The sequence below is a fragment of the Thermoproteota archaeon genome (genome assembly GCA_003352285.1).
GTDB lineage: Archaea > Thermoproteota > Nitrososphaeria > Nitrososphaerales > Nitrosopumilaceae > PXYB01.
Genome location: QQVN01000002.1, coordinates 113,823 through 171,493 on the forward strand (window position 1 = coordinate 113,823; position 57,671 = coordinate 171,493).

The following is a 57,671-nucleotide window of genomic DNA, read 5'->3' on the forward strand; positions in this document are numbered from 1 at the left end:
CTTTTTGTTTCATACCAAGTTAATGGAACTCTTGGTAGACGTGTATTAGACGGTGCAAGACAGGTTTCATTACTAGGAAAAGAAGGAAAAGTTGAAGTTGTTAACATCAATTGTGGAATGGAAAAATTAGACGGATTTAGTGGACACAGTGATTATAACCAACTAATGTCATTTGTACAAAAAATGAGGCCAAAACTTAGACGGGTTTTGGTTAATCATGGTGAGAGAAGAAAATCTGAAAACCTTGCAATGTCGATTCGTAGAATGTTTAGAGTACCTGCTCATTACCCGCAAATTCAAGAAGCAATAAAATTATTTTAGATCGTATTCAGGCTTCCAGATCTTTACATTAGTTGGAGCAACAATTATTCTCTCTTCGCCTAATCTTGCAATATCTGAACCAGAGTTCTTGGCAATAGAATACAACTCTTCGACCACTTTACGCAGCTGCTCAACATCTTTCTGTGCTAATGGCGTAACACGTAGAATCAAAATCATATTTTTTTTGATGTCCTCTTTTATGGAATGAACATCACTAGGATCTCTGATTGTAATGGCCTTTAGATATGTTGGACTCTCTTGTTTTTGCATCTAGCTGAAAAGAGCGATCTACTCCTTCAAAAACTCTTCTTTGTAGGGATAAATTACAGACACTTTTTCATGCCTAGATTCTATACTTGATGTATGTCTCTTCTTTTGCACATTCTGCAGTAATTTCAGACTCTAGTGTGTTCTGACGAATTTTTACAGTATGAGCTTCACAATCTGATGCATCTGCATATCGAAGAGTTACAGAAGCTGCTAGTTGCTTAAACTCTGAACATGTATCTCCACGTAACAGTGATGTTGGACCAACATGATCTTTTGCCTCAAGTATGATATCTTTTGGAAGCGCCAATGCGCTTATCATGTTGTTTTCATCATGATTTCTACCAACAATTAATTTTGTTTTTTCATCTAATCTAAAATGTCTTCCAATCTTTAACAGATCAATATCATTAGTTGTTGGTGTTTCGACATGATTAAAAAGATCTTTTGCACGTAAACCAAATGAAGGATCTGTTAGCAAACAACCTCCACCAGCATTTGGAGGATTTTCAATTCCAAATTCTTTTGCCATATCTAATTGTGCTCTTCTTGTTCTACCTCTAATCATTCCCAAGTTCTCTCTTTTGATTAAACCACTTTTCTCTGCATCGGTAGGAGGTAGTAATCTTGCTGATAACGGACGTAAAATTTTTCCTTCAAGTCCAGATTCTTTTTCAATTGTTTTTAATGCAGGTCGATGTTGACTCATTGGTCTTTGACCGACCACTTCTCCAGAAATAATAAACTCTGCACCAATCTCCTCCATGTGTTTCTTTGCAGCATCAAACATCATTGCTCTACAATCAATACAAGGATTCATCCCTGCCCCAAAACCATGTTTTGGATGTTTTAGCATCTCGATGTATTCATCACCCAAGTAAACTGTTTTTAAATTCACATTAAGATCATCAGCTCTTTCCCTGATCTCAAAACCACAACCTCTACCACAATCAAAATCACAAAATGGCGTTTTAATGGCCACTGCAGAAACCTCAAATCCTTCTTTTTGCATCATTTTAACAGCTAATTGACTGTCTAATCCACCTGATAACAAAGCAACAACTTTCTTTTTTGGTTCATCTGCCATTTGTTCATAAAATTATTAGCCTGTATACAAACTTTGCATCATACATAAATTATGAAAAAGAAAATTCTCAATATGAAGGATAGACGATCTAATCTTGTCAAATTTACAAAAAAAATTGATTGTGATACTCTCATAACATTTGAGCCTGAAAACTTGTTTTATCTAACAGGTTTTTGGGGTGAGGCAATTGGAATTTTAGAAAAAAATGGAAATACTACAATTATTGCTCCAGAGCTAGAAGTTGGTCGAGCAAAGGATGAGTCTATTGATACAAAAGTGGTGACTTCTGAGCGTGGAACTGCATTAATTTCTGAACTTGTCAAGAAAGTAAGAGGAAAAAACCCCTGTACAGACTGCCAGAATTATTCAGTCATGCAATCCCTCAAAAAATCAATTCCAAAAATTAAGCACTCTTCTGAGCCATTTGAAAATTCCAGACTCATCAAAGATTCTACAGAAATTAAAATTCTAAAAAAAGCATCTAGAATTATTGATGAAATGTTTGAACTATGTACAAAAAAAATTAAGGAAGGACAAAAAGAATCAGAGCTGCAAGCATTACTGATGGGCTATGCAATTGAGCAAGGAATGTTTGATACTGGCTACAAATCAACTCTTAACCCATTAATTATTGCTGGCGGACCAAATGGTGCACTGCCTCATGCGCAGGTTACTAATAGAAAATTCGCCAATGGTGATCTAATTGTAGTTGATCTTACCTTGCGATACAAGGGCTATGTTTCTGATTCAACTAGGACTTTTGGATTGGGAAAAATTTCAAAACAGGCACAAGAAGTGTATGAAATTGTTAAGGAATCACAAGAACTTGGATTAAAAGCTGTAAAACCAAATGTCACATGCAAATCAGTTGATGATGCATGCCGAGACTACATCAATGAAAAGAATTATGGGAAATACTTTATCCATTCCACTGGCCATGGAATTGGTCTTGATGTTCATGAACTCCCAACAATTTCATATAGAAGCAAAACAAAACTTGCAAAAAATATGGCTATAACTGTTGAACCAGGAATTTACATTCCAAACAAGTTTGGTGTCAGAATTGAAGACTCGTTAATTGTAGATAAAAAACCAATTGTAATGCACAAGTTCACAAAAGAACTTTTAGTATTATAAAAAAAATTATTTTTTTGCAGTTAATACTATAACTTCCCAAGGAAAAACTATCTTTTCATTCTTTTTTGTGTAACGTGAAACATTTTGTTTCACAAGCTCTCTTAGTTCAGCTCTTTTTTTTGTAGGTAGCTTGTCAAGCTTTTCTTTGAGTGGTTTTGCTACATACTTTAGATAATTATTCCAGTAATCACTAAATTTTCCTGGACTGTACTTGAAGACAAATGTCTTGGCCTTGATATTTGAAAAACCAGAATTTTTTATCTCAGCTTTTAGTGCTTTTTGAGAACCAAATCTATCCAAATTAGGTGCACCGGGTGGTACATAATCAGGAATGAATTTCATTACCGCATCTAAAATGCAGCTAAAAAATGGAGTATTGTGACCGTGAACAGATACTGCTAGAATTCCGTCTTTTTTTAAGACGCGCTTTGCATTACACAAAGCCTTTTTGGAATTTGGAAAAAAGAATAATGCATATTGACATGTTATGACATCAAATTGATTTTTTAGAAATATAGTTTCAGCATCTGCTTGAATAAACTCTATGTTCTTTTTTGCTGAATTGAATTTTTTTGCAATACTTAGTGCTTTATTTGAAATATCAAAGCTTACTATTTTTCCACTGTTTCCAACTCTAGAAGAAATCTTTTTTGTTACAACTCCTGTACCGCATGCAATATCTAAAACCTGATCGCCTTTTTTGATACCTGCTAGGGTTACAAGCTTTTGTGTACTCTGGAATGGTCCAGCATTGGTACTTGCCCAACGCTTATGATATCTTGGTGCAACCTCATTCCAAATTGTTATTGTTCTTTTTTTGTACTCTTTTGGTTCAAACTCTCCCAAAGCAAATAGAATTTTCTTCACCAAGTATTATTTCTTGATTAAGTTGTCACGAATCTAGAGGTCTGCATGCTGTTAGCGGAAATCAGTAAATTGATTCTCATTATAGTATAGATTGTATTGTTTTAAAAGATATTGAAATGTACTGATCCAGTAGGATTCCAACTCAAATTAGAAAAAATGTCTGTTACTTGATTACAAACAATCAGATATCTAAATAATATTTGAAGGAAACATGTGGTACGTGTTTTAGTGGTAGATGATGATCCCGACACCGTGGAGATTTTCTCAGAATATCTTTCCATAAGGGGTGTGCAGGTAGTTGGTACTGGATATAATGGCAAAGAAGCAGTTGAACTATATCAAAAATACAGACCAGATGTTGTCTTTTTGGATTGTATGATGCCAGAGTTTGATGGATTTTATGCGTTAGGAAATATCCAGCAGATTGATCCCTCCGCCAAGACGATTATGGTCACAGGAGATCTCACACAAAAAACAAAGATGCTCTTTGAGAAGATGGGAGTATCTGGTGTTATATTCAAACCTTATGAGATAGATGATGTAATTAAAATTCTAAATGATGTAGTTTCTGGGAAAATAATTCTACCTACTGTTTGATGAGGACTGAGTTGAAACACAATCTTACCAGATTGGAATATTATTTTACAGATTTTTCCACGATACTATTAGGTAATAGTGACAAAATATTATTGAAGTCAATGAGCGAGTATGAAACGCAGTTGTACAGGGATGTAATCTCCTCATTGCTAGAGAAATCTCTATTGGAACTGGACTCCAAGATGTTATCCAAGACTGAAAATCACCTTAAAAAACACAACCTATCATTCAATGATGCATTGGAATACCCAGAGGTGATATTTACAGCACTACAAAAGACCGTAGGTAAAAGATATCCCGAACTCATTCGTTTAATCAACGATGAGATGAGATCTGTTTCAAAGAATCCTGCATTTGAGAAATTTGTCACAGTCTTGAACAAATAGGAACGTATGTGTTCATTTGTTGTGCGATATGAACATCACTAGTCTTTTGTTGAAATTTATTAAAACAGCAATAAATGCAGAGAAATCCCCCTAGTGAAAACAAGATTGGAACAGATGAGATCGAATGTGAAGAGGCCATTATGAAAGACAAACAAAGATTTGGAAGGGTAAGAACCAGCCTCATGCGGCATCTCCGATCTGAATATGGCTCGATTACTGCAGATAGGGCTCTTTCAAGAATTAACAAAAGGGCATCAAATGGTTCCCTGCGAGCAAAATATCATCTAAAGGAATTTTCATTGGAATAGATCACAGTTCATTTATTTTCCCAAATCTTCTTGCAACTTCTTTAATACTCGTTTTTGCGTTTAATGGTTCGTTCAGAAAAACATCGTCATGATTATGAGTAAAAATCCTCATTTCTTTTTTCAATGACAACAAAACTCGCAATAACTGCAGTCTTTATGTTTGCAGTAGTGCTTGGCGTAGGCGCAATTGCTCCAGCTATGGCAGCAAAGGCAGATGCACCAGGACAAAACAAAGTGACAATATGTCATTTTGATGAAGAGGAAAACAAGTTTGTACAAATTACCGTTCCTCCTCATGCTGCTGAAAAACATAAGGCAAAACACGGTGATGTTGATCCAGTAGATGGGAGCTGCCCAATAATTGATACAACTGCTCCTGTAATTACTCTTAATGGGGACAATCCCGTAACCATTGAGCTTAACACAGAAGTATACATCGAAGATGGTGCAACCGTTACTGATGATGTTGATGGAGACATAACTACCTCATTGATCATAGGTGGGGACGTAGTTGATGAATCCACTCTTGGAACATATGTAATTACATATGATGCAGTAGATTCTTCAGGAAATACTGCAACACAGATTACCAGAGATGTAAACGTAGTTGATACAACAGCACCGGTAATTACTCTGTCAGGATCAGATATTTTGAATCTCATGATAGATGAAGAATACATTGAGCAAGGAGCAACAGTTACTGATAATGATCCCAGTACACCAAGTGATGCCGTAGTTGGTGGAGATCTAGTAGACACATCATCTCCTGGAACATACATTGTAACATATGATGTAACTGATCCATCAGGAAACAACGCAGTACAAATTACAAGAACAGTTAATGTTAGCTGAAAAAGTTAACTAAACTTTTTTATTTTTTTAAGGTATGAATTACTTAGTTTCTAAGTTTGAATCTATTTAGATTTGAACTCTTTTTCTATTTGCTTTCTAATGAATTTTGCAATCTTTTCTTTTTTTTGCCGTCTTGACCAAACTTTACCATTAGAGCTAACTACAAGAACTTGATTATTTTCAGAATTTTTGGCATACGCTGCGCCAATATCATTTGCAACAACCATGTCTGCCCCAGTTTCTTGAATCTTCTTAATAGCTTCTTTCTCTAATGCATTCTTTGAGAGGTTGGTTTCTGCCTTGAATCCCACCAGAAATGTATCTTTCTGAATTTTTTTAATTTGGTTGATAATCTTTGGTGATTTTACTAATTTTATTGAGATATTCTCTTTGGTACTCTTAATTTTGGATTTGCTTGGATTCTTTACTGTATAATCAGAGGCAGCTGCTGCCATAATTACAATATCAAACTTTTTCTTTAGCTCTCTTTGAATGGCATTTTTCATCTCAGCAGTTGTCTTTACAGGAATGTGTTTTATGCCATCAGGCACCGTTTCTCTTCCCGGACCATACACCATAGTTACCCTTGCGCCTGCTGATTGCATCTCTTTTGCAAGTAAAACCCCGGTTTTTCCCGTACTTTGATTTGTAATTACTCTTACGGGATCGATATATTCAATGGTTGGCCCTGCTGAAATCAAAACTTTTTTCTTATCAAGTATAGATGAATGACCAAATCGTTTTAGAACATAATCTAATACGTCTTCAGGTTCTGGGGCCTTTGCTTTTCCCTCTATCATTTGTGGTGATAAAAACTCAATCTTCTTTTCTAGGAAACTGATATTTTTTTTGACTGCAGCATTCTCATACATTGATGCATGCATTGCAAGGCACATTAGAATTGGAATCTTGGAGCCAAATCCAACAGTAAGTATAGTAGAAATTGGTGTGTCATCAATGCCGTTTGCAAGCTTTCCCAAAGTATTTGCAGTTGCAGGAAACACTATGATTAGATCAGATTTATTATAATCAGCTAAACGAATATGCTCCAATTCACCTGTTAGCTTTGTAATTACCTCATTTCCCGTTGCCCACTTGAAATAATCAGGCTGTACAAGTTTTGTAACTGCATTACTTGCAACACAGATCACATCTGCACCATGTCTCATTAACAGTCTTCCTAATTCAATTGCCTTGTATGCTGCAACACTTCCTGCGACACATAGAACAATTCTTTTCCCTGAAAGCTCTCTTCCATAGGATTCTACTATATCTAAGGAAGGATGATTATTTTTTTTAACTCCCAATCTTCTTCCTCAATTTTTCTATTTCTTCATTATCCATTTGAAAACAGTTTTCATTTGCGGGAAACACACCTTCTTGTATTTCTGTTTTGTATTTTTTTATGGCATCAACTATGTCCTCTGATAAATTCAAATATTTTTTAACAAACTTTGGTTTAATTTTATCATACATGCCTAATAGATCCTGTATGACCAATACTTGTCCATCACAATTTTTTCCTGAACCAATTCCAATTGTTGGAATACTTACAGTATCAGAAATTATTTCTGCAACCTCTTGAGTTACCATCTCTAATGCAATACTAAACACTCCTGCTTCTTCTAGTGCCTTTGCATCTTCAATTAATTGCATTGCAGAATCAGCTGTTTTTCCTTGAACTTTGTATCCTCCTGATAACATTGTTGTCTGTGGTTGAAGACCAATATGACCCATTACTGGAATTCCCACTTGGACAATCTCGTTTATTGTCTCAGCCATTGGCATTCCTCCTTCTAATTTTACTGCGTCAGCGCCTGATTTGATTAGTCTTCCAGAATTTTCTATTGCATCAGTGATGCTTGCCTGATATGACATGAATGGCAAATCAGCTACAATGAGTGTATTTTCTCTTGCTCTACTTACTGCCTCTGTAAACAAACACATTTGTTCCATTGTAACCGGTATTGTGTTCTCGTAACCAAGCATTACCATTCCAGCACTATCACCAACAAGCAGAATGTCTATGCCAGCTCTATCGCAGAGTGATGCTAACGTAAAATCATAACTCGTAAGTACAGAAATTTTTTGCCGAGATTTCTTCATTGAAATGATATCTGCAACAGATTTATGCATTTTTTGCCCTCCTAGAAAGATTAGACTTTATCTCAATAACATTATGCGTTAAATTTTTCTTATTATCAAAATTATTAATAATTTTTTCAAGCTCAGAACTCTTTTTCGTTGATAGTCTATTACATTCTGTAATTAGTTCTACAATTCCCCTTACAACATTATCAATAATTGAAATATTTGCTGTTTGTGCAGTTCTTGAAAGAGGATTGAGATCAAAAGTAATGACTTGCTTTTTCGCTTTCCTTAAGGCTAAAGTTCTATCTCCATCTTCCAACGGTACTATGACTAGATCTGAAGCAAAAATACCGTTCTTATCAACAATTCTCCTTGAAGAATCTATCCCGATTAACCGTGTAGCATTCTTTTTTAAAACACCAAAAATTTCTTTTGCTCCATTTTTTTTGAGAATTTTTACAATTTTTTCCTTCCTTTTCTCATTGGCATAGAACAAATTAACTTCAATTTTTGCTTTTGATACTTTTGATAATCTTACTATCTCGTTTGGGCATAATGCTGCAACATTACCATTCACAGAAATTACAGGGTTCTTAGCTAATAGTATTGATGCCGCTGCAGCCTTTATCGCTTTTTTAGCTGTCTTCAAAGTTTTTTCTCCTAGAATATAATCAAACGCCTCCCCACGACCATGAGCTAATAGTCCTTCTTTTGCTACTAGTCCGTCATCAAAACCCTTGACCAGTTTTTCTCTAATTAATAATGATTGAAAACGAGGATGACTTTTAGGAATTAATGCCATTTTATTCTAAATCTTTATTGTAGTCTAGCACCAGAATTATCAATTTTTGATTTTATGATAATCCCTTCTGAATATTTTTCTAGTATTTTCATAACTTTTTCTTCCATATTTTTTGGAATTAATGTAAAAATTGTTTCTCCAAATAATGCAACTCCACACTTAATTCCATTGTTTTGTAAATCATTAATTACTAAATCCATTCTTGGAGTCATCACTTTGACATATTTTGCAAATTCTAAAGACATATCTTGAAAATCGTCATAACTTTTTGATTTGATTAATTTAGAAACCATCTTCCCACCAAGACCGTTAATGGTTTCTAATTTTTCATCAATGAATTTTTTTGTTGAGATTGGGGCAAAACAAATCAAAATCACATTTGAATCAGTTGTTATTTTTTCAATTGAGCCAATTCCAGGCGCACCAGACTTTGTTCTTATTTCAAAACCTCCATGATATGATGCTAATACATCACCTAATCCAGTTTTACAATTAATTTCAGCAACATGTGCAATCTTACCTACCACTTCTTTTGGTAAGTTTGTGTTAAGTGCTTGATTAAGTGCCATTGCTAAAGATAATGCAACTGCACCACTGCATCCTAAACCATATCCAACCGGAACTGAAATCTCATGTTGTACATCTACAAAGAATTTATTATCTTCACAATTTTTCAAAAATTCTTTTATGACAAATTCTGATACTAGAATATTCTCTGATTTGTAGCCTAACACAGAAACCCTAAAATCAAAATCTTTTGCTTTTTTTACAGTTACCCGTGTAGTAACACCTTTTTCAATTGAAAAACCAGCACCTAAGGATCCTAGACTTTCTGGGTTTGTGTTGCCCTCAAATTCAGCTTTAAAAAAACCAGTTACATGAGCAGGACAGAATGCCTCACCTTTCATGATCGATGTTTAAACTTTAAGAAAAATATAAGAATATGGCTTAAATAATTTAAATTAATATAAATTGACTAAATTCATTCGACGCCTACAAAGAATTGGAAGTAGCATACTTGTATCCCTGCCAAAAGAATGGGTTGACCAGCATAATCTTGATAAAAATATGGAAGTCGAATTGGAAACAGGACAAAATACCATATCTATAACTGCAGACAAAGAATCACGTCCTTCAAAAGAAGTGACAATTTCGTATCCATTACCTAAAGAAGAAAACATTGTAGCAGATATCACTGGAGCATATCTATTGGGATATGATGTAATAATTGTTCAAGGAAAATCCACAATTCCTGTAGAAGACAGAGAAAAAATAAGAAATTCAATGCGTCGATTAGTTGGCATGGAAATAGTTGAAGAAGATGCATCAACAATCAATGTTCAATTTTTACTTGATGCAACTACAATTAATCCACAAAAAATCCTCAAACGTATGCATACCATTGTATTGGCAATGTTTAGTGATGTAATGACAGCATTATCTACATATGATAAATCAAATCTTCAAACATTAGCTAACAGAGACGACGAAGTTAACAGGCAATATTTCCTTTTAGTACGATTGATCCGAAGTACAATGATTGATAATAGATTAGTTGATATGTTTAATCTTGAAAAAATTGATGTACTCGATTATCGAATAGCTGCAAACCTTCTAGAAAGTGCTGGAGATACAATTGTTGAGCTTGCAAACTCAATTTACCTATCAACCCTTTCTAAAATAGATCTAAAGAAAATTCACGATATTGTAAAAAATTTTGGAAAAATGCAAGAGAAATCGATTGATGCTTTTATAAAAAACGATAGAAGTATTGCTATTGAAGCAATTTCTTTGCATAAGGAAAATCAGAAAAAAATGTCTTTACTTAGATCATCCCTTGATTCAAAAAACCAACTTCCTATTGATTTCTTAGATCTTATACATATGTTTGAACGTGTAGAACGTTCTTGGGCAGATATTGCTGATTTAGTAAAACCGATATATTCAAAACAATAATTTTTTCTTTGCTGCATAAGTTAATACTGCACAAATAGTTTTTGAATCAATAATTTTACCTTTCTTAATCATTGTAATTAATTTCTTCAAATCAATCTTTACAACTGAAATGAATTCATCATTATCTGGATCTAAATCTCCAACTTTCTTAAGGTCTTTTGCTACAAAACAATGAATTACTTCTGAATTATATCCAACTGACGGATAATATGATAGTAAATGAACCATCTTTTTTGCCTTGTATCCTGTCTCTTCAATTAACTCTCTGTAGGCACATTTTTCAGGTTTTTCACCTTTTTCTAACGTCCCGGCTGGAATTTCTAAAATGTATCCATGTGGATATCTATGCTGTTTTACAAGAATTACTTTATTTTCTTCATCAAAGGCTAACATCGCAGCAGCTCCTCTATGTTCAATAATCTCTCGTCGTACTTTACGACCCTCGATTTTTAGATCATATAATGATAAACCTAATACTTTACCTTGAAAGATCTTTTTCTTCATTATTTTTTAAAATTTAATGCAACTATTTTAGTGTGTTTGATACATCAAATGCAGTGTTGGAGATCTTTGAGCATCTTTAATAGCATTAAATATCCATTTTTGAGGAAATGTGATTCGTTTTGGAATAAAAAGATCAGCTGAACCCACTCCTTCTACTTCCCTAACTCTTTGAGTTAGCTCATCAAGCTTGAAAATATTATCACTATGCATGAATAACACAATTTGATTTTTTGCAATAAATGGACGCTGAAGAAAATTTTCAGCAAATTCTTTTTCTAATCGCTTTAAGGTTGTTTGTAATTCATCTGTAATCCAAGTCAATATTGCATGTGGAATATATCCTTCAAGTTTTGTTGGCTCATAAACAAGAGTAAATTGTATTGCCTCATCACTTTGCAGTTTTTCAATTGAACGTGTTACTGTTTTTGTTGATAATCCGGTAGCTTTTGCAATTTCTTCAATTTTTTCTCTAGGATCCTTCATTAACTCGTTAATGATTTCTAAATCAGTTTTAGTTAAATTAGAATTCATTCCAGGATTTTCTGCTTCAAATATTGTAAGTACTCTTACATCTTTCATCAAATTTTTTGCAAGCTCAATCTTTTGTTGAACGTTTTCTTTTACAACAATTCCACATACGGTGACTCCTCCCACGCATGGAACTATGAGAAACGGCTCCCCTACCAGCTTGACTTGTTGTAAAATTTCATCTGAATCTCTGCCAGAAACTACAATGTAAAAAATGCCATATCCTAACACAGGTGGTTCTATTTTTAATGCAAAATACTCTATTGTACCTTTTTTCATCATTTTTTTTATTCTAGATTTTACAGCACCACCGGAAATACCGACCGCTTTCCCAATTTGTCTGTCTGACTCTCTACAATTGTTTAGTAGTCTGCTTAAGATTTGTATATCTAAATTGTCTAATTTATCACTTTTATTAGCCACTGATTTTCTATAATATCCTAATTATTTATAAAAATGTCGTAAGTATTGTTCATTACTTTAATAATGGTTCATAGTGCCAATTTTTACTAATAAAATGTCTTAATTATTTAGAATTCTGATCTAATATCTTATATAAGAGACTTTTAATTCAGATCTGTGGATTATAGAATTAATCTTGCCAAGAGGATGTTATTCAATAAAAAAGGCAGTCTAATTGGAGCTGTCTTAGCTGTAACAATTGGAATTTTAGTAATCCATGTTAATTTTGTAATTTTTCAAGGACTTTTTGATGCTATTGTTAGAGATATTAGTGATTATAGAAATGGTGATGTCTTAATCACAGATGAAGAAGATTTCATAGACAAATCCGATCTTTCTCTTGTTAATTGGTTTGAACGAATTCCATATGTAGAAGCGGCAACGCCGCGGCTGTCATCGACAGCTTCAATCAATATGACAAAATTTGGTAAACTTCATGAAGAAACACGTGTTCCAGTTGTTGGCGTTGATCCCATTCGTGATATACGAGCTTCTACAGTTCATGAAACAGTTACTGAAGGGCAATTTGTTTTTTCTAGAAACTCGATTGTTTTGGGATCTAACATAGCACGGGATCTAGGGGGTGCTCAAGTAGGTGATAATGTTAAGGTGCTAATTGTTGACCGATATGGGCAAGATCAGATTAAACGCTTTATTGTCACAGGCATTGCAAAGTCTCCCGGTGGACAAGGTTTTGATTACAGCGTTGTAATGCATATTGATACCTTGCGTGATTTAATGAACCGACCTGGTGATACTGGTTCTATAATGGTAAAATTAAATGATAGAAGTAAAGCTTTAGAAGTAAAAAACTTCTTCCTCAGTGCATTTCCTAATGATGATTTTTTAGCAGAAACAATTGAGGAATCTGCAGAACAACAACTTGCAGGTTTTAGATCTGGTATAGCTATGATTAACATGATTGGATACTTCGGAATGATGTCTTCAGCATTTGCAATTGTAACTATTCAAATGATGTTAGTAAATGGTAAGACTCGAGAAATAGGCGTAATGCGTTCTATTGGTGCCAAAAGGAAAGATATTTTGATTATTTTTATTTTTCAAGGAATGATCATTGGAGCTATAGGTGCTGGAGTTGGGACAGCAGCTGGTTTGGGTTATACATTTTATGCTAAAGAAACAAAAATGTCTTTTAATAACAGTTTACCTTTAGAAGTTAGCTATGATTGGGGGAAAATTACCCAGACTGCATTAACATCATTTAGCTTGGCAATAATTGCATCACTTTATCCATCATATAGGGCCACTAAACTTTTACCCGTGGAGGCGATGAGAACTGTCTGATAAAGTACTTGAAATTACTAATCTGAACAAAATCTATGGAGAAGGCGATACGAAAGTAAATGCTCTTCAAGATGTTTCAATTTCAATTAAAAAAGGAGAATTTGTATTAATTGTTGGGAGTTCTGGATCAGGAAAATCAACATTACTCAATATGATAGGCCTACTCGATAATCCATCAAGCGGAAAGATCTTGATTGATGGTACAGATACAACTACTCTAAATGATAATCAGCTTTCTTCATTTCGAAATCAAAAGTTAGGATTTATTTTTCAATTCTCAAACCTCATTTCAGATCTCACCGTATTTGAAAATGTGTTACTGCCAAGACAAATTGGTTCTACAGATGGTTCTGCTGAAAAGGATGCAAAAGATCTGCTTATAGCTGTAGGAATGGAAGATCAAATGCACAAACGTGCAAATAAAATTTCTGGTGGGCAGGCACAGCGTGCAGCAATTGCTAGAGGCATGGTAAATAACCCATCAATTGTTTTAGCTGATGAGCCTACAGGAAATCTTGATTCTGTTACTGCAAATACAATTGTTCAGTTAATGAAGTCTATTGCAAAGAAATTAGGCCATACTTTCATCATTGTTACCCATGATCGACATCAATTTGGAGAAGTTGATAGAGTAATTACAATCAAAGACGGACGAGCATTTGAAGGAGAGGAACCAACAATGGAGGCTATAGCATAATGAATCTTTTTTCATTACTTTTAATTCCAATAATTCTTAGCACATTTGTTTTCTCTGAAGCTTTTAGTCAAACTGGATCAGGAGATTCCCCATTTGAAAGAAAATTTGGTGATGTGAAATATCTTGATTCATACTTTGGTACAATCGATGAAAAAATTGAAGTCAATCCCGGTGATGATAATGTACCTTTTACAGTAGTCTTTGCAAATGTTGGAACACAAGACATTACTGGAATTAGAGGTCAACTGGCATTACCATTAGGATTTTCAGCTGCATCAGGAACTAGCTCTGTAATTACTGCTGATGCAGAAACAAATTCATTGGCCGGACAAAACTTCCATTTGACATTTTTTGTCAATGTGGGAGAACATGTTAAAATTGGACAATTTCATGCAACTGTTAAAGTAGATTATTCTAGACTCCGTGAATCTGGTGAAAGAAACGCATTCTTTGAATTTCAATCCAAAGTCACCGGGGATAGTATTATCAATATGCGTGCATTAGAGCCATTTCTTACATCATTAACTAAAAATCATGTAGTGATCGAAATTTCTAATGATGGCACTGCACCAGTTTCTGCAGTAGATATTGAATTAACAAATACTCAGAGTGAAATAGCATCAACTGCACAATCAATTACAAATATTGAAAACGTTGTAATTCTAAATACAAACTGGGATGTTGGACAGATTAACGCAGGTGATAAAAAATACTTAGAAGCAGACATCTATGTTCCAAAAAATCTCAAAGGTGATACACTTCGGGCACCAATGACAATTACATATTACAATGCACAAGGCGATAAGACTCAAATCTTTAGAATAGTTGATTTTTTCATTAAAGGATTGATTGATGTTACAATTTATGATGTGGATGTAATAGATTTATCAGGACAAAAAACAATCATTGGAGAAATAATTAATGAAGGAAATGAAGATGCTGTGTTTGGTTTTGTTACAATTGAACCTCTAGGTGAATCAAACATAAAAAAGAAAACACAATTTATTGATGAGATAGAAATTGATTCTCCAGTTCCATTTAACGTGCCTATAGAGTTTGAGGGAGAACCAAAATTTGGAGAGCATGAAATACGTGTAACACTTCGCTACAAAGATGATACAAGAGAAGAGCATTTTCTAAGTCATGATACAACCATTTTTCTACCTCCACCCGAAAAAAACAACGATAATCCAGATGCCTTACAATTAATTATTATTCCAATAATTGCAGCAATTGCAATTTTCTTTTATTTCAAACGGAAAAGAAAGCATCAATCAGAAATTAAGGCAAGCTAAGATTATATTCGATGCGTGAAGATACATGTTTCATGTACGGGGATGAAATTGAAGTCCCAAAAGAGATTAGACAATTCATGTTAGAAAAAGCTGAAGAAACTAATCTTGGACAAAAAAATGGTGCTAATAAACAATATCGCTATGGTAATTTGCATATACGAGAATACGATGATAAATTTCTAGTTCACACTGATAAAATTGATCCAAGAAAAGATCCACTAGGACATCTCTTCTATGATGCTCCCGAAGTCATTATAGGTTTAACATGCGCAGCAATTGGAGGTTATCAAGTCGGCACAAATATTTTCAAAAAAACAAATTCCAAAAACCTTTCAAAAATTTCTGGCCTAGGTTCATCATTGCTTCTTGGCTACCTAGGATATTCTCTAACAAAAAAAATTAAGCAACTTAAGGGTGACTAAATTATCAACTCTACGAACTATCCACGTACTCTTCAAATTACTGCCTTCAATAATTGCACTACGCAGTGATCGTAGAAAATGGGTAAAACAAGAAGGTAAAGATGTTGATCTTGAAAAATATAGAAGAAACGCACGAAAAGTTCTTGACACATTTCTTACTCTAGGACCAGTGTACATCAAGCTAGGCCAATGGTTATCTTCTCGTGCAGATATACTTCCACAACCATACATGCAAGAACTTTCAAAATTACAAGATGATGTTCCTGCAGAATCATTTGAGAAAGTAAAACCCATAATCGAAAAGGATTTGGGTCCCCTTGAAAAAAAATTTACAAATATTGACCAAACCGCAATCTCAGGTGCATCATTAGGACAAGTGTACCTAGCAAATATTGATCACCAAAAAGTTGTTGTCAAAGTAAAACGTCCAGGAATTGAAAAAGTTGTCGAAGAGGATCTTAAGGTATTAAAAAAAATATTACCTTTAGCTCTAAAATTTGTTGATCCTAATCTAAGATTTTCTGCAAAAGCAATGCTATCACAGTTTGTAGAAACCATTCATGAAGAGATGGATTACACAATTGAATCTGAAAATCTCAAACAAATTAAAAAAAATATGGAGAAAAACGGAAACGTCATAGTGCCATCCGTTTACGATGATTATTCTTCAAAAAATGTACTTACCATGGAGTATATTCCTGGCATTAAAATTACGAATATTGAGGGCCTTGATGAAAAAGGAATTGACAGACAGAAACTAGTCATCGATGTTCACAAAATATTCTTTACGATGCTTTTACGCCATTCAATTTTTCATGCAGATCCACATCCTGGAAATATTTCTGTAACAAATGAAGGAAAATTGATTCTCTATGATTATGGTATGGTTGGACGGCTCGATAATGATACAAGAAAACGCCTTGTTCGCCTTTATCTTGCATTAGTCGAAAAAGATCCTCCAAGAACGGTAAATGCAATGAGTGAATTAGGAATGCTTATGCCGGATTATAATCGATCAGTGATTGAACGTGCCATAGAATTATCTGTTCAGGCAATGCATGGCAAAAAACCTGATGAAATGGAGGTCAAAGGGTTAATGGAAATTGCAAATAAAACAATGAGTAGATTTCCATTCATGCTGCCAAAACACTTGGCACTGTATATGAGAATGGCTTCTATTATAGAAGGAATATACAAAACTCATCAAGTCGATTTTAAATTCGTTAAAGTTTTAAAAAATATTTTAGAAGATGAACACTTGATTCGTGATGCATACATTGAAGAGTTAAAATATTCATTTACTAGATTTGCTAAATCAATTGATGCTACAATATCAATTGCACCGGAATTAAAAAAATTCATTGATGAAAACAGATCAATCCAACTTAATACAAAACCAAAATCTACTATATTATTACCCGGTAGTATAATTTCATCTGCAATTTTTGTAGGCTCTGCAATGATATATTCTACAAACGAAGCACTAGCTTCTGTTGGCATGATTGGTTCATTAGTAATTATGACAATCTCAATTTTGCTTAGGAAAAAATAACCTAGTCTATTTGAATATCCTTACCAGATTTGGTTATTGGTATTGTAATATTTAGTACTCCATTATCATATTTAGCTGATGTGATTTTTTCTTCACCCTCTTTGATGTTTATTGGAAGGCGAATTTTTTTATCAATTATCTTTGGTCTTTGACTGCATATGACCTCGATAGTTTTTTCTTGAGGTTTTTTTTCTGCATTAATTGATAAAATATTCCCATTTAGTCTCAACTTGATATCACTTTTCTCAAATCCAGGTAAATCAACTTGCAAAATTAACTTATCCTGTTCTATCATCATGTCTACTGGAGGTAGAACAAATTCATAAAACTCTCTTGATTTATTTCCTATTTCTTTCATCATATCTTTTGTCATAGACTTTACAAAATCCATTCTGATTATGATGATTAAATTATGTTATAAATTTTAGAGTTATTCTACGAGTAAATCACTAGTTTTGTTTGTGATTTTGGAAACATTCTCTACAATAAACTGGTCTGTCGTCTTTTGGCTTGAATGGAATTTGACATTCATTACCACAGTCTCCACAGGTAGCAGTAAACATTTCTCTAGGTCTGTCTCCTCTCGAACCTCTAAATCTAGATCCTCTGTCATTTCTTCCATAGCTTGAACCCCTACCAAATCTAGATCCTCCACTTCGTTGTGGTTTGTGATTTTGGAAACATTCTCTACAATAAACTGGTCTGTCGTCTTTTGGCTTGAATGGAATTTGACATTCATTACCACAGTCTCCACAGGTAGCAGTAAACATTTCTCTTTCTTGATCAAAAGGCAAATTTTTCTACTGACTGATGAAATTGACTTCTAATTAAACTATGGTATGAAAACTGTGCTTCCTTGAGGCAATTCATTCTAAATGCTAAAAAATGAAGATTATTTCAAAATGAATTCTTTCCTTGATAGATTTTTAATCAATAAATTTCTAGAATTATCAAATTATGATAATTGTTATAGAGGGTGGTGATCAAGCAGGCAAAAAAACTCAATCCTTACTATTGCAAAAAAAACTTCAAAAAAGCCGAATTAAAACTAAACTTTTTAGCTTTCCTGATTATTCTACCCCAATAGGAAAAGAAATTAAAAAATATCTTTCCGGTCATAGGAAATTTCCCCCACAAGTAATTCATTGTCTACTGGCAGCAAACAGGTGGGAAAAAGTAAACGAAATAAAAAAAGCTCAAGAAAAAAACTCAGTTTTAATCATGAATAGATATTATCAATCAAATCTTGTATACGGCGTAGTAAATGGCATGAATCCTTCGTGGTTAGAAAAATTAGATGAAGGATTGCCCAAGGCCGATCTTGTTGTTGTATTGGATGTATCACAATCTATCTCCTTTAGCAGAAAAAAATCAAACCGAGATCAATTTGAAAAAAATAAGCTATTCTCACAAAAAATTTCTAAAGCATACAGAAGTATAGCAAAAAAGAAAAATTGGAAAATTGTTAATGCGTCTCAATCACGGCAAGAAGTTCATTTGGAAATTTTGAAATTATTTAGTAAAAAACTACGATTATGAAAAGTAATTTCCTTGATATCATAGATCCCATTCATGATTTTATTAGAATAAACAATACTGAATTACAAATTATTGATAATCCAATCTTTCAACGACTTCGTAGGATTAGACAATTATCGGGGGCACATCTAACTTATCCTGGAGCACAACACACCAGATTTGAGCATTCACTTGGTGTAATGCATATAGCAGGAAAAGCAGGAACTGCACTATCTGAAAAAAATATTCTAAAACAATCTGATATTCAAAATCTAAGACTTGCTGCCCTACTACATGATATTGGCCATGGTCCGTTCTCACATCTTTTTGAAGAGGTAATGAAAGAAAAATCTAAAATCACTCATGAGGAAATAGGTAGAGAAATTATTTTAAAAACGTCAATAGGTGACACATTATCAAAATCAGGTTTTGATAAAAATTTTCTTGCACAATTAGCTTTTGGAGATTCGAAATTACAATTCATGAATGAAATAATTTCTGGAGCATTAAGCGCGGATATGATGGATTATTTACTTCGTGATGGATATTTCACTGGTGCAGAGCATGCAAAAATAGATCATAATAGAATAACTCAATCTTTGGATGTATATCAAAAAAAATTGGCACTTGAACGCTCAGCCCTATATTCATTTGAATCCATGTTACATTCTAGACACCAAATGTTCAAAGCTGTCTATTTTCATAAAACCGTTCGATCTGCTGAAGTTATGATTGTTGAAGCTCTTCGTCAGGCAGATAATGAACTTGGACTAACTTCATTAAAAATTGATGATTATCTCAAACTTACTGATGAATACATTATATCTAAATTATTGTCTCTGCCAGAAAAAAACTCTAATCTAAAACGTGCTAAGAAACTTGCTCAAAATTATCAAGATAGAAGATTGTTAAAATGTGTCTTTGAACGTATTCTGACAAGCAAAACTAATCTACAAAAAATCAAAATTTCAGAGATAAAACAAAGTTTAGCTCGAAAATCCAAAGTAAATGAGGATGAAATTTTCGTTGATAGCTCAATTACCCCCTCAATTCCTTTAGCACCATCAAAGAAAGAATCAAAATCAATTATTCTAATAACTAACGAATCTCAAAACAAAACTGCTACTGAGATACCAATATCAAAAATTCCACTTGTATCGACAATGTCTGGCTTTATGAATATACTGAGAGTGTATACAGCACACAATTATAGAAAAAAAGTTGAAATGGCCGCAAATTCAATCCTTGGTAACTTAGAATGAAAAAACGAATCGTAATCAAATTGTCCGGTCGCGTATTTGGAATGGACAATGTGAAAATACTGAAAGATTATGCTTCATTCCTAGTCAAAATTAGTAAATTTTGCCAACCCATCATTGTAGCTGGTGGAGGACATATAGCAAGACATTACATTACTCATGCTCGTTCATCAGGAGCAGATGAATCTACACTTGATGAATTAGGAATAGAAATTTCTCGATTAAATGCAAAACTGCTAATTTATGCATTAAAACACAAGGCATATCCTCATCCACCTACTACACTTCAAGAAATTCGTCATGCAGTAGATAGTGAGGCAATTGTTGTCACAGGAGGTCTCCACCCTGGTCAAAGTACTAATGGTACTGCAGCACTAATTGCCGAAAAAATCAATGCCACTGAATTTCTTAATGCTACAGATGTGGATGGAGTTTATGATTCTGATCCAAATAAAAATAAAAAAGCTAAGAAATTCAAAAGAATTGAACTAAAAAATCTCCGTAATATGTTGGTCCATGAGGACTCTGTAGCAGGAGGATACGATCTAATGGATATAGTCGCTCTAAAAATTATTGAGCGCTCAAAAATTAAAACTAGAATAGTCAAGGCAGATATCAAAACCCTCGAAAAAGCTATTAAGGGAAATTCAGTGGGTACCGAAATAATTTTGCCTTCTAAAAAATAATCATTTTTCTAAATTATTATGAATAGTAGGATATCTTTCTGTCCAAATCTCTACCTCATTTCCAACAAATTCATCAATCCCTGTCTCTTTCATTTTTTTAAAAATATCTAGAGCTTCTTTTTCTTCTAATGGTTTTGATTGGGCTTTTGTGTATCCGTCTTTATCTACTAAAATTGCTACAAAACCATCATGTGTTTTTATTACTGCAGCAAAATCTTCTTCTCCAACAGGGAAGAATTTTCCATCAATTTTTTTAGTTGTTAGCGTAAGCATTGCAAAACCAGCGATTTCAAATAATTTCATCTGTGATTTACTAGCAATGGTTTTTCCTTTTTGCACTGCTTGAAAATACTGCATTACTATGAAATGTTAGCATTAGTATAATAATTATCTCAACATTTAAGATATGTAAATTCTATTTTTAAAAAATGAACCCCAAGATTTTTGTCGGTGCAGCGGTAGGAGTATTTGCAGTTGTAATCGCAGTTGTTGCATTTTCTGGTCAAAATTTTATAAATGATGTATCTGACGATGGCTTATTTTTTTCCGGAGAAACTAATCGACAAGTCATTCCTATTACGATTGAACTTGATGATATCTCTATTATTGAAGTAAATGAGCGAGCAGCAACTATAGAAGTCTCATTTAAGATTACCAATCCAAACTACAAATCAGTTATTCTTCAGTTGCTAAAATACCAACTTTTTGAAAATGGTACACGAATACATATTGGTGAAATAGGTGAACGACCGGAGGGAATGGTTACATCCTCAAACTATTTCACGCTATTGAGTGATACTTCGTTGATACTCTCAGACAAGGCAACAATAAAAAATTCTGGTAATTCTCCTGAACTATGGGAAGCATTATCCAATGACTCTGCTAAATGGAAAATTCTAGGGGAAGCAAACTTTAATCTTAGCTCCATGACTAGTGGAGGAGAAAACGAAATAACTTTTGAATTTGAAAAATAACCTTTCATAGGTTCGTTCACTTTGGACAGACATTAGATTTTCTATCTTTTTTAAGCCAAGAAATAGTGGTAAAAAATCATTATTTCAAGGAGCGATATTATGTTAGCAGGTACTTATTCACTTAGAAATTTAATCCAAAACGAAGAATTTCTATTAGAACTTACTCGTACTCTTCGTAAAGAAATCACTGAACTAGAAAAAGAAAGAGAAGATGTAGAAGCTGAACAAAAAGAAGCTCGAAAACAGGGCCTATTTGTAGAAAAAATGACTAATTATATGAGTGATGAACTTGAAAGACTTGAATCTTCTTCTAATGATGGCAAATCAGAAAATCAAACGATTTCAACAAATTTGAATAAATTATCAGAGACTGAAAAAAAATTAAAAATTCTTAAAACAAGATTAGCAGAATTTGTAAACACTGAAGATCAAAACCCATTATCTGATTCATCTTTTTCAAATATCCTAAAACAATATGAGGGATTTCTCCTTGAATTAACCAACTCATTAAACGAAAAGATCGTTAATCTTGAAAAAATAATAAATCGCCTTAAAGCGGAAAAACGAGAATCCCAACAACAAAAAATATTGCTCAAAGAAATGGTCGAGTTGTTTAACGAAGAGATAATTGATCTTGAAGCAACCCTTGAACAATTAAGGCTACAAAATGCATAATGTATCATAAAAATCAAAAATTATGATTATTTGTTTATAAGAAAATTTTTTTGGCAAAGTTATATATGATTCGCCAGAGACCTCTCTTCAAATGGCAGAAGCATCAATGGCCGCATTTGGCTCAGCAGTTGGAGTTGCAATAGCATTAGCAGTAGTGACATTTGCTCTCCGTGGAAAAGGACATCCAGAACCATTAGATTAGAAGGATTATTCCTTTTACAATATTTTTCTTAATCTTTGTTAAAACCAACTAGATCTGCTATTGTAAACTGTTTAGCAAGTTTCTGTTTTATGTAGCATCTTTCATAATATTGGCAACCTGCACAATTTTTCGAGGGTTCTAAGATTGGAACTTTTTTCTCCTTTAGAAGATCAGTCAATACTCGAACCCTTCTAACAACCTCTTCAAACATTTTGTTGTTTCTTGTCAGAGAAAACGAGACCTCTTTTCTGTCCCCAGTGATGTAAATGATTATTCCATCCATTTTGTTGTAAATCCACATTAATGCATTGAGGAATAAAATATCCTCACTTTGGGGATTCTCATACAGCTCCTGGGCGGATCTAAATAAAATGATGGCATCATCTACTATCATGTCTGCTTGCCCTCGCAGTTTTACCTTGTCTATTTCAAAATCTTTAGCCTCTGCACCATAATGCAATTTTCTTAAAAGGCCACTAGTTAGATCATTAAAGCCAGCCTTTTGTTCTGGTATGGGCTCTATTCTATCATAATATGAGCGCCTAAGACACCTGACTACCTCATGAATATGGATTGTTGAATAATCACCAGAATCAATTTTTATCTCAATTTCTCTACTAATTGATTCTATGGCATTTGTAATGAAACTTCTGTAATCTCTATCTCCCATCATGGTAGATCCGCTACACATTCCATGTTCTTATAAATTAGCTCATTACATCTGTGAGAAATTTTGAAATTCTAGAGGAAAAGGCCAAAATTACAAAGTGTACTCCAAATCCGATAATGGCTCCAAGAATGATATTTCCTGTTGTAAAATAAATCCCCAAAAACAAACCTAAAGGCGGCAATGCAAAAATTATTGCCATAAAAGCACTTACCCAGATAGTATTAATGACTACATCAGTGGAAATGTCTTTTTTCTTTTTATGAAATTTAATCATTATAATCCAAGAATCAAAGATCTTTTAAAATGAGTTTTGACATGGTTGTTTCTACAGGGATTTTCTGTTCAACTGCATAGGCAATTGCACTCAAGTTTCTTACTTCATAAGCAGTTAACTTTGTGATTCCAATAATTGTTGCAAAATTAAACATCTTAGTAAAAGAACTACTTGCTGCCTTACAAATGGCAATCTCAAAATTTCTCTCAAATTCAGCAATTGCATCCATCTCATTTTCAGTCTGAGGGATAAGATCTTTGTATCTTGTTGATGATAATTCAGTAAAGGCATCTTTGATGGTTGCTGATGCAATAATCTTGTTTAGCATTTCCTTTGGAATGCTTGGAGTGTGTGCCGCTAAAAGATCCTGAATTTGTTGCTCTTCTAATCCCCAAAACTTTCCCCTCAATACACTAAGTAAATTGTAAAAATCTACATCCATTCCAACAAGGCGAATAACATCTCTATTTCTTGTGTTCTTGATTGCTCTTCCTAATTGTTGGAACAAAATTTTATCAAAATATGTATCAATTACTTGGAGATTTTTTCTCTCATTATAAATTGAGATAGCTTTTGCAATCTCTTCACCATGCTGCATTGTATTTAGACTTGCTACTGTCTCTTCAATGTCTTTAGCTACAAGTGCTTTAATGATGATATCTCGTTGTTTAATTAGTTCTTCAGCGTGAAGATTTAGACGTGGCTCAATCTCTTCCTGAGTCTGACCTAGAATCTTACCTTTTAGAATTAGCTTTAGATTCCAAATTAGAAATTTTAGATAATAAGCATCTAAAATATCTGAATCGCCTGCTGTTTTTGCGATAGAATAATGAGTATCTGCAAGATGACTTCGAAGTGCATTTTCGATTTTTTCAGAGGTGAATGGTTTTGATACATCAGTTACAGCATCAGCATAAATTGTATTTTTAATTCGGGTGAGCAATTCATCCAAATCTCTTGATTCTGCCAAAGTCTGCAGATCGGGTTTTGATAAAAGCTTGCCTCTTTGGCTGTAAGACTTTACTGAAGCATAGACTTTCTGAGATGCCATCTTCTGGTTCTCTATGAGTAACTGATTTTAATGTTTGGTGAAACTGCTTAGATTCAAGTAAGCTGATTTAGAAAATTAATCACATTTTCTTTTTCAGATTTGGATAGTTTCAGGAACCCTTCTAAAAACTCTTTTTGGGTTAACATTGCCTCATCTGAAGTCTTTTTAAGATTGGAAATCGAGAACGGAACTAATTCCAACTCTCCATTACAAAATCCTCTTACATACTTTTCAATAAATGAATAACAGAATCTTGGTGCAAATTTTGAAATCTCTTTGAGCATCATTATTGCTTCTTGTTCTTGCTTTTCAAGAATAGAGAAAAAATGCTCAAACAGTACATCTCTACCGATAATCTCATCTAAGGATAAAGCTACCAGCATTCCTTTTTTGGATAATCGATAGTAGGGAATTCCTTTTTCTTGAAGAGCCTTTGGACCACGCTTCAAGGGCAGCCTGCCATCCTCTTCTACAATTTCTAATGGTATCAGAATCTCATCTAAATCACGAAAAATTCCAGAATAGATATTCTTCCAAATAATTCCATTTTCCTGAGCAATCTTTTGAGAGAGGGCAGTTCTTGTTCTATCTGCTGGACTTGGCATCGTTGCTAAGGTTACTATGATTGCCCTTTGTCTGTTGGCCTCTCCGGTTAGTTCTGTGCTCTTTGTCTTGAAGGTATCAAATATGGATAATCTGGGATTTTTCTTCATCTTCAATCTGTATTATAACATAATTTTTAAAATTTATGTTACTATCGTTATTTCCTAAAATATAATAATTTACGCTTTTTGAACTTTACACATCTCAATGCTTATATAATTTTCAAATCCGATGCTCTTTAATGAATTCTAGGAACCACAAGTATGCTCTATTACTTGTGGCAGCGGTAGCCGTAACTGCAACAGGTGCAATGTCACAGGCATTTGCACAACAAGTTACAGACGGAATGGATGGCTATGTTAAAGGAACTAGTGGAATTTACACTGGAAATCCAAATGAATGCTGGTTTGATGACGGCGAAGGCAACATGTTGCCCTGTAGAATTGATACAGGTGACACAGCATGGATGCTGATGGCTTCATCAATGGTATTATTCATGACTCCAGGTGTAGCATTCTTCTATGGCGGTCTTGCAAGATCAAAGAACGCAGTCAATGTTATCGGCATGACTTTTGTTATCATGGGTCTTATGGCATTCCAATGGGTTGTCTTCGGATACTCTTTGGCATTTGGTCCATCAGATAGTGATGCAAACATGTTCATGGGTAGCCTAGACTATGCAGGATTAAACATGGTTTCAGCTTATGCTCCATTAGGTACTCCTGGACCTTGTACTGATACATGGTCTGCAGCGTACCAGATGCAAGTATTCCATGAGGACGAGATCTGTAGTCAAGATTGGCCAGGTACTGTTCCACATCAACTATTCATGGCATTCCAAGGCACATTCGCAATTATCACCCCAGCACTAATTGTTGGTGGTCTAATTGACAGAATCAAATTCAGTGCTCTAGTCATATTTGTACTCTTATGGGGTACATTTGTCTACGATCCTATTGCCCACTGGGTATGGGGTGGCGGATACATTGGCGGAGGAGCAATTGACTTAGATCCTGAATTGTCGCCAAGTTACGCACTTGACTTTGCAGGTGGTACTGTCGTACACATTTCTTCTGGATTCTCTGCTTTAGCTGGAGCCTTACTACTAGGTCGAAGACTTGGTTATGGTAAAGTTCCAATGGAACCACACAACGTTCCAATGGTTGTACTTGGTGCATCCATTCTATGGTTCGGATGGTTTGGTTTCAACGCAGGAAGTGAAGTAATGGTAGACGGAATCACTGTTAGCGCTTGGGTTGTAACAAATACAGCTACAGGTGTTGCAGCAGTCACATGGACATTAATGGCTTGGGCACATACAGGTAAACCAAGCATTGTCGGTGCAGCTACAGGAGCCGTTGCAGGATTGGTAGCAATTACACCAGCTTCTGGTTGGGTAGGACCAATGGCATCTATTATCATAGGTATTGCCGCAGGAACTATCTGTTATGGCTGTGTTGCATTCAAGAACTCACGCAAGTGGGATGACGCACTCGATGTATGGGGAGTACACGGAATGGGCGGTCTTACAGGCGCAATCTTGACAGGAACACTAGCTAGTCCACACATATGGGATACTGGAGACGGTATTGGTGCATGGACAGGTACACCAGAAGGAATGGAACAACAGGCTATCAGCATTATCGGTGCAGCCATATCAATCGGATATGCATTTGGTGTCACAATTGTGATTCTCAAAGTCATGGACGCAGTATGGCCAGGCGGAATCAGAGTAACTCCAAAAGAAGAGGAGATTGGTCTTGATCTTGCCCAGCACGGTGAACGAGCATACGTCAACGAATAAAATTCCAAACAATTCTTTTTCCTTTTTATTATTCAATTCCCAAAAACTAGATGTATAGAATCATGTCCATATTCCTAGATACAAAAGAACTTGAAAAAATTATTGACGAAAAAGATCTTCTAATTATTGATACTAGATCATTCAAAGAATATTCTGAAGACCATATACCAAATGCTGTTAATCTTGATCTCTTTTCACTTCATTGGCTAGATTCATCAAAAACTGGAATTGAAGCATTTACATCTCAAATGGAAAAAATATTCTCTTTTGCTGGAATTACCTATGAGAAAAAAATTGTATTCTACGATGATATTTCGGGAATGCTGGCAGCTAGGGGAGTTTGGATAATGATGTATTTTTCCCATACTCAAACTTTCATGTTAGATGGAGGATTCAAAAAGTGGAAATTAGAAGATTTACCAATTGATAGAAAAATTAATCCATTCAAGCCATCAAAATTTAAGGCCAAAATTAACCCCGATGTTTTAGTGGGATTTGAGTTTCTGCAAAAAAACTTGGATAACTTGACAATTATTGATGTGCGTTCTAAAGAAGAATTCGATGGAACGTTAATTCGAGCTGCACGAGGAGGTCATATTCCTAATGCAATCAACATTGATTGGAATATGAATATCGATACCAACGGAAAGATGAAGGATTCCAAAGAACTCAGTACTCTATATGAAATTCCAAAAGATTCAACAGTTGTAACATATTGTCAGGGTGCGTACAGAGCTGCTAACACATTTTTGGCATTAAAAAAACTTGGATATCAAAATGTCAAAGTCTACTTGGGCTCTTGGGGAGAATGGGGAAATAAACTAGAACTTCCTATCTGTTAGTGTTTTTTCCAATTAAATTGATTATAGATTAATTCTGGTCTTACTTGTCTGAATGGTTTTGCTCCACCATCATACCACTTTGTAAAGAATTCATACAAGTGCAATCTGAGAGATTGAATATACACAATCAACCCCTCAATCATCATAATTCCCAAGTTTCCTCCAATGATCATTGCCCAGGCTCCAGCAGACTCTGCTCCTCCAAGTGAGCTAAATGCGTTGTTTACCGTAAGTAATAATGCAGCATGTACAAGTAACATAATTCCAAGTCTAGCATAGCTAATTGTATGAGCCAAACTTTCAACAGTCTTTCCAAGCAAGACCTCCATTACCACATTTGCTGCACTGCCTCCTTCTTCTGGATGGTGTTTAGCATGTAAAATACCACCAATCATCATCATAACCATTGAACCAATTACTATTACAACTGCTATTCTGGTAATTATCCAAACTTGGGCCCAATCGCCAAGAAACACTGTAACCCATGGAACAGGCTCATCATGAACTTTTGAATACATGTTCATTACATCGTATTGGGAACCAATAGCACACATCATAATTACTACAATTCCGCCATACAATGCAATGTTTGGAATTGCTTCCATTGCCATGACAAACTTTTGTCCTTTCTGAGCTAATCTTTTCACTCTAAGTACCATTGCCCAAACTAGATGAATAATTCCAAGAAATAGTGAAACTTTGAGAATATTAATTACTTGATCAAATGTTAATTCTGCAACACTAAGAATTCCAACTAGCCATGAAATCGAATGCAGTGCACCGCCTTCTTCTAACAGTGACTCAAACGGTGTCATATGATCAATATGATAACCAAACATTTCACCTGCACCAACTCCTGCAATTGCAGCTGATGCACCAGATATTGCAATCAACATTCCCCACTTTGAGAGTGTTCCTTGTCCTTTGAACTTGAATAAGAGACCCATACCCATTAACAAAAGTCCATGTCCAAGGTCTGCAAACATTAATCCGTAAAATATTGGCCACATCAAGGCAATCATTGGTGTAGGATCAGACTCACCCTTCTTTGGAATTCCCTGGCTTTCTGTAATTACTTCAAAGGTCTTTACAAATTTTTTATTATCAAATAAGGTTGGTGAATCTTGAATTAATTTTGGATCTTTAACATCTTCTACTATAGATGCCCACTGCTTTGTGCTCTCAGTAAACTTCTTCTCCATTTTACTTGGAATGTATCCTCTAATCACTGCAAAATTTTTCGTCCCTGCTGGTTTTCGTAAGGTTTCTAACACATCTTTTGCAACAAATGCAGCTTCATGCAATGCCAGCAATTCCTGTCTTATGCTCTTTTTGATCTTCATAATTTCTTTGGTGATGGATTTTTGTTTCTCGGTAAGCTCTTTGATCTTTGATACTGCTAGAGAATACGCCTCACTGGGAACTTGCGGCATACCTTCTGGGATTACAAATGGATTAGCGTTAAAACTACGAAATACTTTTAGGACTTTATCAGTTTCTTGGGTATCTGCAATAACCAACACTGCAGATTTCTCTTTACTACCCAAATCATATTTCTGAATTAAAATTCCTTCTAATGTTCTTACTATCTCATTGTAATCTGCAGAGTTTATCACAAATAGATTGGTGTAGAAATATTTCATTAATCCAAAGCCTGAAAGATCAATCTGGAGTTTTTTTACCATATCAAGAGTATCTCTTAATGATGTATACTCTTCTATGGATCTCTTTGTGGTGGATGCCTCCTCCAAAAGTTTTGCCGGCTTATCAATCACACTTGGAGCTTTTTTCTCCAAGTCTTCTATCATGGATTCAACTTCGTTAATCTCAAGATCCTTCTTTTTGATTACGGTTCCTTTGAAGAGAATCTCTAAGATACCAACCCGTAAGGGAACATCAAGTCCTTTTACAACATCATCAACTGATTGGAATAGTTTTTGTGCTTCTAATAGTAGATCATCAATTTCTGGAGTTACTAGATCACTTTCCGAATCAATCTTTTGAAACCACTCAAATTCAGTTAGTCTAGAAATTGCTTGTGGAGATTCTGATCTTGGAAGAATAACAGTACCTAATTTAAGATCGGCAACTACCAAGTCATATCTGTGTTTTTTAATAGATTTTAATATCTTTCTGAATCGTACCGGAATCTTCCAAACATTAAAATCCATTGAGGAACGACCGCACTTCGTTGGCATTAGCTTCTTCCCTAGAACGAACTATTGACAAAATACTTGATCGTACAGAAAATGATGCCTTAACCGGCCTCAAAGAATCATTAGAAGCCTCAAAGAAAACCCTTGATGACTCTATACCAAAATTACAACAAGAGTATGATAAGATTATCAATGACGGCAAAAAAGAGGCAGAAAAATTAGAAAAACAGATCGTAGGAAGCTCCGATCTAGAAATGAGAAACAAGCAAATCGTCCTCGTTGAGGAAGCAATTGAAAGAGCCTTTGCTAAAGCCACAGATCAAATTAAAAACACAAAGAGAGATGAAAACTATACGCAATTAATCACAAAATTAATCGAAGAATCCACCAAAATTCTTGGAACTTCGGAAATTACAGTTTACTCAAATTCAACAGATAAAGAGATCATACAAAAAATCTTACCAAAATTTTCAGGAGCACAATTAGCTCCTGAATCAATCAACTGTCTTGGAGGAATTAAAGTCAAATCCAAAAATGGAGCAATGACTTTTGATAATACACTAAACGCAAGACTTGAACGTATGAAGCCTTTAATAAGGAAAGAAATTGCAACCCAATTTGGATTAGGTAATTAATTTGGTAGCAAAAGGTAGAATTGTTTGGGTTAGTGGACCGGCAGTAAAGGCAGATGGAATGTCTGATGCAAAAATGTATGAGACTGTATCTGTTGGAAATTCAAAACTAATCGGTGAGGTTATTCGTTTAACAGGTGATGTTGCATTTATTCAAGTATACGAATCTACTAGTGGATTAAAACCAGGAGAACCTGTAGTTGGTACAGGTAACCCATTAAGCGTTTTACTGGGACCAGGAATTATAGGACAAATCTATGACGGAATCCAGAGACCCCTAAAAGAATTATCCAAAAAATCAGGCTCATTCATTGGACGTGGAATTACTACTACGCCAGTTGATATGACAAAGAAATATCATTTTGTTCCTAGTGTCAAAGTTGGGGATGAAGTAGAACCTGGAAATATCATTGGTGTTGTAAAAGAAACTGATCTTATCGATCATAGCATAATGGTTCCACCAAATCATTCTGGTGGAAAGATTACAAATATCGTAAGTGAAGGTGATTATGATCTAGAGACAGAAATAGCCACTGCAGAAAAAGATGGCAGTTCATCTCCAATCAAAATGTATCATAAATGGCCTGTGCGACAACCACGTCCTTACAAAGTACGATATGATCCTACTGTTCCATTACTTACTGGTCAACGAGTTATTGATACTTTCTTCCCTATTGCAAAAGGAGGAACAGGTTCAATTCCAGGAGCATTTGGAACTGGAAAGACAGTTACATTACACCAAATAGCAAAATGGGCTGATTCTCAAGTTGTAGTTTACATTGGATGTGGTGAACGTGGAAACGAAATGACTGAAGTTCTTGTTGAATTCCCACACCTAAAAGATCCAAGAACTGGAAAACCATTAATGGATAGAACTGTTCTTGTTGCAAACACAAGTAACATGCCAGTAGCAGCAAGAGAAGCAAGCATCTACACTGGAGTCACCATTGCAGAATACTATAGAGACATGGGAAAAGACGTTGTACTTGTAGCAGATTCAACTAGCAGATGGGCAGAAGCACTTCGTGAGATGAGTGGTAGATTAGAAGAGATGCCTGCAGAAGAAGGTTATCCATCATATCTTGCATCAAGATTAGCAGAATTCTATGAAAGAGCTGGTAGAGTAAGAGCAAAAGGCAGTCCAGACAGAGATGGCTCAGTAACTCTTGTTGGTGCAGTGTCTCCATCCGGTGGTGACTTTACAGAACCAGTAACAACTCACACTATGAGATTTATCAAAACTTTCTGGGCTCTTGATGCTAAACTTGCATACTCTAGACACTATCCATCAATTAACTGGATGAACAGCTACTCTGGATACTTGGCCGATATTGCCAAATGGTGGGGACAAAATGTTAGTGATGAATGGCTTAGTCTTAGAAGCGAAGCCTATGGTGTTTTACAAAGAGAGGATACACTAAAAGAAATTGTAAGATTACTTGGACCAGAAGCATTACCAGATGAGGAAAAACTAATTTTAGAAGTTGCAAGGATGATCAAGATTGGAATCCTACAACAGAACTCTTTTGATGATGTTGACACTTACTGCAGTCCTGAGAAACAAGTAAAGTTACTCAAATTACTAGTAGACTTTTACAAACATGGTCAGCAGGCACTCAAGGAAGGAGCATCACTTGCTGATATTCGCTCAATGTCAATTATTTCTTCAATGCTCAAAGCTAGAATGGAAATCAAAGATGATGAAATTCCAAAACTAGATCAGCTTTTCCAATCAATGGATGAACAATTCAAAAGCATTTCAGGAGTGAAGGTCACAAATTGACAGTCGAAGGCGGAGTTCAATATAGCAAAATTGCTGAAATCAAAGGTCCACTAGTAATTGTTGATGATGTAGAAAACGCTGCTTTTGATGAACTAGTAGAAATTGAAACCAGTGATGGAGAAAGAAGATTGGGTAAGGTATTAGAAGTTGGAAATCACCAGGCAATTGTTCAAGTCTTTGAAGGAACCACAGGATTATCTGTTTCAGGTACTAATGCAAAGTTTGTCGGCAAAGTCATGGAGATGCCAGTATCAAAAGAAGTACTTGGAAGAGTATTTGATGGATTAGGCAGACCAAAAGATGGTCTTCCAGAACCAATTGCTGACAAGTTCATTGACGTTAACGGTGAACCAATGAACCCAGAACAAAGAGAATATCCTAAGGACTTTATCCAAACTGGCGTTTCTGTAATTGATGGAATGATTACACTTGTCAGAGGACAAAAACTTCCAATCTTTTCAGGCTCTGGTATGTCACACAATATTTTAGCAGCTCAAATTGCACGTCAAGCATCTGTTGTTGGAACAGAAGAAGACTTTGCAGTAGTCTTTGCAGCAATTGGAGTGCAGTATAGCGAAGCAGAATATTTCAAACGAAGTTTAGAAGAATCTGGTGCACTCAAACGAAGTGTTCTATTCCTTAATCTTGCAGATGATCCAGCTATTGAAAGAATTATCACTCCTCGTGTAGCACTTACAGTTGCAGAATATCTAGCATTTGATCTAGGAATGCATGTACTTGTCATTCTTACTGACATGACAAACTATGCAGAGGCATTAAGAGAAATTAGTGCTGCAAGAGAAGAAGTTCCTGGTAGAAAAGGATACCCAGGATATCTATACACTGACCTATCTACAATCTATGAAAGAGCAGGAAGACTAGTAGGAAGAAAAGGCAGTGTAACACAAGTTCCAATCTTATCCATGCCATCTGATGATATTACTCATCCAATTCCAGATCTTACTGGTTATATCACTGAAGGCCAAATTGTATTAGGCAGAGATCTCTTCCGTCAAGGAGTTTATCCTCCAGTCAACATTTTGATGAGTCTTAGCAGATTAATGAAAGATGGAATTGGTGAAGGTAGAACTAGAGATGATCACCAAGAAATTTCTAACCAAAACTACGATGCATATTCCAGAGCACAAGAGGTACGCGCATTAGCTGGTATTGTAGGAAAAGCAGGTCTTACTGAGATTGACTTAAAGTATATGGATGTAGGTGATGTTTTTGAAAAAGAATTCTTATCTCAAGATATTGATGAGAATAGAACTATTGAAGAAACATTAGGAATTCTCTGGAAAGTTGTCTCCAATCTTCCAAAGAACGAACTTACAAAAGTAAAAGACAAATTTGTAGAACAGCATTACAAGGGTAGCTAAGAATGTCTTTTGGGCAGAACGTAGCTGCAACTAAAATCGAGTTACTAAAATACAAACGCTCAAGCCAAGTTGCCACTATGGTACAGAAAATTCTTGACGACAAGCGTAAAGTTTTACTAAAAAATATTGAAGAGATGATTGTTGAAGCCTCAAAGGCTCGAGGAGGAATCTGGGATCCATTGCAAGACATTTACAAATCTGTTAACGAGGCGTACCTTTCTCTAGGTACATCCACTGTAGATTCAGTTGCACAATCAACTCCTGCAGTAATGGAAGTTGAAGTAAATATCAGAAGAGTTGTTGATGTAAAAATTCCTGCTCTCACTGTAACTGAAAAAGATACAAAATCAGTACCTTATGGATTTGCCGATACAAACTCTTCAATAGATCGAGCATCAAAGCAAATCAAAGTTTTGCTGCCTAAAATTTGCAAGGCTGCAGAATATGAGAACTCTATCTTTAGCTTGGCAAAGGCACTTGAAAAGACCCAAAAACTGCTTAACGCCTTAGAAAACGTAATTATTCCACAATATCACCAAAGAATCAAATTCATTTTGGCAACATTAGAAGAGAGAGAAAGGGAAGAATTCGCAAAGTTAAAAAAAGTGAAGGCTGCCATGGAGAAGAGAAAATAATGGCAAAAGAAGAAATTAAATCACTAGTCGAAAATTCTAAAAAAATTCTAGAGCAAGATTTTGAACAGCATTCAAAGAATGTGAAAAGTGAATTAAACTCTTTCAAAAAAAAGACACTAGATCGGGTTTGATTAGAAAACATTATCATGATTTAAATATGGAAATTTTGGAGCAGAGTCATAAATGAAACAAATTGCAACTCTTCTTATAGCATCTCTTGCATTGTCAGCAGTAGGATTTACTGGATTGGCATATGCAGCAGAAGGCGAGACTGCAAGTGGAAGTTCTGACTCATTAAAAATTCTAGGTGCAGGTCTAGCATTTGGTCTTGCAGCATTTGGTGCAGGAATTGGTTTGGGTCAAGTAGGTGCAGCAGGTCTTGCTGTAATCAGTGAAAATCCAGCTCTACAATCTAAAGTATTCATCTTTGTAGGTATGGTAGAATCCATTGCAATCTACGGTATAGTAATGATGTTCATTATTCTCGGTCAATAGACCAGAAACATTCTAAAAAGAATTTTTTAAAATTAATTATATTTTAGTTTATTCACATCTAAAATTCTACTACAGTATCTGCATTTTAGAACCAAACCATCTCTATCAATTACCTGCATTACTGATTCTATGTGCTCAGTACTGTTTGTAATACAATCTGGATTTGAGCATCGGAAAATTCTACCAATTTCATTTGGAAGTGAGACTCTTCGTTTTTCAACCAGCTTGAAATTTTTAATGATGTTTACAGTTGCTTTAGGGGCAATTACAGCCAGTTTGTTTGTATCATCATCTCTAAGAAATCGGTTTTCAACTTTGATTATGTCTTTTTTCTTAAATTTTCCACTTGGAACATTTAATGCAATGGTAATTAAACTTCCATCTTTTCCATCTATGTCCAAGGCGTTTAAAACACGAAGGCCTTTACCCTCGTCAATATGATCTATTACTGTACCTTCACGTATTCTTCTTACGATCAGTTCAGACTCTTGCATCAGAATACTTTGTATAGTCACCTGTATATATGATTGAAAGAATGAATGATTTTTTTCAAAAAGACATCATTTCTATTCGCGATCTAGATAAACAAAAACTAGAGACTATCTTCAAGGCAACAGATAAAGTCATTAATTTAGATCCAAATCAAAGACGGGAAATTGCCCGTGGTAAAACTTTGGGATATTTGTTTTTTGAACCAAGTACTAGAACTAGACTGAGTTTTGAAGCAGCTATGGCCTCAGTAGGCGGAACATCACTTGGAATAGCAGATGTTACATCATCTTCTACACAAAAAGGTGAGAGCCTTGCAGATACGGTAAAAATAATGTCAATCTATTCCGATGTTTTGGTCTTGAGGCATTCCTTGGATGGTTCTAGCCGTTTTGCAGCTGAAATTTCATCAGAACCAATAATTAATGCCGGAAGTGGAACAGAAGAACATCCTACTCAAGCAATACAGGATCTGTATACGATAAAAAACATAAAGAAAAAGATCGATGGTCTAAAAATTGGAATAGTTGGAGACCTAAAATATGGAAGAACTGTTTACTCTTTACTACAAGGTTTAGGAAATTACGATGTAAATGTGAGTCTTATCTCACCGGAACCACTCAAAATTCGTTCTGACTCTGTATATGAAATAAAGAAACGATTGGATTTCTCTGAAACAACAAACCTTGAGGATGTAATTGATGATCTTGATGTGGTGTATGTTACTAGAATTCAAAAAGAAAGATTTCCTGATGAGGAAGAATACATCAAAGTTAAGGGAAGTTATGTGATAGGATTAGACCTTCTCAAAAAAATGAAAGATGATGCAATAATCATGCATCCTCTACCCAGATTAGACGAAATCTCTACTGAAGTTGACAAGACACCTCAAGCAAAATATTTCCAGCAAGCCGAATTTGGTAAATACACCAGAGCTGCACTACTTGGACTAATCCTAAATGAAAATGGTTTTTAGATTATTTTTCACAAACAACTTGAGTGTCCTGACCGCCATTGTACAATTCTATTAAGGCTGCAGCATTGCATTCAGAGATATATGGATAAGTCATATCGATAGTTGGCGCCATTAGATCTTCAGGTGCTGTTGAGTGACCTAATCCAAGTGCATGACCAAATTCATGCCTAGTAATAGTGGATAATTCCTCTTCATCAAGATTTCCTGTATCATAAATTGTGATAAATGATTTTAGAATTTCATTTCCCTCTACAACTGATTTAGTGTATCCAGAGTATCCGTCAACATCTCGTAAACTTGACAATGTAATCACAATGTCACCCTCTCCACCATTTGACCCCATTATGTTAAAGTCGAGCGGAATTTGATATTCTGTAGATACTATCTGACTTTGAATGTCATTTAATGCACCTTTCCAACCAACATAATACTTGGAATAGCTGCCCTTTGGTCCTTTATGCGTCAAGGAATCATCAATCTCTATTGCTTCCATTGAATTAATTGCATTCTTTACAATTTCTACTTTTTCTTGGGGAATGTTACTAGGAGCTATTATGTTGACATTCATAGTTGTGCCAATTAACCTCCATGACTTCCATGTATCAAGAGTGTCTCCTCGTAAATTCTCCACAAAGTATCTTGATTTGAATGAATTGTTTTCTTGTAGTGTATTGTTTACTAAATCAGGACCTACTCCAGAAATTATCAATAGTAAAAACACAACAGGAAGAATCGATACCTCCGTTAGTAAAAGAACCTTAGAGCGAGATTTTATTTCTTTCTTTGTTGCATTAATTTCTTTTGTGAGCTTTTCTTCATACTGTTTTAAGTCATTAATTGATTTACCATTGACATGATCAATTTTTTCCCAGTCAGAAATTTTATTTGATTTTTTCAGAGTAGAAATTTGTTTATGTGTATCATCAAGCTCTTTTTTCATTAACTCTAGATGATTTTTTAGTTTACCAATTGAATCTGATTTCTTTTTTTGGAAAATTTTTGTTGACATTATTTTTCGATCCCTTTTGTTAAAACATCTAAAACGTCAGTAGGAGTCCAGATTCGATTTTTTGTAGCAAGATATGGATACCGCATATCAAGCATTACTTTACAAAGTTCAGCAAATGATAATTTTTCAGGAATTAATTTTGGAGTGTGGAATTGAAAAATACTCGCATTCAAATTTAGGAAGTTATCTTCATCCTCAAGGAAATTTAGGTCCGTTGTAATTTTTTCTAGGATGGTTCTTGCATCAAGAATTAACGAATCATTATCTAATATTACAAATTCCACTTCGTTTTTTGAGAGTAAATCTAAAACTTCTTTTACAGAATTATCTCTAGATATTTTTACTAATCTTCTAGATGGTTCCTCTGATGCTATGATTTCAGAATTACACATTGAACCAATTTCAAGAATTTCTCGAATGGATGCGGCAGAGAAATCATATTGTGAATTTTGAATGATCGAAAAAGTTTTGGTTGTTTTATTCATCTGTTGTAAAATTGTTTTTAATTTTACCTTCCTATTATCCAAATAAAATTCTCGATTCATAATTTTTTTAGCAGTTGTATGATTGAATACATCATTTGTAGGATTCTTCAAAATTGATCTGATGATCTCTTTGTATCCGATTATACCAACAGGAAATTCTTTTTCCATGACTACGATGTTATTTGCAGTATCTGATATTCTCGATAGCATTGATGCTGCTATCCACAAATTGTCATCTCCCATTAAGATGGATACTGGAGATGAATTTAGCTCATATGGAAGAAGATCATTATACAAACAATCATTGAATTCAATTGGTTTGCCAGTGTATGATGAATTAAATGCTAAAAGAGAGCTAGTACCTTGTTTTGATAGAATACTTCCAAAGTTTGATTTCCAAATCCTTTTTTCCTTCACAGCTCTTTAACCCAAATTTACTGTTGAAATATTGTTGATATCCAATTTGGTGTTCAGTGTGGACACACGATTTTTTCGTTTTGATAAATTAATCTTTCAAATGATTTTTTTATTTTCTTTGTTTAAAACAAACGATCAATTTTTTTGTTTTAACTATTGTCTAATCTGTAACATGCCTTTCTTTTTTAGCATAAATCCGCCAATTCCGATTGCAGCTGGAACTAAAATTAATACTGGATCAAAACCAAATATTTCAAATTGAGTGTACTCTGATGATTCTGATTCTTCACCAAAGGCCATAAACTCTGAATCACTAGTTGAATTCACTTTGACGGTTTTTGTAATACTTACTGGAGAATACCATGAACCAGATACATCAGCTGAAATCTTGATGTTTGTTTTTGATTGCCCTAAAACAAATAACAATGCCTCACCTGTAGACCCTGTTGTAGGAGAAGCATTTGTAACTAAACCCCCCTCTACATTCCATTTTACACTCATATCTGATAATGGATTATTATCATGAGTCACTTTCAATGTGGCAGAAAATGATTCTTCGCCTTCAATGATGCTGGGTACTGCTAATTCTAATGTTGGTTCTAGTGATGTAATCTCAATATCATATGTTTCAATTGGTAATCCGTCTGTAAGAACTGATAATTCGGTTTCTCCACTAGCTTTTGCTGCAACATCAAATAGACTGTAGTATTCTCCTTTATTGATAGTAACCGAGTCTGGAATCTCTAGTAATGATTCATCTTTCAATACAAATTGAATTTCTATATCCTTGCTTGCAAATACTGGAGAGCCAGCATCATTTAGAATCTGGACTGAAAACACATCATTTGTACCAGAAAATATTACATCAGAATGTACAAGCTCTACTTCTGATATACTACTTGAAACACTATCAATGTTAATTGTTTCTGCATAATTTTTAATCTTAAATTGTACGTCATCATCTCCTTCCTTCAAAGATTCTGCATTAATGATTGCAATTTTTTCTCCTTTGTTAATTGTTCTTTTTTCCACTGATACATATTCACTTGGTGAAACAAACAATTCTGAGTTTTCTGGGAATCCTGGAACATCATCACCGTCGATTAAGTACAATGCGATAGGAAATTTACTACCGGAGATTATTTTATCAATCAGTGGCTCTACTTTCAAATCTAGCGATTTCTTATTTGGGCCAAAAACTGTTGGAGTAATGATATCTGCTTCTTCAATTCTGGGGAAAATTTCAATTTTTTCTGGAACACTTGTTCCAACCTTTGCATAAATTGGAACTGATCCATCTCCTTTACGTAGTACTACGCTTTCAACTTGAAGAAAAGTCTCATCAGCTGAATCAATCAAAACATGAATATCCTTACTTGCTTTGATAGGATTTCCGCCTTCATCCTCTAGATACATAATTCCAATTAATTCTCTTTCTCCAGTAGCCAAAATTGGTAATGTTTCAATTTTTACTATTTTTTCATCAAACAATTCAAGATTTTTTGTATCAAATGTCTCTGTCTTGACTACTAGTGGCTTTTTTGCAGAGATTGAAATATTGTATGTATCTTCAATTCCACTAAGAGTTGTAAATGTAGTATATCCCCAATACATTCCCTTTTTTATCTCAAAATACCCGACTGTCTTAATCGAGTTGTAAAGATCATCACTTAGATTTGTCTTTGTGGTGTAATCATCATTTGTGATTCGTAAATCAACCCTGATATTCTCTTTAGCAATAACTGGTTGACCTCCTCTCTCCAATTGTGCTATGATGTGTCCCTTTGATGCTGTATGGGTATTGATTGTTTTAGGAAATACATGCAGAGCAATATCTAAATCCTCTTCATCATCAATGTTAATTTCAATACTTTTTGGTTTCATTCCAAGAGATGAAGCATAAATGTCTGCATCTCCAGAACCAATAATCTCAAACTGTGTAATCACATGATTCTGTCCTTCTTTAATTATTACTTCGGGTTGTAAAATCGAAATTATGTTGTTATCCGATGAACTAAGTGATACTATGGTATCTTGTTTTGCTAGCACAGGAAATCCATCTTCATCTGCAAGTTGTACTGAAACGTATCCTTTGGTTAGTCCATCTAATGAATATTCTTCTGGTGTTGTTTTAATCAAAAGCTGTGTTTGACTAAATTTATTTCCAAAAATTTCTATTGGGACTTCAATGGGAGAAAAACCTGGCGCAACAAGTGTAATGGTTGTTTTTCCAGCCTTGTATGCTTTAACAGTTATCTCTGAAACAAAACTTCCCGTATTTGAGTTTACATCAGTCACCTTAACTATAGAAGCATCAAGACTCACTGCTCGCAAATTATCTATTTTTTTTGGAAATACATTACCATCTTGCGTTGTATAAACTAGAATTTTTGCTTCTGAACCTTCAACAATTTTAGGTGGAATGAATCTTGTATCAAATTCCATTTCTGCAGCTAAAGCATACTCCAGTGTAGAAAATACACTAATTACTATAGCAAATACTAGTACTAATCCTGCCTTCAAACATATTTTAGGGATAAATTACTCATATAACACAGTGTTTGGATTTTCTGAACAGATACTACGATATTAGAAATTTTCTTATGAATTAAACTGGATGTAATGGTTTCAGACACAGGGGTAATTGAAAATCAGCTTCAATTAATGAATGGAGTTCTTGAACGATTGTTAGAAGAACAGGAAATTTCTCTAGAATTAATTCCAGATGATTCTTTTACATTAGCAACAGACAAAAAAATAAAAATTGATAGCATGATAAAAATTCGAGAAAACCTACTTGGCAAAAACCCAAAATTAAGAAATAAAACAATTTCAAATAAAAAATTAGAGACATTACTTGGAAATTATCATTATTATTCAGGTTCCCATGATAAAGCACTTTCATTTTACCAATCTGCACAAAAATTTGATTCAAAATTCTTAGAACCATTATTCAATGAAGGCCTTACTCTTGCTAAACTAGGAAAACATGATAAAGCCATCTCTTGCTATGATAAGGTATTAGCTATTAATCCAAAATACTTTGAGGCAATTTATTGTAAAGGCAACTCACTTACTACAGTTTCAAAACACGAAGAAGCTATCTCTTGTTATGATCAAACACTCAAAATTGATCCTAATAATTTTGATTTATTATTTAACAAAGGTATGGCACTAAAGGAGCTTGGAAAATTCACCGAGGCTCTTTCATTTTTTGATCAAGGTCTTAGCCTTCAACCATCCAACTTTCAAACAATATTCCAAAAAGGCTTATGTTTATTGGAATTAGGTAAAAACCAGAACGCACTTGTCTGCTTTGAAAAAGTGTTAGAACTTGAACCAAATTATTTTGATGCAATTTTTAACAAAGGTGTCGTACTTAGAAAGCTAGAGAAATTCAATGATTCAATAACTCAATTTGACAAAACACTTGCTATAGATTCTAACCATTTTGGTTCTTTATTCAACAAAGGTCTGTGTTTGTATAATCTTGGAAAAATTCAACTTGCTTTATCTTTCATGGAAAAATCATTAAAATTTAATCCAGAACATGCATTATCTTTTTACTATAAAGGAAAATGTCTATCAAAGGTAGGCAATCTTTCAGAAGCCCTGATTCAATTTAACACTGCAATAGAACTTGAATTTTCCCTAACAGATGCTTATCTTGCCAAAGGTGATTTATGCTTCAATTTAGGAGATTATGAAAGTTCACTAAAAGCATACGAACATGTATTACAAAAAAATCCAATTCAGATAGAAGCATTATTTGGAAAGGGAAAAACTCTTTCATTTCTCGAAAAATATGAAGAATCAATTGTAAATTATGATCAAATTCTGGAGCAAATACCAAATCATTTTGATACATTGTGGTGTAAAGCAAAATCACTACAAAAATTAGGAAAATATCAAGATTCTGTAAATTTTGCTGATAAGGCACTCAAGATTAAATCAAATCATTATGAGAGCCTTTTGATCAAAGCTCAATCATTAAGTAATCTTCATAATTACACTGAATCCCTTGAATTCTTTGAAAAGGCATTAGCACAGAACCCCAAGAATTTCAAGATTATTCTTGACACTGCAAAAATCTTTTTGCATATACAAGATTTAGAAAAATCACTATTCTATATTGACAAGTCATTAGCCATTAACCCAACAAATTTTGATTCTTTGTTATACAAAGGCATAGTTCTTGCATCACTTGAAAAACACAATGAAGCCATAGAATACTTTGATAAAGCAATTCTCAATAACTGTAAAAGTGCTGAGGTTTTCTATAGAAAAGCTAAATCACTTACAGAATTAGAAAGATCAACTGATGCACTTGAATTCTATAACAAAGCTCTAAACATACTTCCAAATTATTTTGATGCACTACTAGCAAAAGGTAAGGTACTTTCAAAACTCGACCAAAATAATAATGCCAAACAATTTTTAGATAAAGCATTAGAAATTATTCCAAACCATTTTGATGCATTATACGAACAGGGATTTGTTAACTTTAAGACCAAAAAATATAATGATGCAATACATTATTTTGATCTAGTTTTACAAAATAACCCTGATCATGAAAATACTTTATTATACAAAGCATTATCATATTCAAAATTAAACAAACAAAACCCTGCCCTCGAGTTTTTGGATAAAACATTAAAAATTAATCCTAAAAACATTGATGCACTATTCAACAAAGCCAAGTTATTTGCTGAGTCAAATAAACAAGAATCTTTGTTATGTCTTGATTATGCATTAAAAATTGATGCAAAAAATCCTGAAATTTTATTTCAAAAAGGCATAGTTCTTGCATCACTTGAAAAACACAATGAAGCCATAGAATACTTTGATAAAGCAATTCTCAATAACTGTAAAAGTGCTGAGGTTTTCTATAAAAGAGGATTATCTTTTGCATTCACAAATAATCATTCTGATGCAATATCTTCCTTAAACAAAGCACTGGAAATTAATCCTAATCATTCTGATGCACTACTTCAGAAGGGAATGCTTCTATTATCTATGGAGAATTTCCAGCAGGCATATTCTTCATTTATGCGTGCCTTGGAAATTATACCAAGTAATTCTCTCCTATTGTATAATGTTGGATTATGTTATTCTGGATTAAATCAAAATTCTGATGCAATATCTTCCTTAAACAAAGCACTGGAAATCAATCCAAATTATTTTGATGCATTACTGCAAAAAGGAAAACTGCTATCAAAGCTAGGTACTCATGCAGATGCTATATCTATATTTGATAAGGCACTAAAAATTAAACCAAATCATATTGAAGCTCTATACCAAAAAGGAAATTCATTATCATCTTTGGGAAAATTGAATGAGGCACTTGTATTTTATGAGAATGTATTAGAAATTAACCCAAATTATTTTGATGCATTACTGCAAAAAGGAAAAATCATGTTACTGACTGAAAGATACAAGGATGCAATTCAGTGTTATAACTCAATACTAGAAATTAATCCAAATTATTTTGATGCATTACTGCAAAAAGGAAAACTGCTATCAAAGCTAGGTACTCATGCAGATGCTATATCTATATTTGATAAGGCACTAAAAATTAAACCAAATCATATTGAAGCTCTATACCAAAAAGGAAATTCATATTATTTACTTTCAGATTACCAAAATGCATTAAACACTTTTGATAGCATTATTTTAATAAATTCTGACAATGTTGGTGCATTATATCATAAGGGTTTAATTTTTGAAAAATTGGCTAATCATAATAATGCAATAATCTATTTTGATAAAGTTTTATTTATTGATAAAAAATATACACCTGCATTATTCCATAAAGGAGTAATCTTACTAAAACAAAAAAAGTTTGAAGATTCAATATCATGTTTTGATAAAATATTGGAGATTAAACCAAATGACATTGAAACTTTAAGCAAAAAATCATTAGCCTTGATGAATCTTGGTCTTATTTCAGAGTCTATCTCATATGCAGACAAAGTACTATCTATAAAGCCTCAAAGTATCAATGCATTATACCAAAAAGGATTATGCCTAGAACAAATATCAAAATTATCTCAAGCAGTATCCCTATTTGATAAAGTATTAGAAATAATTTCAAATCATTCTGATGCATTATTCCACAAGGGATGTTCATTAAAGAATCTAGGGAAAAATATAGAGGCGCTTTCCTGCTTTGATAAAATTCTTGATAAAATTCCCCAGGATGAAAAATCACTACTTCAAAAGGGAATATGTCTTACAAAATTAGAAAAGTATCATGAAGGGCTATTCTGTTTTGAACAAATTTTAAAACAAAATCCATTGTTTACGCCTGCACTTCTTCAAAAAGGAATTACAATTTTAGAGACTGGTCAGTATGAAGAATCCATAGAAATATTCCAAAACGTGCTCAAAATTGAACCATTTAATCAAGAAGGATTACTTTTCATGGGAAAGACGCTATCGATACTAGGGAAATATGACTCTGCAAATGCATTCTTAGAAAAAATACTAATTTCTAATCCTAATCATTCAAAGGCATTATTTACCAAGGGACAAATTTGCATGAGAACTGGCAAAACATCAGAATCTATAACTTACTTTGATAAGGCTTTACTAACAAATCCAAAAAGTATTGAAATTTTATCATCCAAAGCTAGGGCATTATCTTCATTATGCAAGTATGAAAAATCCATAGAGTGCTTTGATAAAATTCTAAACGTAGAATCAACAAACATGTCTGCAATGTATGAAAAATCTAAACTATTGGTAAAGCTTGGAAATATTGTCGACTCGATTACTCTACTCAAAAAGATCATTACTATAGATCCTATCTATAAAGAAATTATCATGAAAGAATCAGACTTTGCAGAATTACAAAGTAATTATCAATTCAAAAATATACTAAAAATTTAATTTATTTTTTCATTAGTAATTCCAAAGGCTTTGATTTTTTCCAGAGATGATTACATAAACTATGCATGTTACTTACCATCTCTGATGAATTTGTATACAGTATGGAATCACTCTCATCATTCAAATCCATTGATTCTTTAATTGAACCTGACATGATTAGTTGAGTGTCTTTTTCAACAATTATTCTACTTTTTGATGGAAGTTTTCCAACTCTTGTTTCAGAAGCATTTAATCTGTCAATTAATGGTAATAAATTATCACTTTTAGTATCTGTTAGCAATTTTACCTCAATTCCTTTATTTTTACACAAGGCAATTTTTTCAGGAATTGATGTATGATACATTCGTAAAACATCTTCGACAGTTGTTACAATAAACAGTGAATTTGTGGAAACTTGAATTAATTTTCCAATTCTTGCATAGATATTTGATCTTCCTTGTATAATGGAAAATGATGATACCTCATTAGTTGAATTTTCCTTTGATACATGCTTCAAATCACTTGCAATCTTTTTTGCAAGTTTTTGCATCGTTGTGATTTCATCTTCTCTTTTTTGGATCATGATACTTAATGCATCTTCTGGATTTACGGCTTGGCATATTGTAGGATTAGAAAATGTAGTGGATACTAATCCCAAGTTTCGTAGTCTATTAAGTGCACGATAAGCTTTGCCTCTGTCTATTTCTAATTTTGACGACATGCTTCCTACTGTAACAGAACCCATTTGAAGCAGTCCTAGATACATCACTGCATCTGGTTCTTCTAATCCAAAATTTGATAATGAATTTACCAATTCTTCGTTAACATTCATTGTGTGTATTCACCTATGACAAATTTGCTGTATTTATGTAGGATCATTTTGTTTAATCGTAAAATTTCCATATAGATTCAATTGTGTAAAATAATTTGAGCTCTTGTCTGTATGGACTAAACGAACATCTGACTTTGTGATTTTTTTCCTTTTTCTAATCAATTATTTTTTGTACAACCAGAAAACTTTGTCAATGTCCGATCATCTCGAACACACTCTAGGATATACCCTGATACCATCAATACATTTCAATGAACCTTATTAGAAAAGGACACGGACACACCCACAGAGGAGTCATTGGTGTAGAGTCTGCAATAGTTATGATTGCATTTGTAATTGTAGCAGCAGCTTTGGCCTTTGTAGTTCTCAACATGGGTTTCGCTACAACACAAAAAGCAAAAACATCTATCATCTCAGGTCTAGGTGAAGCTTCAAGCAGCTTAGAAATTTCAGGTAAAGTAACTGGAATTGGTAATGTTGGTGATGCAAGATTAGATGTAGTTTCTATTCCACTAAAAATCGCTAGTGGTGGTAACGCAGTAAACTTGCAAAACACAACTGCTAGTGTTAAGTATCTTAGTAACACTGTTGAATATGATAACATACTAGTAGGTACGGCAAGCACATCAACTAATGCAATCAATGTTACCGAAGGATGGGAACTTGCAAACAGACATTTCAATGTAGTTGATGTACCAGCAAATCCAGTAAATGGAACTTGGACAGGTGGTACCAAAGCAATTTTCTATTGGACTGTTGGAGCAGGTAACCAAATCTTAGATGAGGGAGAACATGCTGTACTATCAATTGCATTTGATCAATCCCCAGAGGAAAGACCAGCGGCATTAGATAGAATTAGAGCAGAAATTCTCTTACCAACCGGATCACCTCTAACAATTGAAAGAGACGTTCCTAACATTACTAACACTGTTGTAGATCTAGGATAGAAAACCGTGATTATGTAAATAATCACAAAATACTATCTTTTTTATTTATTCCAAATTCTAAATATTTTCATAATATTTGTTGTAAGGGTGTGGAATGTCAATGTCCGATCATCTCGAACACACTCTAGGATATACCCTGATACCATCAATACATTTCAATGAACCTTATTAGAAAAGGACACGGACACACCCACAGAGGAGTCATTGGTGTAGAGTCTGCAATAGTTATGATTGCATTTGTAATTGTAGCAGCAGCTTTGGCCTTTGTAGTTCTCAACATGGGTTTCTCTACAACACAAAAAGCAAAAACCACAATTATCTCTGGTTTGAGTGAAGCATCTAGCAGCTTAGAAGTTGCAGGTAAAGTAATGGGAATAGCTTGTACAACCGCCGCAAAAGGATGTTCAACACCTTATCTTAATGCAACAGGAATTCCACTTAGAATCGCTTCTGGTGGTGATGCAGTAAACCTTGAGGAGTCTTATACTCAAGTAAAATATCTTAGTAACTCAATTGAGTATGATGATATTTACATTGGTGCAGTCACTACTGCCACTGCTTCTAGTCTAGAAGGTGGATTTGATGCTGGAATAACAGCATTTTCAGAACTTGGTACTGCAGATAACCCAGTTGATCAAGCATTGACATCTGGAACTTATGCATTCACATATTGGAGTGTATCTAGAGGAACTCAAAATGCAATCCTAGATGAAGGAGAACACGCAATTTTGGCAATTGGATTTGACAGTAATGCTACCCCAGAAGAAAGACCAACTGCACTTGATAAAATGAGAGTAGAAGTTATTCTTGCAACTGGTGCATCACTAACTGTTGAAAGAGATATTCCAACATTGACACACCTAGTAACTGATCTTGGATAGGTAATTCAATTACCTTTTTTATTTTATTTTTAATTAGCTAGATAATACTATGGTTTTTTCATACCATTCATACTATACATTTTTTCAAAAATGTCTGTTCAAGTAGCACATACAATAGGATATACTCATACTAGATAATTATATTTCAATGAAACTTGTTAGAAAAGGACACGGACACACCCACAGAGGAGTCATTGGTGTAGAGTCTGCAATAGTTATGATTGCATTTGTAATTGTAGCAGCAGCTTTGGCCTTTGTAGTTCTCAACATGGGTTTCTCAACTACTCAAAGAGCAAAGACTGCAATTATTGCAAGTCTTGAAGAAGCATCTAGCAGCTTAGAAATTGCAGGTAAAGTTACTGGTTCTGGAGATGTAACAGCTTCATTGATGAATGTAACTGCAGTACCTCTAAAAATTGCTTCAGGTGGTGATTCTGTAAACATGAATCTACAATTAACAGCTGTAAAATATCTTAGTAATTCCATTGAATATGATAATATCTACAATGGAACATTACAAACAGGAAGTTATGTTAATCTCACAAATGCAATGCAAACTGCTGTAACTCAAAGTTTTCTGCGAAGTAACCCTGTAAATGACACTGCGAATCCAGGACAAACAACTTCAATACTATATTGGGCTGTAAACAGAAATAATAATTTCATCATCGATCAAGGTGAACATGCTATTATGGCAATAGTCCATGGTGCTAATGAGAGACCAGGACCACTTGATACAATAAGAGCAGAGATTATTGTCCCAACAGGTGCTCCATTGACAATTGAGAGATTAGTACCAAACGTCACACATGATGTTGTCGACCTTGGTTAGGAGCAACACTCCTTTTTCTTACTTTTTCAAAATTTCAAACTGAACACAACTTTGTTTTTATTGTTAATCACTAAAGCTAATTATGAATTCACATCTGAATGCCATTATTCTCAGTATTACTATCACTATGTTTCTTGGAATTATCTTCATTAGTATTAATTCTGAAAATAAAATGTTATCATACTCTGCAAATCATCAAGACAAAGATATAATGTTTGAGACCAATTATCATAAAAATTATGAGGAACTCAAGGCTAATGAAAATATAGTCGTAATCTATCCAATTTTTACTCAAAGTGCCTATGAATGGGGTGGCATTCATGATTTTTACCAAGATAGATGTACTGAATGCACTAGTGTAGAAATTCAACCATTCTTTGAGAAGCGATACGCATCAAGCGGTACCGCGTTTTCTGTATTGGAATTTTTAGGCTATAATATAATTAATGATATTGATCTTGATAAAACTCCAGACATTCTAAATCAATATGAAAAAGTGATCCTACTCCATAATGAGTATGTAACCGAAAATGAATTTAATGCAATAACTAGTCATCCAAATGTAATTTATCTATATCCAAATGCACTAAGCTCCCTGATTACTACTGATTATGAAACAAACACAATATCTCTTCAAAGAGGACCTGGTTTCCCTGATAGTGACATCAAAAATGGATTTGATTGGGAATTTGATAATTCCCAATTTATGAGCGATTGGGACTGTATTGATTATCAATTTTATAAAATTGATAATGGATACATGTTGAGTTGCTATCCAGAAAAAATTCTTCAAAATAATGGAATTGAAATTCTAAAAAGAATTAAAGAACTATAGGTTCAGAACTTCCAAATTTTTCATGTCCGATCATCTCGAACACACTCTAGGATATACCCTGATACCATCAATACATTTCAATGAACCTTATTAGAAAAGGACACGGACACACCCACAGAGGAGTCATTGGTGTAGAGTCTGCAATAGTTATGATTGCATTTGTAATTGTAGCAGCAGCTTTGGCCTTTGTAGTTCTCAACATGGGTTTCTCCACAACACAAAAAGCCAAAACCACAATCATATCCAGTCTTGGTGAAGCATCTAGCAGCTTAGAAGTTGCAGGTAAAGTAATTGGATCAGGACATATTACTGATGCAAAACTAAACGTTACTGCAGTACCTCTAAAAATTGCTTCAGGTGGTGAATCAGTAAATCTGGCACCAGGAACTGCATCTGTAAAGTATCTTAGTAATTCCATCACATATGATGATATTTACCAAGGTACCTTAACTGCAGCAGCAGACGGTGATGGCGATCCAAACGACAACGGTGAATGGTATCAATTACGTCAAGCAGTTGATGATGCTACTGCCGCAGGTGGTGGACAAAACTATTGTACTAACGATCCATTTGACGCAGGTGGTGCAAACTTTCCAAATGAGACATGTGCATTCATCTATTGGACTGTAAACAGTAACAATAATGACATCTTAGATCAAGGTGAACATGCAGTATTAGCAATTGTATTTGCTGATGACGATAGACCATCTGCATTAGATACAATGAGAGCAGAAATCATCTTGCCAACTGGTGCATCATTGACCGTAGAACGACAAGTACCATCAATTACAACTTCAGTGGTGGATCTCGGATAGAAATAAGGAGTGATAAAATGCACACTCCAAGCATTTCTTTTTCTTTTTCTTTTCTAAACAACCTAACGCAAAGTTTTAGAATTTTTCTTGTAACAAGTATAACAGGAACTTATACTCTAATTCTCTATGAGCTGTTTCCAGAATTTTTATTTAATCCAAATTATTCTCTGACATACTTTGTTGCACCCGTTGCAGCAATAGCCGGTGTACTGATTGGATTACCAAAATTCATGAATCGTGGAGTGAAAACCGCTAAACCAAAGGCAAAAAAGACTGAGAACAAGTCAGGTGAGGACTTGCTTAATGAAATTATTAGCGGAGACGATTCCGGTGAATCAACTCAACAAGGAGTACAGCAAGATTCTACAGGCGTGATGGCTGGAAACTCTGAAGGAGTTACACTAGAGCCTGCATCAGTCGGTGGACCAAATGCTGAACTTGATGCCTTGTTAGGAGGTGGAGAATCAAATTCAAGTACTGTATCTGCAGATGTCGTTACCTCAGGCGGCTCTATCTCTGGATTAAATGAAGATACCATTCGAGACATGATTGACCAAAAATTTGAGCCAGTCGAAAAGGATCTCTCTTCTTTCAAGAAAGACTTGAACAAAATTAAGGAAGACATGAAGATTACAAAAGAAAACGTTGATAGCTTGACTGAATCCTTTGAGGGAACACTAACTGACATGAAGGCATTTCAGGCTGAAATTGCAAATCCGCTCAACTTTATGAGAAAATACTTTGAATCAATTGATCTCAAGAATTTATCCGACCCATCCTTGCCGTTACGACAACAAAACAGAGCACCAGAGCAAACAGTATCCCAAGCCCCCATACCACAGCCTGCATCTCAGGCACCTGTATCTGCACCACAGCCCGCTCCTGTATCTGCACCAGTACCAGAACCTGCACCACAAACTTCCTCACAACCTCAACCAAAACCAAAGACAACTGAGATGGAGAGTATCGAAAAAGGAACAGACCTTGATAATCCAATGGACTCTGTCATGAAGCCACTATTTTCTGGCACTCTTAGCGTTAGCAATCTAATGTCAATAGTGGAGCTAGCAGGCGAGATGCTTAAAGAAAATGGTGATGACTGTATTGATCTATTAATTGAGCAGTGCAAGCTTATGGGACTAAAAGACGAAGACGAAAATACAATTTACAATATAATTGACATGCTCAAAAAATCTGGAATGAATGTAGAGGATACCCTAATTCAGCTATACAAGTTTGCCAAAATAGTTGGAATCAATGACAAACAGGCTGATGCTCATTACAAAAAATTACTAGAATCAAGAGACGAGGAGGATGAGTAAATGGCATCAGGACTAATTGGTGAGGCAATTCTAATTATCGCATCAGTTATTGTTGCAGGCTCTGTAGCTGGAGTTGTCCTATCGCAGATTGGTGTCTTTGAATCATCTATTACCCAAACATCTGAGGATCAAAAAGACAAACTCTTGACAAAAATAAAGATAATCTATGTTGCAAACTCTACAGATAATGATGCCGAAGTCTGGGTGAAAAACATTGGTAAAAACCCTATCACCAGCCTTGATAAAATTGATGTCTACTTTGGCCCAGTAAATGCAGTACAAAGATTTGCATACACCGTTGGTGATGTTGATGAAACCTGGGAGATTAACGGTGGCATCCCAAGTCCGGCAGTTTGGCAACAAATGGACACCTTGGAGCTTCAACTAGATGAGGACAGCTTGGCAAAATCCACAACATATGAGGTGCGTGTAATTACTCCACAAGGTGTTTCTGATGAGTATATCTTTTCAATTCCTTAGTACCGTGGTGATATCATGGGACTAAGTAATGCATTATCAGGAGGAATAATCATGGTTGCATTAATCTCAGTATTGTTAACTGTTCCGGGAATAGTGGGAACAACTTCGATAGTTCAGGATGCTTCTACTGATATCTCTGAGATTGAGACTAAAATTTACCACACAGATATTGCGATATCTTCTCTAAGCTCCTCTTTGGGCTCTAATCTCGTTACATTTACAGTATCAAATACAGGAAATGAAAAACTGTGGGATTATGCAAATTTTGATCTATTCATAACATACAATGGAGCCACATCTGGACTAAAGACTGAACAGCTTAGTTACTCTGGAACCTGCTCTGGAAATCCCTCTTCGGGAAACTGGTGTGTAAATTCTTTTACAAATGACTTGCTTGATCCAAGCATTCTCAATGAAGGTGAATCAATGAATTTGCGAAGTACTGTTTCTGAGAATGCAAACGCTGGACTTGTTGCAGTAATAATTTCTACTGACAATGGAGTCTCTACATCAAAGTCTACTACAAACTAATCTATGGAATTGTTCTGGTACCATTAACTGAATATCCGTTATCTGTTGTTAGAACAACTGTTATAGTTGAAGTCGGATAAATCGGATACTGTGTTCTGCTACACACATGAATTGACTCACCAGGATTCCAAATGTTCGGATCCAAATAGTCTGAAGTAACGTTTCCAATCATCCATTGGTTAACTCCAAGTGAATCATCTCCATTACATGATAAAACATTAGTATACTCTACGTGTGGAAATTCTGTCACTTGAATACTAATTTCATTTGGTCTATTAGAGTCTGATTGCCAAAACTCTACAGTTGATGAACTGTTTAACCTTGCAGCTAAGAATGATCTAGGATAATTTTCATCACAATTTTCTGTTTGTACTGAAAAACCTGTTAATGCAGCTTCTGACATTCCATCTCTTAGTGAAGTTATTCCAACCTCCCAATTGTCTTCTTCATCTCCTCCACTTGGATGCTGAACTGGTGAGTAATGATTTACAATCATTTTATCATCTGCATCTGTCTGTAAGTTGGAAATAATCCATGTTACTGCATTCATTGCAGGATTTGTCCATGCACTATTTCCTGAATCAAATGTAATGGTATGAGTTAATTCTGTAGGTGAAGTTATCTCTACTTCTGCACCTGATGCACATACTTTTCTATAATCATTTGAAGAATCGCTGTTTCTTTGTTGGGTATGGAAAAATGCCTGGCTAATATCATTTACAGAAGAAATTGATACTTCCTGTGATTGATCTGCTGATGCATCAGTGTATTCATGATCAATTCTTTGTACATTCCAATACGCTCCACTCCATTCTAGTACAGCATAGCTAACATCGCATGCATCTGGCCCATCATCATTTCCTACTCCTCCTCTTCTAAATATGGGACGATCATTTTCTGAATCCCACTCTGAAGTAACTAAACATGATTCAATGTCTTTATTACTTGTATTTGGATTTGCTTGCCCTGTGATAAATACAGAAACATCATCATCATCTGTAACTCCTGCGATAGGTGTTCCGGGATGAGGGTTTATCGCAACAGAGCTTATTGCCCAAGGTTGTGAGCCACCAGCGTTGGTCCAACTCATTGTTTTTACTCCTGTTGCTATCGTCTCCTGAGTGCTCCCTCCTCCTCGAAGACTTCCTTGACTGTCATTCCATCTTACATCTTGGACTGAGCTTGCTGAAATTGGTCCCGTCTGTGTAGATACTACATCCAAAACCCAAGTTCTCTCATTTGTTGTAGTTAATGAAACATTTGGATTATTGGAAGTACCTGTGGCACCATTGTGTACATCCACTGGGGAAGTTGTATCAACATCAAAAAATGATATTGCACCCATCACAGCAGTTGTCAGCAAATCAGTATTTACCTGAACAGTAGCTGAACCCGGTGTGGGATTTTCCAAATACCACAATGATGTATTTGCTGATGCACCATTGTCATCTGATCTAATTTCTGTCATTCCAGTTCCACCATATGTTACTGAGGATACGCCAGCACCAGGAGTTGAAACTCCAACGACTAGCAACCTATTAGGTCCTGAACCTACTGTATGACTAAACGTACAGATTGTAAGAGTACATGTTCCCTTGGCTGTGGTAATTCTATCGATTCTAATTCCACCGCCACAGGTATAATCATAAGTGCCGGTTCCAAATGTGCAAATTCCAGTATCCAATACTTTCATCTCATTTACTCCACTTGCAGTTCCAATATACTCCCAAATCTCCCAAGATGTTCTGGTATTGTCAGCTGCTGTACTGTGACGAGTAAAGTTTATGTCATCACCAGCATTTCTCAAACCTCCATCATAGCTGATAAACGTAGTAAAATCAAGCATATCTTGTGAACCTCCACCACTAGTTGGTCCAATACCTGAATGCCTCGATGTAACCTGCTTTACGAAGCAATCTCCAGTACACATATCAAAATCAACACCCTCAACTAGTGTAGCATTGATTGCACCTGCGGCTATTACTGCAGTTCCTCTCTGAATCTTGAACTCTCCTCTATCTACACTTTCAACAGATGTACCAGAAAAGCCTGCAGTGTTGTAATCGAAGATCTCAGTAAGGCGAGTCTTTGTTCCTGCAACGTTTCCATCATATGTAATAGCTAAATGAAAATCATCAAAATCCCAAAATTTTTCATGTCCGTTGTTATTAATTGAAAAATTTACAAATGAAACACCTGGCTGAACATGAATATTGTCTTTAAAGTTTAATGACGTTCTTGAAATCTTGTTCTCTATCTGATTCATCTGTTTTTTAGAATCAGATGATTCATAGATGTTTTCAGAAATCATTGGATATGTAAGTATCATGACAAATATTGTAAGTGCACCAATTGCACCACCGATTGCTACTCCTAAGCCCATTTGATATCATTATACCTTGAATTAACAAATCAAATCACATCGCCTGTCCGAATCGTACAAGCTTAGAATGATACAACACTAAAGATTCGTTCAAAAAAGCCAAACAGTATCTTATATCGATTTTCCCACTCAATCCTATTGTGATAGTAATGGATCTAGATTGTATAATTTGTAATTTAAAGAATGGATGTGACGATACATGACGCAGATTATTCCATGTGGAAACGAAGAAGTAGACAGAGCCATAGGAGGCGGAGTACCATTTCCATGTTTGATGATACTTGAAGGTGGACATGGAACAGGAAAGAGTGCAATGACTGCACAATTCATGAAAGGAATACTGGATGCCAAAAAAAATGTTCTGTGCATCACAGAAAACACTGTCAAAGAATACATTGAAAACATGAAGTCTATTACATTTAATTTCTCAAATGCATTTTTACAAAACAGACTAACGATTCTTCCTCTTCACATGTATGGTGTAAAATGGACAAAGGAGCAATCTGCATTTCTATTGCCCGTTATAGGAAAATACATTGGAAACAGCTTTAAGGAAACAAACTGTGTTGTCATTGATTCACTAACTTTACTAACTGTCTTTGCAGATGCAAGTCAGATACTAGACTTTTTCACACAATGCAAGTATCTAGTTGCAAATGGAATGTCTGTTATTATCACAACTCATCCAGATGATATTCCAGCTGATATTGCACAAAGAGTCAAGGGAAGTGTTGACTGTTACTTGCAGCTAGGTTCAACAAACGTTGCAGGAAAGGACGTCAAGACGCTTAAAGTTATCAAGCTAATAGGTTCAAAAGACGCATCAGAATCCGGTTTTGCCTTTGAGGTTGATATGACATTTGGAATAAAGATCGTACCAATCTCAATGGCAAACGCTTGAGGTGTGCTTGCAAAATTATGGAGGACTAGGAGATGGCATTTGATTTCTCTCAAGTTAAGGACAAAAATTTCTCTGAAGTTCTAAAAAAGACGCCACATCTTTTGGATTATATCGACAGCTACTCTGCTAGGGGAAACCCATTACCACTATTCACTGAGACACTAAAGCCTGAACACAAAAAGCTAAAAGAACCAAACCTAATGTATCCAATATCAGAGCAGGCATTTATTCACATTAATCCACATACTACTTCAGATGATGGATATCTTGAGTATGTCATCATAGAGCCTCCACCACCAGAAAGAAAACTAATGGAAATGGCAGACAAGCTGTTTGCAGTTCAGTCAGGCTCCTTGGATCCCCCAGTTGAGATTACAGAGCGATTCAACATGGTTGAAAACTATCTTGACAAGGCAGTATCTGTCCAAGATGGGCCAGTGGATTATGAAAAAGTAGGTGATGTTTACAAGCTAAAGACACTACCAGTTGAAAAGAGTAAATGGAACTCTCTAAAGTATCATTTTCTACAAAAACGTGCAGGTACTGGTCTTTTGGATCCATTCCTTTCTGATCCAAACCTTGAGGATATCTCAATTATCGGTGCAGGAAACGTTTACGTCATTCACAAGTCCTTTGGAGCGTTAAAGTCACCACTATTCTTGGGTGTTGAAGAAATTGATGAGCTTATCATCAGCATGTCAGAGCAATTTGGAAAGACTGTATCTCATGCAAAGCCTGTAGTAGACTCTGTGTTGCCTGATGGCTCCAGAATTAACATCGTGTTTGGAAAAGACATCAGCAGAAAGGGAACAAACGCTACAATCAGAAAGTTTGCAAGTACACCACTATCAATCATCCAGGTACTTACATCAAAGGCACTTGACTTTAGAGAGGCAGCATACATGTGGATGATGCTCAGTGAAGGAATGAGTGTCTTTATCAACGGAGAAACTGCATCAGGTAAAACCACAACTCTGATGGCACTTACTGCATTTATCCCATCAAACTGGAAAGTAGTAACAATTGAAGATACCCCCGAACTTACGCTACCACATTCTAACTGGATTACAGAAGCTACCCGTGACACTGGCAGTCCCTCATCCAGTGTGACAATGTTTGACTTGTTAAAGGCTGCCTTGAGACAGAGGCCTAACTATATCCTCGTCGGAGAAATTAGAGGTGCAGAAGGCAACATTGCGTTTCAAGCCATGCAGACAGGTCACCCTGTAATCAGTACATTCCACGCAGCAAACATGGTTGCACTAATTCAAAGACTTTCAAATGATCCAATTAACATTCCAAAGACTCACATGGAGAACCTAAACATTGCACTGTTCCAAGGTGCAGTACAGGGACCAGGTGGCAAAAGAGTAAGACGTGTTCTATCAATTAATGAAATCCTGGGGTATAATCCCGATGGTGGAAACATCATGTTCATTCCTTCATTCTCATGGGATCCTGGAACAGATGAGGTAAAATTCAAGGGAAAAGGAAGCAGTGCACTATTCATATCTCATGTTTTGCACAAACGAGGAATGTCAAGAAAAGATGAGGGAAAACTTTACGATGAGCTAGAACTTCGAGCAAAA

59 protein-coding genes (2 of these 59 cut by a window edge) are annotated in these 57,671 nt (G+C 34.9%); 36 read left to right on the top strand and 23 right to left on the bottom strand.

All coding sequences use genetic code 11. The annotated features are described in order from the left end of the window. Positions 1 to 321, top strand: partial view of a beta-CASP ribonuclease aCPSF1 gene (locus tag DWQ18_00710; GenBank protein ID RDJ34497.1) — the final stretch only. It extends 1,617 nt beyond the left edge of the window; the window shows 321 of its 1,938 coding nt (coding positions 1,618–1,938); its start codon lies off the left edge, out of view; the stop codon is at positions 319 to 321. On the opposite strand, the gene DWQ18_00715 is transcribed toward DWQ18_00710, so the two are convergent. Both DWQ18_00715 and DWQ18_00720 read right to left on the bottom strand, forming a co-directional pair. Next, positions 313 to 591: a DUF552 domain-containing protein gene (locus DWQ18_00715; GenBank protein RDJ34498.1), complete on the bottom strand. Its 279-nt coding sequence runs from the start codon at positions 589 to 591 to the stop codon at positions 313 to 315. The genes DWQ18_00710 and DWQ18_00715 overlap by 9 nt on opposite strands. Positions 592 to 664: 73 nt before the next feature. Then, a complete protein-coding gene (locus DWQ18_00720; GenBank protein ID RDJ34499.1) occupies positions 665 to 1,675 on the bottom strand; it encodes a tRNA (5-methylaminomethyl-2-thiouridylate)-methyltransferase in 1,011 nt (336 codons plus the stop codon). 72 nt (positions 1,676 to 1,747) lie between these two features. On the opposite strand from DWQ18_00720, the gene DWQ18_00725 reads away from it, so the two are divergent. Further along, on the top strand, positions 1,748 to 2,812 hold the full coding sequence (locus DWQ18_00725; protein RDJ34666.1) for an aminopeptidase P family protein: 1,065 nt from the start codon (positions 1,748 to 1,750) through the stop codon (positions 2,810 to 2,812). Positions 2,813 to 2,818: 6 nt separating this feature from the next. Here DWQ18_00725 and DWQ18_00730 read toward each other — a convergent pair whose 3' ends face one another. Further along, positions 2,819 to 3,619, bottom strand: a complete 801-nt coding sequence (locus DWQ18_00730; GenBank protein RDJ34667.1) for a methyltransferase domain-containing protein — start codon at positions 3,617 to 3,619, stop codon at positions 2,819 to 2,821. Positions 3,620 to 3,892: 273 nt separating this feature from the next. Between DWQ18_00730 and DWQ18_00735 the strand changes: the two genes are divergently transcribed. The 4 genes from DWQ18_00735 to DWQ18_00750 all read left to right on the top strand — a co-directional run bounded on the left by DWQ18_00735 (position 3,893) and on the right by DWQ18_00750 (position 5,822). Beyond that, positions 3,893 to 4,276: a response regulator gene (locus DWQ18_00735; protein RDJ34500.1), complete on the top strand. Its 384-nt coding sequence runs from the start codon at positions 3,893 to 3,895 to the stop codon at positions 4,274 to 4,276. A gap of 101 nt (positions 4,277 to 4,377) precedes the next feature. Continuing rightward, the gene (locus DWQ18_00740; protein ID RDJ34501.1) at positions 4,378 to 4,662 is read left to right on the top strand and encodes a hypothetical protein; all 285 of its coding nucleotides are present in this window, start codon (positions 4,378 to 4,380) and stop codon (positions 4,660 to 4,662) included. Positions 4,663 to 4,736: 74 nt separating this feature from the next. Beyond that, a complete protein-coding gene (locus DWQ18_00745) occupies positions 4,737 to 4,970 on the top strand; it encodes a hypothetical protein (protein RDJ34502.1) in 234 nt (77 codons plus the stop codon). 123 nt (positions 4,971 to 5,093) lie between these two features. Then, a complete protein-coding gene (locus DWQ18_00750) occupies positions 5,094 to 5,822 on the top strand; it encodes a DUF5011 domain-containing protein (protein RDJ34503.1) in 729 nt (242 codons plus the stop codon). Between the two features lie 62 nt (positions 5,823 to 5,884). Here DWQ18_00750 and coaBC read toward each other — a convergent pair whose 3' ends face one another. The 4 genes from coaBC to DWQ18_00770 are packed head-to-tail and all read right to left on the bottom strand — an operon-like array spanning position 5,885 to position 9,623. Then, positions 5,885 to 7,129 carry a bifunctional phosphopantothenoylcysteine decarboxylase/phosphopantothenate--cysteine ligase CoaBC gene (gene coaBC / locus DWQ18_00755; GenBank protein RDJ34504.1) on the bottom strand — a complete coding sequence of 415 codons (1,245 nt, stop codon included), beginning with the start codon at positions 7,127 to 7,129 and terminating at the stop codon, positions 5,885 to 5,887. After that, on the bottom strand, positions 7,119 to 7,958 hold the full coding sequence (panB, locus tag DWQ18_00760) for a 3-methyl-2-oxobutanoate hydroxymethyltransferase (protein RDJ34505.1): 840 nt from the start codon (positions 7,956 to 7,958) through the stop codon (positions 7,119 to 7,121). The genes coaBC and panB overlap by 11 nt, the downstream gene beginning before the upstream one ends. After that, entirely contained in the window at positions 7,951 to 8,715 is a 765-nt protein-coding gene (locus DWQ18_00765) for a phosphopantothenate/pantothenate synthetase (GenBank protein ID RDJ34506.1), read from the bottom strand. Before DWQ18_00765 ends, panB begins: the two co-directional genes overlap by 8 nt. A 14-nt stretch (positions 8,716 to 8,729) precedes the next feature. Next, positions 8,730 to 9,623 carry a GHMP kinase gene (locus DWQ18_00770; protein ID RDJ34507.1) on the bottom strand — a complete coding sequence of 298 codons (894 nt, stop codon included), beginning with the start codon at positions 9,621 to 9,623 and terminating at the stop codon, positions 8,730 to 8,732. Positions 9,624 to 9,687: 64 nt separating this feature from the next. Here DWQ18_00770 and DWQ18_00775 point away from each other — a divergent pair, with 64 nt between their 5' ends. Continuing rightward, positions 9,688 to 10,671, top strand: a complete 984-nt coding sequence (locus tag DWQ18_00775; protein ID RDJ34508.1) for a phosphate uptake regulator PhoU — start codon at positions 9,688 to 9,690, stop codon at positions 10,669 to 10,671. Here DWQ18_00775 and DWQ18_00780 read toward each other — a convergent pair. Together DWQ18_00780 and DWQ18_00785 are read right to left on the bottom strand one after the other, a co-directional pair. Next, positions 10,660 to 11,178, bottom strand: coding sequence for an NUDIX hydrolase (locus DWQ18_00780; protein ID RDJ34509.1), 519 nt, complete (start codon positions 11,176 to 11,178; stop codon positions 10,660 to 10,662). The genes DWQ18_00775 and DWQ18_00780 overlap by 12 nt on opposite strands. 24 nt (positions 11,179 to 11,202) lie before the next feature. Continuing rightward, on the bottom strand, positions 11,203 to 12,126 hold the full coding sequence (locus DWQ18_00785) for an AsnC family transcriptional regulator (GenBank protein RDJ34510.1): 924 nt from the start codon (positions 12,124 to 12,126) through the stop codon (positions 11,203 to 11,205). 186 nt (positions 12,127 to 12,312) lie between these two features. On the opposite strand from DWQ18_00785, the gene DWQ18_00790 reads away from it, so the two are divergent. From DWQ18_00790 to DWQ18_00810, 5 genes are read left to right on the top strand one after another with little or no spacing between them, the layout of a single operon-like run. Then, positions 12,313 to 13,470 carry an ABC transporter permease gene (locus DWQ18_00790; protein ID RDJ34511.1) on the top strand — a complete coding sequence of 386 codons (1,158 nt, stop codon included), beginning with the start codon at positions 12,313 to 12,315 and terminating at the stop codon, positions 13,468 to 13,470. A gap of 22 nt (positions 13,471 to 13,492) precedes the next feature. After that, a complete protein-coding gene (locus DWQ18_00795; protein ID RDJ34512.1) occupies positions 13,493 to 14,167 on the top strand; it encodes an ABC transporter ATP-binding protein in 675 nt (224 codons plus the stop codon). Beyond that, positions 14,167 to 15,462: a hypothetical protein gene (locus DWQ18_00800; protein RDJ34513.1), complete on the top strand. Its 1,296-nt coding sequence runs from the start codon at positions 14,167 to 14,169 to the stop codon at positions 15,460 to 15,462. Before DWQ18_00795 ends, DWQ18_00800 begins: the two co-directional genes overlap by 1 nt. A gap of 32 nt (positions 15,463 to 15,494) precedes the next feature. Further along, positions 15,495 to 15,884: a hypothetical protein gene (locus DWQ18_00805; protein ID RDJ34668.1), complete on the top strand. Its 390-nt coding sequence runs from the start codon at positions 15,495 to 15,497 to the stop codon at positions 15,882 to 15,884. Beyond that, positions 15,877 to 17,436: an AarF/ABC1/UbiB kinase family protein gene (locus DWQ18_00810; protein RDJ34514.1), complete on the top strand. Its 1,560-nt coding sequence runs from the start codon at positions 15,877 to 15,879 to the stop codon at positions 17,434 to 17,436. The genes DWQ18_00805 and DWQ18_00810 overlap by 8 nt, the downstream gene beginning before the upstream one ends. Before the next feature lies 1 nt (position 17,437). Here DWQ18_00810 and DWQ18_00815 read toward each other — a convergent pair whose 3' ends face one another. Together DWQ18_00815 and DWQ18_00820 are read right to left on the bottom strand one after the other, a co-directional pair. After that, a complete protein-coding gene (locus DWQ18_00815; GenBank protein RDJ34515.1) occupies positions 17,438 to 17,827 on the bottom strand; it encodes an Hsp20/alpha crystallin family protein in 390 nt (129 codons plus the stop codon). A gap of 58 nt (positions 17,828 to 17,885) precedes the next feature. Next, entirely contained in the window at positions 17,886 to 18,230 is a 345-nt protein-coding gene (locus tag DWQ18_00820) for a hypothetical protein (protein RDJ34516.1), read from the bottom strand. Between the two features lie 163 nt (positions 18,231 to 18,393). Between DWQ18_00820 and tmk the strand changes: the two genes are divergently transcribed. From tmk to pyrH, 3 genes are read left to right on the top strand one after another with little or no spacing between them, the layout of a single operon-like run. Next, positions 18,394 to 18,975, top strand: a complete 582-nt coding sequence (gene tmk / locus DWQ18_00825; protein ID RDJ34517.1) for a dTMP kinase — start codon at positions 18,394 to 18,396, stop codon at positions 18,973 to 18,975. After that, a complete protein-coding gene (locus DWQ18_00830; GenBank protein ID RDJ34518.1) occupies positions 18,972 to 20,216 on the top strand; it encodes an HD domain-containing protein in 1,245 nt (414 codons plus the stop codon). Before tmk ends, DWQ18_00830 begins: the two co-directional genes overlap by 4 nt. Then, a complete protein-coding gene (pyrH, locus tag DWQ18_00835; GenBank protein RDJ34519.1) occupies positions 20,213 to 20,899 on the top strand; it encodes a UMP kinase in 687 nt (228 codons plus the stop codon). The genes DWQ18_00830 and pyrH overlap by 4 nt, the downstream gene beginning before the upstream one ends. On the opposite strand, the gene DWQ18_00840 is transcribed toward pyrH, so the two are convergent. Continuing rightward, positions 20,900 to 21,256 (bottom strand): hypothetical protein, encoded by a 357-nt coding sequence (locus DWQ18_00840; GenBank protein RDJ34520.1) that lies wholly within the window; start codon positions 21,254 to 21,256, stop codon positions 20,900 to 20,902. It abuts the gene before it with no gap. Between the two features lie 71 nt (positions 21,257 to 21,327). Here DWQ18_00840 and DWQ18_00845 point away from each other — a divergent pair, with 71 nt between their 5' ends. Both DWQ18_00845 and DWQ18_00850 read left to right on the top strand, forming a co-directional pair. After that, positions 21,328 to 21,873 (top strand): hypothetical protein, encoded by a 546-nt coding sequence (locus DWQ18_00845; GenBank protein RDJ34521.1) that lies wholly within the window; start codon positions 21,328 to 21,330, stop codon positions 21,871 to 21,873. Positions 21,874 to 21,972: 99 nt separating this feature from the next. After that, positions 21,973 to 22,548: a hypothetical protein gene (locus DWQ18_00850; GenBank protein ID RDJ34522.1), complete on the top strand. Its 576-nt coding sequence runs from the start codon at positions 21,973 to 21,975 to the stop codon at positions 22,546 to 22,548. Between the two features lie 230 nt (positions 22,549 to 22,778). Here the strand turns inward: DWQ18_00850 and DWQ18_00855 are convergent, their stop codons facing one another. Genes DWQ18_00855 through DWQ18_00870 form a run of 4 tightly spaced genes read right to left on the bottom strand, consistent with a single transcriptional unit; the run spans position 22,779 to position 25,464 of the window. After that, entirely contained in the window at positions 22,779 to 23,423 is a 645-nt protein-coding gene (locus DWQ18_00855) for a Dna2/Cas4 domain-containing protein (GenBank protein RDJ34523.1), read from the bottom strand. Positions 23,424 to 23,457: 34 nt separating this feature from the next. Next, a complete protein-coding gene (locus tag DWQ18_00860) occupies positions 23,458 to 23,694 on the bottom strand; it encodes a hypothetical protein (GenBank protein ID RDJ34524.1) in 237 nt (78 codons plus the stop codon). Positions 23,695 to 23,707: 13 nt separating this feature from the next. Further along, positions 23,708 to 24,745: an ATPase gene (locus DWQ18_00865; GenBank protein RDJ34525.1), complete on the bottom strand. Its 1,038-nt coding sequence runs from the start codon at positions 24,743 to 24,745 to the stop codon at positions 23,708 to 23,710. Between the two features lie 53 nt (positions 24,746 to 24,798). Beyond that, positions 24,799 to 25,464 (bottom strand): hypothetical protein, encoded by a 666-nt coding sequence (locus tag DWQ18_00870; protein RDJ34526.1) that lies wholly within the window; start codon positions 25,462 to 25,464, stop codon positions 24,799 to 24,801. Positions 25,465 to 25,589: 125 nt separating this feature from the next. On the opposite strand from DWQ18_00870, the gene DWQ18_00875 reads away from it, so the two are divergent. Together DWQ18_00875 and DWQ18_00880 are read left to right on the top strand one after the other, a co-directional pair. After that, positions 25,590 to 27,152 (top strand): ammonium transporter, encoded by a 1,563-nt coding sequence (locus DWQ18_00875; GenBank protein RDJ34527.1) that lies wholly within the window; start codon positions 25,590 to 25,592, stop codon positions 27,150 to 27,152. Positions 27,153 to 27,214: 62 nt separating this feature from the next. Next, positions 27,215 to 27,994, top strand: coding sequence for a sulfurtransferase (locus DWQ18_00880; protein RDJ34528.1), 780 nt, complete (start codon positions 27,215 to 27,217; stop codon positions 27,992 to 27,994). Here the strand turns inward: DWQ18_00880 and DWQ18_00885 are convergent. After that, positions 27,991 to 30,090, bottom strand: coding sequence for an ATPase (locus tag DWQ18_00885; protein RDJ34669.1), 2,100 nt, complete (start codon positions 30,088 to 30,090; stop codon positions 27,991 to 27,993). The genes DWQ18_00880 and DWQ18_00885 overlap by 4 nt on opposite strands. 95 nt (positions 30,091 to 30,185) lie before the next feature. Between DWQ18_00885 and DWQ18_00890 the strand changes: the two genes are divergently transcribed. From DWQ18_00890 to DWQ18_00910, 5 genes are all read left to right on the top strand, one after another. After that, complete coding sequence (locus tag DWQ18_00890) at positions 30,186 to 30,785, top strand: V-type ATP synthase subunit E (protein ID RDJ34529.1); 600 nt, start codon at positions 30,186 to 30,188, stop codon at positions 30,783 to 30,785. Between the two features lies 1 nt (position 30,786). Continuing rightward, positions 30,787 to 32,565: a V-type ATP synthase subunit A gene (locus DWQ18_00895; GenBank protein RDJ34530.1), complete on the top strand. Its 1,779-nt coding sequence runs from the start codon at positions 30,787 to 30,789 to the stop codon at positions 32,563 to 32,565. After that, on the top strand, positions 32,562 to 33,947 hold the full coding sequence (locus DWQ18_00900; GenBank protein RDJ34531.1) for a V-type ATP synthase subunit B: 1,386 nt from the start codon (positions 32,562 to 32,564) through the stop codon (positions 33,945 to 33,947). Before DWQ18_00895 ends, DWQ18_00900 begins: the two co-directional genes overlap by 4 nt. Before the next feature lie 2 nt (positions 33,948 to 33,949). Then, positions 33,950 to 34,582, top strand: coding sequence for a V-type ATP synthase subunit D (locus tag DWQ18_00905; protein RDJ34532.1), 633 nt, complete (start codon positions 33,950 to 33,952; stop codon positions 34,580 to 34,582). Positions 34,583 to 34,765: 183 nt separating this feature from the next. After that, a complete protein-coding gene (locus DWQ18_00910; protein RDJ34533.1) occupies positions 34,766 to 35,077 on the top strand; it encodes an ATPase in 312 nt (103 codons plus the stop codon). Positions 35,078 to 35,109: 32 nt separating this feature from the next. Here DWQ18_00910 and DWQ18_00915 read toward each other — a convergent pair whose 3' ends face one another. Next, positions 35,110 to 35,571 carry an aspartate carbamoyltransferase regulatory subunit gene (locus DWQ18_00915; protein ID RDJ34534.1) on the bottom strand — a complete coding sequence of 154 codons (462 nt, stop codon included), beginning with the start codon at positions 35,569 to 35,571 and terminating at the stop codon, positions 35,110 to 35,112. Positions 35,572 to 35,612: 41 nt separating this feature from the next. On the opposite strand from DWQ18_00915, the gene pyrB reads away from it, so the two are divergent. Continuing rightward, positions 35,613 to 36,542, top strand: a complete 930-nt coding sequence (gene pyrB, locus DWQ18_00920; protein ID RDJ34670.1) for an aspartate carbamoyltransferase — start codon at positions 35,613 to 35,615, stop codon at positions 36,540 to 36,542. Between the two features lies 1 nt (position 36,543). Here the strand turns inward: pyrB and DWQ18_00925 are convergent, their stop codons facing one another. The 3 genes from DWQ18_00925 to DWQ18_00935 form a co-directional block, all read right to left on the bottom strand. After that, the gene (locus DWQ18_00925) at positions 36,544 to 37,482 is read right to left on the bottom strand and encodes a peptidase M10 (protein RDJ34671.1); all 939 of its coding nucleotides are present in this window, start codon (positions 37,480 to 37,482) and stop codon (positions 36,544 to 36,546) included. A gap of 68 nt (positions 37,483 to 37,550) precedes the next feature. Further along, positions 37,551 to 38,453, bottom strand: a complete 903-nt coding sequence (locus DWQ18_00930) for a hypothetical protein (protein RDJ34535.1) — start codon at positions 38,451 to 38,453, stop codon at positions 37,551 to 37,553. A gap of 153 nt (positions 38,454 to 38,606) precedes the next feature. Next, the gene (locus DWQ18_00935) at positions 38,607 to 40,976 is read right to left on the bottom strand and encodes a hypothetical protein (GenBank protein ID RDJ34536.1); all 2,370 of its coding nucleotides are present in this window, start codon (positions 40,974 to 40,976) and stop codon (positions 38,607 to 38,609) included. A 99-nt stretch (positions 40,977 to 41,075) separates the two neighbouring features. Between DWQ18_00935 and DWQ18_00940 the strand changes: the two genes are divergently transcribed. Next, positions 41,076 to 45,344, top strand: a complete 4,269-nt coding sequence (locus DWQ18_00940) for a tetratricopeptide repeat protein (protein ID RDJ34537.1) — start codon at positions 41,076 to 41,078, stop codon at positions 45,342 to 45,344. Position 45,345: 1 nt separating this feature from the next. Here DWQ18_00940 and DWQ18_00945 read toward each other — a convergent pair whose 3' ends face one another. Further along, complete coding sequence (locus tag DWQ18_00945) at positions 45,346 to 46,155, bottom strand: TrmB family transcriptional regulator (GenBank protein ID RDJ34538.1); 810 nt, start codon at positions 46,153 to 46,155, stop codon at positions 45,346 to 45,348. A gap of 251 nt (positions 46,156 to 46,406) precedes the next feature. Between DWQ18_00945 and DWQ18_00950 the strand changes: the two genes are divergently transcribed. The 8 genes from DWQ18_00950 to DWQ18_00985 all read left to right on the top strand — a co-directional run bounded on the left by DWQ18_00950 (position 46,407) and on the right by DWQ18_00985 (position 52,798). Beyond that, positions 46,407 to 47,102 (top strand): flagellin, encoded by a 696-nt coding sequence (locus DWQ18_00950; protein ID RDJ34539.1) that lies wholly within the window; start codon positions 46,407 to 46,409, stop codon positions 47,100 to 47,102. Between the two features lie 158 nt (positions 47,103 to 47,260). Next, a complete protein-coding gene (locus DWQ18_00955) occupies positions 47,261 to 47,983 on the top strand; it encodes a flagellin (GenBank protein ID RDJ34540.1) in 723 nt (240 codons plus the stop codon). A gap of 148 nt (positions 47,984 to 48,131) precedes the next feature. Continuing rightward, positions 48,132 to 48,815, top strand: a complete 684-nt coding sequence (locus DWQ18_00960) for a flagellin (GenBank protein RDJ34541.1) — start codon at positions 48,132 to 48,134, stop codon at positions 48,813 to 48,815. A gap of 127 nt (positions 48,816 to 48,942) precedes the next feature. Further along, positions 48,943 to 49,650 (top strand): hypothetical protein, encoded by a 708-nt coding sequence (locus DWQ18_00965; protein RDJ34542.1) that lies wholly within the window; start codon positions 48,943 to 48,945, stop codon positions 49,648 to 49,650. A gap of 80 nt (positions 49,651 to 49,730) precedes the next feature. Further along, the gene (locus tag DWQ18_00970) at positions 49,731 to 50,465 is read left to right on the top strand and encodes a flagellin (protein RDJ34543.1); all 735 of its coding nucleotides are present in this window, start codon (positions 49,731 to 49,733) and stop codon (positions 50,463 to 50,465) included. Between the two features lie 17 nt (positions 50,466 to 50,482). Then, positions 50,483 to 51,787 (top strand): hypothetical protein, encoded by a 1,305-nt coding sequence (locus tag DWQ18_00975; GenBank protein ID RDJ34544.1) that lies wholly within the window; start codon positions 50,483 to 50,485, stop codon positions 51,785 to 51,787. After that, positions 51,788 to 52,267, top strand: a complete 480-nt coding sequence (locus DWQ18_00980) for a flagellin (GenBank protein RDJ34545.1) — start codon at positions 51,788 to 51,790, stop codon at positions 52,265 to 52,267. A gap of 15 nt (positions 52,268 to 52,282) precedes the next feature. Then, positions 52,283 to 52,798, top strand: coding sequence for a hypothetical protein (locus DWQ18_00985; GenBank protein ID RDJ34546.1), 516 nt, complete (start codon positions 52,283 to 52,285; stop codon positions 52,796 to 52,798). Position 52,799: 1 nt separating this feature from the next. Here DWQ18_00985 and DWQ18_00990 read toward each other — a convergent pair whose 3' ends face one another. Next, positions 52,800 to 55,181: a hypothetical protein gene (locus tag DWQ18_00990; protein ID RDJ34547.1), complete on the bottom strand. Its 2,382-nt coding sequence runs from the start codon at positions 55,179 to 55,181 to the stop codon at positions 52,800 to 52,802. A 199-nt stretch (positions 55,182 to 55,380) separates the two neighbouring features. Here DWQ18_00990 and DWQ18_00995 point away from each other — a divergent pair, with 199 nt between their 5' ends. Together DWQ18_00995 and DWQ18_01000 are read left to right on the top strand one after the other, a co-directional pair. Then, the gene (locus tag DWQ18_00995) at positions 55,381 to 56,082 is read left to right on the top strand and encodes a flagellar accessory protein FlaH (protein RDJ34548.1); all 702 of its coding nucleotides are present in this window, start codon (positions 55,381 to 55,383) and stop codon (positions 56,080 to 56,082) included. A 32-nt stretch (positions 56,083 to 56,114) separates the two neighbouring features. Then, a protein-coding gene (locus tag DWQ18_01000) for a flagellar protein FlaI (GenBank protein RDJ34549.1) crosses the window boundary here: on the top strand, positions 56,115 to 57,671 show its 5' portion. Its footprint extends 117 nt past the window's final position; 1,557 of the gene's 1,674 nt are visible here — the first part of the coding sequence; it begins with the start codon at positions 56,115 to 56,117; its stop codon lies beyond the right edge, outside the window.

Excerpts from the sequence above, each read along its gene's own strand:
- DWQ18_00715 (RDJ34498.1), bottom strand. The coding sequence starts at position 591 with ATGCAAAAACAAGAGAGTCCAACATATCTAAAGGCCATTACAATCAGA.
- DWQ18_00720 (RDJ34499.1), bottom strand. The coding sequence starts at position 1,675 with ATGGCAGATGAACCAAAAAAGAAAGTTGTTGCTTTGTTATCAGGTGGA.
- DWQ18_00725 (RDJ34666.1), top strand. The coding sequence starts at position 1,748 with ATGAAGGATAGACGATCTAATCTTGTCAAATTTACAAAAAAAATTGAT.
- DWQ18_00740 (RDJ34501.1), top strand. The coding sequence starts at position 4,378 with ATGAGCGAGTATGAAACGCAGTTGTACAGGGATGTAATCTCCTCATTG.
- DWQ18_00745 (RDJ34502.1), top strand. The coding sequence starts at position 4,737 with ATGCAGAGAAATCCCCCTAGTGAAAACAAGATTGGAACAGATGAGATC.
- DWQ18_00750 (RDJ34503.1), top strand. The coding sequence starts at position 5,094 with ATGACAACAAAACTCGCAATAACTGCAGTCTTTATGTTTGCAGTAGTG.
- panB (RDJ34505.1), bottom strand. The coding sequence starts at position 7,958 with ATGCATAAATCTGTTGCAGATATCATTTCAATGAAGAAATCTCGGCAA.
- DWQ18_00765 (RDJ34506.1), bottom strand. The coding sequence starts at position 8,715 with ATGGCATTAATTCCTAAAAGTCATCCTCGTTTTCAATCATTATTAATT.
- DWQ18_00770 (RDJ34507.1), bottom strand. The coding sequence starts at position 9,623 with ATGAAAGGTGAGGCATTCTGTCCTGCTCATGTAACTGGTTTTTTTAAA.
- DWQ18_00790 (RDJ34511.1), top strand. The coding sequence starts at position 12,313 with ATGTTATTCAATAAAAAAGGCAGTCTAATTGGAGCTGTCTTAGCTGTA.
- DWQ18_00800 (RDJ34513.1), top strand. The coding sequence starts at position 14,167 with ATGAATCTTTTTTCATTACTTTTAATTCCAATAATTCTTAGCACATTT.
- DWQ18_00805 (RDJ34668.1), top strand. The coding sequence starts at position 15,495 with ATGTACGGGGATGAAATTGAAGTCCCAAAAGAGATTAGACAATTCATG.
- DWQ18_00815 (RDJ34515.1), bottom strand. The coding sequence starts at position 17,827 with ATGGATTTTGTAAAGTCTATGACAAAAGATATGATGAAAGAAATAGGA.
- tmk (RDJ34517.1), top strand. The coding sequence starts at position 18,394 with ATGATAATTGTTATAGAGGGTGGTGATCAAGCAGGCAAAAAAACTCAA.
- DWQ18_00830 (RDJ34518.1), top strand. The coding sequence starts at position 18,972 with ATGAAAAGTAATTTCCTTGATATCATAGATCCCATTCATGATTTTATT.
- pyrH (RDJ34519.1), top strand. The coding sequence starts at position 20,213 with ATGAAAAAACGAATCGTAATCAAATTGTCCGGTCGCGTATTTGGAATG.
- DWQ18_00840 (RDJ34520.1), bottom strand. The coding sequence starts at position 21,256 with ATGCAGTATTTTCAAGCAGTGCAAAAAGGAAAAACCATTGCTAGTAAA.
- DWQ18_00845 (RDJ34521.1), top strand. The coding sequence starts at position 21,328 with ATGAACCCCAAGATTTTTGTCGGTGCAGCGGTAGGAGTATTTGCAGTT.
- DWQ18_00850 (RDJ34522.1), top strand. The coding sequence starts at position 21,973 with ATGTTAGCAGGTACTTATTCACTTAGAAATTTAATCCAAAACGAAGAA.
- DWQ18_00855 (RDJ34523.1), bottom strand. The coding sequence starts at position 23,423 with ATGATGGGAGATAGAGATTACAGAAGTTTCATTACAAATGCCATAGAA.
- DWQ18_00860 (RDJ34524.1), bottom strand. The coding sequence starts at position 23,694 with ATGATTAAATTTCATAAAAAGAAAAAAGACATTTCCACTGATGTAGTC.
- DWQ18_00865 (RDJ34525.1), bottom strand. The coding sequence starts at position 24,745 with ATGGCATCTCAGAAAGTCTATGCTTCAGTAAAGTCTTACAGCCAAAGA.
- DWQ18_00875 (RDJ34527.1), top strand. The coding sequence starts at position 25,590 with ATGAATTCTAGGAACCACAAGTATGCTCTATTACTTGTGGCAGCGGTA.
- DWQ18_00880 (RDJ34528.1), top strand. The coding sequence starts at position 27,215 with ATGTCCATATTCCTAGATACAAAAGAACTTGAAAAAATTATTGACGAA.
- DWQ18_00905 (RDJ34532.1), top strand. The coding sequence starts at position 33,950 with ATGTCTTTTGGGCAGAACGTAGCTGCAACTAAAATCGAGTTACTAAAA.
- DWQ18_00910 (RDJ34533.1), top strand. The coding sequence starts at position 34,766 with ATGAAACAAATTGCAACTCTTCTTATAGCATCTCTTGCATTGTCAGCA.
- DWQ18_00915 (RDJ34534.1), bottom strand. The coding sequence starts at position 35,571 with ATGCAAGAGTCTGAACTGATCGTAAGAAGAATACGTGAAGGTACAGTA.
- pyrB (RDJ34670.1), top strand. The coding sequence starts at position 35,613 with ATGAATGATTTTTTTCAAAAAGACATCATTTCTATTCGCGATCTAGAT.
- DWQ18_00925 (RDJ34671.1), bottom strand. The coding sequence starts at position 37,482 with ATGAAAAAAGAGCTTGATGATACACATAAACAAATTTCTACTCTGAAA.
- DWQ18_00940 (RDJ34537.1), top strand. The coding sequence starts at position 41,076 with ATGGTTTCAGACACAGGGGTAATTGAAAATCAGCTTCAATTAATGAAT.
- DWQ18_00945 (RDJ34538.1), bottom strand. The coding sequence starts at position 46,155 with ATGAATGTTAACGAAGAATTGGTAAATTCATTATCAAATTTTGGATTA.
- DWQ18_00950 (RDJ34539.1), top strand. The coding sequence starts at position 46,407 with ATGAACCTTATTAGAAAAGGACACGGACACACCCACAGAGGAGTCATT.
- DWQ18_00955 (RDJ34540.1), top strand. The coding sequence starts at position 47,261 with ATGAACCTTATTAGAAAAGGACACGGACACACCCACAGAGGAGTCATT.
- DWQ18_00960 (RDJ34541.1), top strand. The coding sequence starts at position 48,132 with ATGAAACTTGTTAGAAAAGGACACGGACACACCCACAGAGGAGTCATT.
- DWQ18_00965 (RDJ34542.1), top strand. The coding sequence starts at position 48,943 with ATGTTTCTTGGAATTATCTTCATTAGTATTAATTCTGAAAATAAAATG.
- DWQ18_00970 (RDJ34543.1), top strand. The coding sequence starts at position 49,731 with ATGAACCTTATTAGAAAAGGACACGGACACACCCACAGAGGAGTCATT.
- DWQ18_00975 (RDJ34544.1), top strand. The coding sequence starts at position 50,483 with ATGCACACTCCAAGCATTTCTTTTTCTTTTTCTTTTCTAAACAACCTA.
- DWQ18_00980 (RDJ34545.1), top strand. The coding sequence starts at position 51,788 with ATGGCATCAGGACTAATTGGTGAGGCAATTCTAATTATCGCATCAGTT.
- DWQ18_00985 (RDJ34546.1), top strand. The coding sequence starts at position 52,283 with ATGGGACTAAGTAATGCATTATCAGGAGGAATAATCATGGTTGCATTA.
- DWQ18_00990 (RDJ34547.1), bottom strand. The coding sequence starts at position 55,181 with ATGGGCTTAGGAGTAGCAATCGGTGGTGCAATTGGTGCACTTACAATA.
- DWQ18_00995 (RDJ34548.1), top strand. The coding sequence starts at position 55,381 with ATGACGCAGATTATTCCATGTGGAAACGAAGAAGTAGACAGAGCCATA.